Source organism: Helicobacter sp., assembly GCF_014799995.1.
Classification (GTDB): Bacteria; Campylobacterota; Campylobacteria; order Campylobacterales; family Helicobacteraceae; genus Helicobacter_D.
On record NZ_JAAVGY010000035.1, the window covers coordinates 1 to 43,700 of the forward strand.

At 30.7% G+C, this 43,700-nt stretch carries 37 protein-coding genes; 5 read left to right on the plus strand and 32 right to left on the minus strand.

The genetic code is table 11. The annotated features are described in order from the left end of the window. The first annotated feature begins 140 nt into the window (after positions 1–140). Positions 141–326 carry a hypothetical protein gene (locus HDT10_RS04830; protein ID WP_290880620.1) on the plus strand — a complete coding sequence of 62 codons (186 nt, stop codon included), beginning with the start codon at positions 141–143 and terminating at the stop codon, positions 324–326. A gap of 29 nt (positions 327–355) precedes the next feature. Here the strand turns inward: HDT10_RS04830 and HDT10_RS04835 are convergent, their stop codons facing one another. The 5 genes from HDT10_RS04835 to HDT10_RS04855 form a co-directional block, all read right to left on the minus strand. Further along, the gene (locus HDT10_RS04835; RefSeq protein WP_290880623.1) at positions 356–961 is read right to left on the minus strand and encodes an NYN domain-containing protein; all 606 of its coding nucleotides are present in this window, start codon (positions 959–961) and stop codon (positions 356–358) included. Between the two features lie 158 nt (positions 962–1,119). Beyond that, positions 1,120–9,000, minus strand: coding sequence for an SNF2-related protein (locus HDT10_RS04840; RefSeq protein WP_290880626.1), 7,881 nt, complete (start codon positions 8,998–9,000; stop codon positions 1,120–1,122). 16 nt (positions 9,001–9,016) lie between these two features. Further along, complete coding sequence (locus HDT10_RS04845; RefSeq protein WP_290880629.1) at positions 9,017–9,706, minus strand: hypothetical protein; 690 nt, start codon at positions 9,704–9,706, stop codon at positions 9,017–9,019. Then, on the minus strand, positions 9,703–10,443 hold the full coding sequence (locus HDT10_RS04850) for a hypothetical protein (protein ID WP_290880631.1): 741 nt from the start codon (positions 10,441–10,443) through the stop codon (positions 9,703–9,705). The genes HDT10_RS04845 and HDT10_RS04850 overlap by 4 nt, the downstream gene beginning before the upstream one ends. 133 nt (positions 10,444–10,576) lie before the next feature. Beyond that, positions 10,577–11,356: a hypothetical protein gene (locus HDT10_RS04855; RefSeq protein WP_290880634.1), complete on the minus strand. Its 780-nt coding sequence runs from the start codon at positions 11,354–11,356 to the stop codon at positions 10,577–10,579. Between the two features lie 192 nt (positions 11,357–11,548). Between HDT10_RS04855 and HDT10_RS04860 the strand changes: the two genes are divergently transcribed. Beyond that, on the plus strand, positions 11,549–11,818 hold the full coding sequence (locus HDT10_RS04860) for a hypothetical protein (RefSeq protein WP_290880635.1): 270 nt from the start codon (positions 11,549–11,551) through the stop codon (positions 11,816–11,818). Here the strand turns inward: HDT10_RS04860 and HDT10_RS04865 are convergent. The 26 genes from HDT10_RS04865 to HDT10_RS04990 all read right to left on the minus strand — a co-directional run bounded on the left by HDT10_RS04865 (position 11,815) and on the right by HDT10_RS04990 (position 40,255). Then, positions 11,815–14,025 carry a hypothetical protein gene (locus HDT10_RS04865; protein ID WP_290880637.1) on the minus strand — a complete coding sequence of 737 codons (2,211 nt, stop codon included), beginning with the start codon at positions 14,023–14,025 and terminating at the stop codon, positions 11,815–11,817. The genes HDT10_RS04860 and HDT10_RS04865 overlap by 4 nt on opposite strands. After that, positions 14,009–14,161, minus strand: coding sequence for a hypothetical protein (locus HDT10_RS04870; protein WP_290880638.1), 153 nt, complete (start codon positions 14,159–14,161; stop codon positions 14,009–14,011). Before HDT10_RS04870 ends, HDT10_RS04865 begins: the two co-directional genes overlap by 17 nt. Before the next feature lie 152 nt (positions 14,162–14,313). Further along, complete coding sequence (locus tag HDT10_RS04875; protein WP_290880641.1) at positions 14,314–15,072, minus strand: transglycosylase SLT domain-containing protein; 759 nt, start codon at positions 15,070–15,072, stop codon at positions 14,314–14,316. Beyond that, positions 15,069–15,533: a hypothetical protein gene (locus HDT10_RS04880; protein ID WP_290880644.1), complete on the minus strand. Its 465-nt coding sequence runs from the start codon at positions 15,531–15,533 to the stop codon at positions 15,069–15,071. Before HDT10_RS04880 ends, HDT10_RS04875 begins: the two co-directional genes overlap by 4 nt. After that, on the minus strand, positions 15,530–15,700 hold the full coding sequence (locus HDT10_RS04885) for a hypothetical protein (protein WP_290880647.1): 171 nt from the start codon (positions 15,698–15,700) through the stop codon (positions 15,530–15,532). The genes HDT10_RS04880 and HDT10_RS04885 overlap by 4 nt, the downstream gene beginning before the upstream one ends. Positions 15,701–15,771: 71 nt before the next feature. Continuing rightward, the gene (locus HDT10_RS04890; RefSeq protein WP_290880649.1) at positions 15,772–16,002 is read right to left on the minus strand and encodes a hypothetical protein; all 231 of its coding nucleotides are present in this window, start codon (positions 16,000–16,002) and stop codon (positions 15,772–15,774) included. Positions 16,003–16,366: 364 nt separating this feature from the next. After that, complete coding sequence (locus tag HDT10_RS04895; RefSeq protein WP_290880651.1) at positions 16,367–17,143, minus strand: hypothetical protein; 777 nt, start codon at positions 17,141–17,143, stop codon at positions 16,367–16,369. Next, positions 17,143–18,537: a 3'-5' exonuclease gene (locus HDT10_RS04900; protein ID WP_290880654.1), complete on the minus strand. Its 1,395-nt coding sequence runs from the start codon at positions 18,535–18,537 to the stop codon at positions 17,143–17,145. The genes HDT10_RS04895 and HDT10_RS04900 overlap by 1 nt, the downstream gene beginning before the upstream one ends. Positions 18,538–18,540: 3 nt before the next feature. Then, on the minus strand, positions 18,541–18,981 hold the full coding sequence (locus tag HDT10_RS04905; RefSeq protein WP_290880657.1) for a YopX family protein: 441 nt from the start codon (positions 18,979–18,981) through the stop codon (positions 18,541–18,543). 98 nt (positions 18,982–19,079) lie between these two features. Next, positions 19,080–20,888 carry a hypothetical protein gene (locus tag HDT10_RS04910; protein ID WP_290880659.1) on the minus strand — a complete coding sequence of 603 codons (1,809 nt, stop codon included), beginning with the start codon at positions 20,886–20,888 and terminating at the stop codon, positions 19,080–19,082. Positions 20,889–20,922: 34 nt separating this feature from the next. Then, positions 20,923–21,591, minus strand: a complete 669-nt coding sequence (locus tag HDT10_RS04915; RefSeq protein ID WP_290880661.1) for an AAA family ATPase — start codon at positions 21,589–21,591, stop codon at positions 20,923–20,925. Positions 21,592–23,049: 1,458 nt separating this feature from the next. Continuing rightward, positions 23,050–25,416 (minus strand): hypothetical protein, encoded by a 2,367-nt coding sequence (locus HDT10_RS04920; RefSeq protein WP_290880663.1) that lies wholly within the window; start codon positions 25,414–25,416, stop codon positions 23,050–23,052. Then, positions 25,413–26,174 carry a hypothetical protein gene (locus HDT10_RS04925; RefSeq protein WP_290880664.1) on the minus strand — a complete coding sequence of 254 codons (762 nt, stop codon included), beginning with the start codon at positions 26,172–26,174 and terminating at the stop codon, positions 25,413–25,415. The genes HDT10_RS04920 and HDT10_RS04925 overlap by 4 nt, the downstream gene beginning before the upstream one ends. A gap of 211 nt (positions 26,175–26,385) precedes the next feature. Beyond that, positions 26,386–26,784: a hypothetical protein gene (locus HDT10_RS04930; protein WP_290880667.1), complete on the minus strand. Its 399-nt coding sequence runs from the start codon at positions 26,782–26,784 to the stop codon at positions 26,386–26,388. Positions 26,785–27,031: 247 nt separating this feature from the next. Then, positions 27,032–28,846 (minus strand): TraM recognition domain-containing protein, encoded by a 1,815-nt coding sequence (locus HDT10_RS04935; protein WP_290880670.1) that lies wholly within the window; start codon positions 28,844–28,846, stop codon positions 27,032–27,034. A 34-nt stretch (positions 28,847–28,880) separates the two neighbouring features. After that, the gene (locus tag HDT10_RS04940; protein ID WP_290880672.1) at positions 28,881–30,227 is read right to left on the minus strand and encodes a transcriptional regulator; all 1,347 of its coding nucleotides are present in this window, start codon (positions 30,225–30,227) and stop codon (positions 28,881–28,883) included. Positions 30,228–30,251: 24 nt separating this feature from the next. Next, the gene (locus tag HDT10_RS04945; protein WP_290880674.1) at positions 30,252–30,602 is read right to left on the minus strand and encodes a hypothetical protein; all 351 of its coding nucleotides are present in this window, start codon (positions 30,600–30,602) and stop codon (positions 30,252–30,254) included. Next, on the minus strand, positions 30,599–32,053 hold the full coding sequence (locus HDT10_RS04950) for a Fic family protein (RefSeq protein ID WP_290880677.1): 1,455 nt from the start codon (positions 32,051–32,053) through the stop codon (positions 30,599–30,601). The genes HDT10_RS04945 and HDT10_RS04950 overlap by 4 nt, the downstream gene beginning before the upstream one ends. A gap of 76 nt (positions 32,054–32,129) precedes the next feature. Next, on the minus strand, positions 32,130–32,471 hold the full coding sequence (locus tag HDT10_RS04955) for a hypothetical protein (RefSeq protein WP_290880680.1): 342 nt from the start codon (positions 32,469–32,471) through the stop codon (positions 32,130–32,132). Between the two features lie 116 nt (positions 32,472–32,587). After that, a complete protein-coding gene (locus tag HDT10_RS04960) occupies positions 32,588–33,004 on the minus strand; it encodes a hypothetical protein (protein ID WP_290880682.1) in 417 nt (138 codons plus the stop codon). A 921-nt stretch (positions 33,005–33,925) separates the two neighbouring features. Next, a complete protein-coding gene (locus HDT10_RS04965) occupies positions 33,926–34,831 on the minus strand; it encodes a type VI secretion system baseplate subunit TssG (protein WP_290880684.1) in 906 nt (301 codons plus the stop codon). Next, complete coding sequence (tssF, locus tag HDT10_RS04970; protein ID WP_290880687.1) at positions 34,828–36,552, minus strand: type VI secretion system baseplate subunit TssF; 1,725 nt, start codon at positions 36,550–36,552, stop codon at positions 34,828–34,830. Before tssF ends, HDT10_RS04965 begins: the two co-directional genes overlap by 4 nt. A gap of 1 nt (position 36,553) precedes the next feature. After that, on the minus strand, positions 36,554–36,946 hold the full coding sequence (locus tag HDT10_RS04975) for a type VI secretion system baseplate subunit TssE (RefSeq protein ID WP_290880688.1): 393 nt from the start codon (positions 36,944–36,946) through the stop codon (positions 36,554–36,556). After that, on the minus strand, positions 36,946–38,412 hold the full coding sequence (gene tssC / locus HDT10_RS04980) for a type VI secretion system contractile sheath large subunit (protein WP_363315861.1): 1,467 nt from the start codon (positions 38,410–38,412) through the stop codon (positions 36,946–36,948). The genes HDT10_RS04975 and tssC overlap by 1 nt, the downstream gene beginning before the upstream one ends. Before the next feature lie 6 nt (positions 38,413–38,418). Beyond that, positions 38,419–38,904: a type VI secretion system contractile sheath small subunit gene (gene tssB, locus HDT10_RS04985; RefSeq protein ID WP_290880694.1), complete on the minus strand. Its 486-nt coding sequence runs from the start codon at positions 38,902–38,904 to the stop codon at positions 38,419–38,421. Positions 38,905–38,965: 61 nt separating this feature from the next. Further along, a complete protein-coding gene (locus HDT10_RS04990) occupies positions 38,966–40,255 on the minus strand; it encodes a type VI secretion system domain-containing protein (protein WP_290880696.1) in 1,290 nt (429 codons plus the stop codon). Between the two features lie 118 nt (positions 40,256–40,373). Here HDT10_RS04990 and tssJ point away from each other — a divergent pair, with 118 nt between their 5' ends. The 3 genes from tssJ to icmH are packed head-to-tail and all read left to right on the plus strand — an operon-like array spanning position 40,374 to position 43,028. Next, positions 40,374–40,826 carry a type VI secretion system lipoprotein TssJ gene (gene tssJ, locus HDT10_RS04995; RefSeq protein ID WP_290880698.1) on the plus strand — a complete coding sequence of 151 codons (453 nt, stop codon included), beginning with the start codon at positions 40,374–40,376 and terminating at the stop codon, positions 40,824–40,826. Positions 40,827–40,847: 21 nt separating this feature from the next. Beyond that, a complete protein-coding gene (tssK, locus tag HDT10_RS05000; protein ID WP_290880700.1) occupies positions 40,848–42,242 on the plus strand; it encodes a type VI secretion system baseplate subunit TssK in 1,395 nt (464 codons plus the stop codon). 3 nt (positions 42,243–42,245) lie between these two features. Beyond that, positions 42,246–43,028 carry a type IVB secretion system protein IcmH/DotU gene (gene icmH, locus HDT10_RS05005; protein ID WP_290880703.1) on the plus strand — a complete coding sequence of 261 codons (783 nt, stop codon included), beginning with the start codon at positions 42,246–42,248 and terminating at the stop codon, positions 43,026–43,028. Positions 43,029–43,345: 317 nt separating this feature from the next. Here icmH and HDT10_RS05010 read toward each other — a convergent pair. After that, the coding region (locus HDT10_RS05010; RefSeq protein ID WP_290880704.1) for a hypothetical protein at positions 43,346–43,700 on the minus strand (355 nt) is incomplete at its 5' end.

Genomic DNA, 43,700 nt, shown 5'->3' on the forward strand with positions numbered 1-43,700 from the left:
CAATATTTTTTGTATATATTTGTTCTTTTTTAGTTTAAAATTTATTAAAAAAATATAAGATTTTATTTAATAAATTAAGCTTATTTTTTTAAGTTTATGTTAAAATATTTGCTGAAATTTAAGAAAAAATAGGATAAGAAATGTCAAGTATTGAATTTGAAAAATACAATGAAATGAGTTTAAAAAAATTAGTTAGTTTTCTTGAAAAAGAAAGTATTAAACTTAAAGAGTTGGAATCAAACTTTACAAAAAAGATTCAAGAGAAAAGCGAGTTAATTTCTCATTTGAAACAGATAATTAAGGAGAGAATTGATAGTGAAAATTAGGAGAAAATCAAACAAAGAAGAAATATATTTTAGTGATTTTTTAAATTATTTGCCTTAATAATATTTAGTTTATGATATAGGTCTTTCACAGACACACTTTTAACATTATCGCAATGTTTAGATAAGCTAGGTTCAATATTTGGAATTAGGTCTTCAAAAAGGATAATTTCTGTCTGCATTCCATTGCAACGTGCTAATTTCAAAGCAGGTGATATATCAGAATCATAGCCTATTAAGACAATCTTATCCGCAAATTTTTTGATAGAAATTTCAGCCATATCAATTCCTATAAGCATATCTACTTGCTTTTGAGATACAATTCCGTTTCGTTTAACAAGTTTTCCGAGTCTAAGTGCAACATGATTTGAATGTTCTAAGGAGCACAAAAAAAGATTAATTTTATCAAACGATGGATGTTCTGCTAATGGTTTTGCTGTATAAAAAAATATTCTATACAAATCGTGTAAATCTTTTTCTGCAAAAGCATCAAAAACACAAAGGTTGCAAAAATCAACCACTTTTTGGGGTTGTGTGTTGTAATCAAAATAATATTTATATTCTTTGTAAGCTTTTGTAAAGACGCCTTGCCTAAGATTTTCAAAATCCACGAACACTGCAGTAGAATTATGAGACATAACAAATTCCAAATTTGCGTGGCTTAGGCGGTATTATAAGAGTTGCCCTCACCACTGAATTACGATGATAATTGTAAATTTTTTTTACTTAAAATATTATAAATTTACTAGCTTAACGATATTTTACAGATTGATTAGTTTTTGACATATTTGGTTGGTTACCTCTCCCCAATCACTCTTTTTGAGTGTTGTTTTCTTTGGATATTTATCATATTTTGTTCTAAGATTTTCATTCTATTTGCTAGATTATCTTGTATTGTAAAATCTTTAATTTCTATTTGAGTTTTAGCAATTTCTTGTGTATTTGGGTTTTTGTCTTGTGAATTTTTTGCAAGATTCTCACTCTTGGATTCTAATTCTTTGCTTTTTTCTTGCAAATCTTCTTTTGTGAGTATATCTTGTGTTTCTTTTTGTAATGTCGGTTGTTCTAAGTGAGCATTTTCAGGCTCTCTTGTTTCTTTTATTAAATCTGTCTTGGATTCCTTTGGCGAGGATTCATCAGACAAAGAGGATTCATTCTCGTAATTTTTAGTGATACAATCAATTTGCAATTTTCCTTTCTCATCTAAATGCTTGGAATATTGCGGAATTAAATGGGCAATTTCTTTGCTATCCATATCTATCTTAATGCCCTCTTTTCTCTTTTCTTGTCTGATTCTAAAGATGTCATTTATATTTAACAAGTCTTGCTTTAACATAGCGATTAAAGGTTTCCTATCATAATTTTCTATTGTATTATTTGCTAGGAATCTGCTCTTAGCTCCTATAATATCCTCACATTTTCTTAATTCCTCTGTTTTCTTTTCCAATAAGCTTGAAACTCTCTCAAATGTGTTTTTGAGTTTGGTTAGTATAGAGCTTACCTTAAATGGGTCTGTTGTTAATAGGTTTCTATGCGATTCTAGGTGTAGATTTTTGGGATAAAATCTTTTATTGTCTTTTGTAATAATCACGCCTTTGAAATAAATGTCATCGCCACTAACACTTATGAGAAAGTTTAATTTTATATCGTTTGCGGATAGAAACTCTATTTCTCCAGCATTATTTTTTCTGCCATTGTCTTTAAGGATTCTTTCTTTTGATTCTAAAGTAAAAAATTCATCGAGTTGCCTTAGCATTTGTATAATTTTAGATTGTATTTTTTCGCTAATGGCATTAAATTCTTTTTCGCTTTGTATTTCTTTTTGCTTCCTTGTAGTCTTGATGCCCAAGACTTCCACCTCATAATTTTCTTTTAAAAAGTTCTTGTTATTAAACATTTCCCGCAGAGCTTCTACTTCTTCTGTTAGATCCTGCGCTTTGGATGTTTCTTGCTTGATTGTTTTTTCTGCATTAATGATGCTTATTTCATAATATCTTTTGTATTCCTCCTCATTTTTTAAAAGATTCTCTATTTTATATTTTTCTAAAATAAAGGGGTTTCCTGTGGCAATCGCTTTCATTTCTGCAATATTTGCCATTTCCTCATCTATTGCACTAAAAACCCTTGTTTGCTCTAACACTTCCGCTTTTTTCATTTGACTTAGAGGTTTAAGCTTTTGCTCGTTAATTTGAAACATTCTTGCGTCATAAGTCTGCTCTGTGGCGTATCTATAATGTGCTATTTCAAAATTTTCAGGGTCTAGCGTAAAAAATACATTGCCTTGTCTGATTCCTCTACCTGCCCTTTGCGTTAGTTCGCTTGGCTTCCACGGGCAATCTAATTCGTGCATTGCAACAATGCGTTCTTGCACATTCGTTCCTGTGCCCAGCTTTGCAGTTGAACCAATGAGTATGCGCACGATTCCAGCATTAACTTTTTGGAATAAATTATCTTTTTCTTTGTCGCTTTTAGCGTCTCCGATAAAGGCAATTTCATTTTGTGGGATTCCTTTTTTTACAAGTTTCTTTAAAATATCGCTATATACATCAAATTTACTCGTTTGATTAATCAATTCCTCAATTGTATAGACTTTCTCCACAATTTTTTCTCTATGTTTTTTGCCAAATTCATCAGTGTATTCGTTATAAAGGAATTTCCCCTCATCATCTTTTGCAAATTCTCTATAATAGCTTCTAATTTCAACTCCCTCATTATCATATTCAGTAAAGTATTCTAGCCCTTTTTCTTTTGCAATGTCTTCTAAATTTATTTCTGTGGATTCATTTTTTGATACATCTATTTTTTGAGATTTAAGCTTTGATACTCCCAAATCACAAAAGATTAATTGCGTGTTCCTTTCATATCTGTTATCATTGTAATGCTCCATTACTTTGTCTATACATTGATTTATTTTGGATTGTTGATAATCGTTTGTCAAAGGGTCAATGAGCCTAAAATCAAGTGCTGCTTTTCTAGCCTCACTTGTGCAAACTAATATATTGTTTCTTTGGGGGTCGTCTTGTATATGATTCATTCTATCTATAATACTGCCCTTATTATAGTTTCCAAACTCATCTTCAACGCCTATAAAGTTTGCTATTGCTTCACTTCTAGGTGCTATTACATTGATTGCACCTCCATTTTTTACCTTTGGAACGAGTTTTCCACTTATCTTTTCTATATCTTCTGTGCTTACTATGTCGGCATTTTGTTTGTAGATATTCATAAGTTCTGGAGCATTAATAAGGCTTGACAATCTTGTAACTAACGCATAATTAATACCACTACTATCTAGCTCTTCGCTCAACTGAATTTTGGTAAAAGCTCTTTGCCAATCATCAAATCTCTCTAGGTGCAGTTTTTCTAAAACTTTTGGCTGTAAGTATCTTTGCATTGTATAAAACTCTGCAATAGAATTTGAAATAGGCGTTCCTGTGAGAAAATATAGTTTAAAGCCTTTGTTGTTATGGATATATTGCGTAGCGCAATACATTTTCATAGCTTTTTTGCTTTCTTGTGTGGGGATTCCTCTAATATTCTCTTGTGTGGTGGTGATAAAGAGGTTCTTAAAATAATGTGCTTCATCAACAACTAGGCAATCGATTCCTAAATCCTCAAATGCTATTTCCTCATCGTATTTTTTACCAATTGCTTGTTTTTCTAACCTATTTTCTAATGTTCTAATGCGATTTTCAATGTATCTGTTTTTCCTTTTTTCTTCTTTTTTATTTCTTGCTACTTTCTCTATTTCTAATTGAGTTCTTAGATTCTCTATTTCGTTAGATAGGATTTCCCTTTGGAAAGATTCCATTACATTGAGATTTTCAAATGTAGAGTGTTTCATAATAATTGCGTCAAAGTCTCCATTTCTCGCGCGATACAAAAATTCTTTTCTGTCTTTTTTGCTGTTAATTTTGTCTCCCACTAGAATCTTTGCACTAGGATACGCCCTAATAAATTCTGCTCCCCACGCTGTGCTAAGATGATTTGGAACAAGCACTAATGCTTTTTTAATGCAATGCATTCTAATTTGTTCCATTACAAGCGCAATTCCTGCTAAGGTCTTACCCGCTCCTACCTCGTGGTCTAAAAGTAGAGAATTATTCATTATGCCTTTAAAAATTGCATTTTTCTGATGAGTTCTTAGATTAATATCTTTATTAAGCAAGGGGGTTTCTAACATATCCTCAAATTCTAAGCGATTGTTAGAAAAAATGTTGATTGTATCGTTGTATATTTTTTCTATTACTTCTCTATATGCTTGTTTTTTAAAGAGAAATTCTGCAAACAAATCTTTGATTCTACTCGCATTTCTTAAAGCCTTACTTGTCGGTGCTTGTTCTACCACTCTTATAGTTCTATCGTCTGCTGTTTTTTCAATGTGATAGACTTCAAGGCTTTTATTGTTGATGGTTGTCTCTAATATTTCACGCAAAGAAAAAAACATTTTATCATCTAATCTTTGCACTTGTAGGCTTTCCCCCAAATCATTCAAATCATTATTCCCTATTTCTAATCCATCGGTCTTTTTAAAGTTTTCAATCGTGTAATAGGAATAAACATTTGAAATTTCTACTATAATCTCATCGGGATTATTGAAAAAACTCTCACGAATAAAATCTTTGTAAATTGCCAAAGGAATAAAATTTGCCCCAAAATTGATTTCTATATCATTGTAACCAATGTCTTTTGGAAAATTTTCTCTTAAGAGGTTAAGCAATCTTTCTTTATCAAAAAGATTCCATACTTTTTTGGGTTCTGTATCAGTTTGTGATTCTATATTATTAGCAATTAAATATTCTATATACTTTGCTTTGCCTTTAATATCTCCCTCTAAGAATTTATCTTTAAGGCAAAACTCTGTTGGTTTATTAAAATTTGGAAATATCAATTCTTTTGCTATTAACTCTTTTAAAATCTCATCTATTGGAATGTTCGGCAAATAACTTTGTAATGTTTTTAAATCAATTTTTCCTGTATCATTAAATGTTTTCTGTAATGCCTCTTTGGAATCCTTAGCTTCTGTCTTTTCTAATGGAAAAAGCACTCTTTTTTGTAAAATATCTGCTTCTTGGTAGATTATTTCAAACTTGTTCTTTTTAGGAATCTTTACCACATTTTCAGTGGCAAATATCTTAAAGCTTTCTAGCTTTTCAAGCTCTATCATTCTTTTTAGAGTATGTTTTATAATGATGTTGTTTTCTTTGCGTGATTTTTGCAATCTTTGATTAAAGCCCTGTGCGTTGCTTAAGATTAAAATTTCTTTGCGTAATGCTCTTAATCTATCTTTTTGAGCCAAAATTATCGTATTAGATTCTTCGTTGTTTGGCAAGATTTTCTCTAGGTATAGGTTATAATTTAAAAGGTCTCTAAACTCAATGAGTTTTTTTAAAATTACTTCTTCCTCTTTTCTAATTGGATTTTTAAATAATAGCTTTCCCCTTTTTTCCTCCAAGATTCTATCTTTATCTATCAAATATTCATTTTCTTTATCTATTTCATCACAAAAATATGCCTCTCTACAAGAAGTGTCGCTTTCTTTGGTATAAAAAACACCATCAAAGAAAAATAAGCTACCATTTTTTAGTTTTGAAAAATAGCTAAAATCTTTTACATTAAAGGGAAAATCGCCAATAAATAAATTATCACCTTTAATTGCTGGTGTTAGATTGTAAATTCCTTTATCATTATTGCGTTGAAGTATTTTCCACTCTAGCGCATAACTTAAAAATTCTTGCAAACTATTTATATCTTCTGCTTTGTTTATTTTTATCGTAGCTTCCCCAAATTGATTTAATCCTATGCTAGTGTTTTTAGCGTTGCTAAATATATTAAGAAAAGGTTTATCATTTATATCTCCATTATACTCATCTGAATCAAAAAAGAGATTATTGATTTTTAAAGTCTTTTCCTCTCGATTAATGATGATAGGAATCTCTAAAGATTTTAAGAATTTTGATTCAGTCGATTGAATATGCTGTTTAAGGCTTTCTGAAATAGAATCGTTTTTCTTACTCAAAAAAGCCTCTTTATCCTTTGTTCTTCTAAGAAAGATTATATCGCTTAATACCTCTGTGTGCGTTTGTTTAAAACTTGAATTGGGTAGTCTTGTGGCGTGTAAAAAAATATTATCTTGAAGTAGTGCTAGTCTGTGTGTATTAGTCTTTGAATCAAGGAATCCAGAGGTAATAACAAAGCTAGAGATTCCACCATCTTTTAGGAGGTTTTGACTTTTTTGCACAAAATAATTATGTATGAGTTCTTTAGAGTTTTCTGCTTTTATATTTTCATAAGGGGGATTACCGATTACTACATCAAATTCTCTATCAAATAGCACTTCCTCAAAACTTTTATTATAGATTTTTGTCTGTGGGTGTAGAAGTTTGGCAATGGTTGCACTTATTGCATCTTTTTCTACCGCTTCAAATTCAAAATTAGCAGGAGCTCTTGTGATAAAATGTCCGATTCCACAACTTGGCTCTAATGCGATTACTTTTTCATTACTTAAAATACCTAATGTTTTAAGCCCTAAATACATAGATTCTATAATTACACTCGGTGTATAGTAAGCATTGTAGCTAGATTGCATTAATTCTTTATAGAGATTTTCTCCTATTAGTTCTCTTAATTCTTCTCTTTTATTACTAAGAGATTCATCAAAGAAAAAATCACCAAGTCCCCCAAATCCTGTATATTTTGCTAGAATTGTTTGCTCATCTTTTGTCATTGGAATATCGGCAGAAAAATAATTGTTTTCTATGATTTCCAATTGCATTGCATTCAATTTTTCTTCGGTAGAATCAGTAAATCTAATATTGTTTATTTTTTTCTTTCTTTCAAATATTTTCTTAACTAAAGTTAGTGCGTTCAAATTGGCTTCTATTCGCTCTTTCTTTGATAGGTTAAAATCAATTTCTCCTTTGTATTCCTCTCCTTTTAGTTTTTTCAAAAGATTAAAATCATTAAAAGTTTCAAAAATAGGCTCTGTTTTTTCAGGATTCTTATCATCTGTATAGATGAGTGATTCAACCAAATTGCTAGGTTGAGATTCTGTTATATTTACAAATTCGCTTTGTTCTTTTTCTTGGGGTTCTTGTATTTCTAGCTTATCACTTCCTGTTTCATCTGCTCTTGTAGAAATATCGGGATTTGTTTCAGATAAGATTCTGTGTTCATCTGTGGCAATTCCTTGTTGCTCTTGTGTTCCTTGAGTATTCTCATCAATAAGTCTATCTCCTCCTGATTCCTCGCTCCCATTTTGAGATTCCATATTATATTCTCTAACAACATCTCTGCTATGCTCTTCTTGAGAAACATATTCTTGATTGGGTGCGCTTTGTTCTCCCTGTGTCTCTGTATCGTTAGTCGCACTATCCAATCCATTATTTTCTGATTCTTTATCACTAATATCGGATAATTGCTCCGAAACGCTAGAATCTCCTTGTTTATCTCCTGTGCTTGAGGGGATAATATCACTAATTTTTGAAAATCCTGCGGGGCTAAGAGATTCTTGCTTGGGAGTAAATATTCCACTCTCAAATAATCCATTATTTGCTGCAATAGCCTCTCTGAATTCTCCATTGGGTTGTTCTTGCTTTGACTTGCTATCTCCGCTAGATTCAAGTTTTTCACTTCCTCTATCATCTCCTCCAAATTCTCCCTCTTGAGATTCTCTATTATTTCTATTCTCATCTTCTCTAATTCTGCTATCTTGCTCTTGGAATGTATTTGATTGGATTTTAAATTTAGATAATAGCTCTCTAGTGGATATTCTAACTTGTTTAGATTCCAATATAGTTCTAATTCTTTCTCTAAAGGCAATTCTTCTTTCATTAAGGTCGTTAGACTGACTTGTGGAAAGTGATAAATGTTGTTTAGATTCTTGATTGCTTTTTTTAGAAATGGAATCACTAGATTTTGTGTTAGCTGATATGCTTCCCTGTTCTCCTCCATTCCATAGTTCTCGTTCTCGTTGCTCATTTTTAACTTGTAATCTTTCAGATTCTCCTCGCTCAAATAGAGTGCGTTCAATTCTACTTGTAGATTGTGGTATTCCCATAGTTTCGCTAGAGATTCTTTGTCCATTGTTGTTTTGGATTGGATTATTTCCTTTGCTTCCTCCTCTTTCTCCAAAGAGTATAGATTCTCTAGGCTCTCTGCTAGGATTAGCGATTCCTTGTTCATTGTTGCTTTGAGCTGTTCTATCATTCTCTCTGTTTTCTGAATTTCCTTTTGATAAGAATCCTCCTCTTTCTCCATTTGCTCGTAAGCTTTCTTGATTTGTTGTATCAATGTTTGCATTGACTTTCTCCTCAAACAGACTTTGCAAAGATTCAAAAGATTTTGTTTTTAAAAAATCCTTTAAATCGTAATTCAAAAATACATTACTTTGCTTTATAGCAAACGAAATTCTTTGAATATCCTCAAAATAGGTAAAAACTGCTTTAATTTGATTTTCGTTAATTATATCATTAAAATCGGGTTTTTCTCCAAATTCAATAAAATATTCGTTGGTTGTCATTAAAGAAAACACATAAGACTTAAAGGCGATATTATTTTTGTCGTTGGTATATAAGTCAAGTGCGTGAAAAAATGTTGGATTGTCTTGAGTGATATTTTGAATGATACCGATATTGCTTGCGTTGGTAGGATTTGAAAGAATCAAAAGTGTTTTCATATTTTATCCTTTATTGTTATCTGCGATTCTTTCTTATTCCGATTTGGAATTCTTGATTCTTAGAATCTTGTAACTCTTTTTCTTGTTGTAAGTCCATAGAATCATTTCTTTGTTGTTGTAAATCTTTTGTGCTTTGCATATTTGAAAGTGCTTGTTGATTCTTTTCTAAAAGAGCTAGTTTCTCATTTGATGAGAGAGTATTAAAGTCTTTGCTTTCTGCTTTGATTTGTTCTACAATGCTTTGATTTTCATTGGTTTGTGGTATAATCTCATCAAAGTTTGCTGAATGTGCGTTTGCACCAGATGGGTTCTTTCCCATTAGCTCCCCTGCCAACTTAGAGTGGTGTGTAGAGGGTGTGGGGGTCTCTACCAGCAAGCTTTTTAATCTTTCAAACTCTTTTGCCCTTTTTTTATTCGTGTGAAATATTATATTTGTTCCCTCGTCATTTTCTATTGCCACTTCACCCATTTTATGATTATCTTCTAACATTGTAGCAACAAGAGTTGCATCTTTTCTTTTGGCTTCGGTAATAATTTCGGCTTTACTTACTACCTTTTTGATTGTTTGCGATACTTCTTGCATATCTTTAAACATTTCAGGGTGTCGTTTCCATAATGCTTTTAAATCCGCAATTGCTTCTTTGTCTCCTAAAAGTTCTGTTAATCTCTCACAAAGTTCAAAGATTTCTAATTCTTTATCACTCATCTACGATTCTTTCTTATTCCAATTTGGGATTCTCGCTCTAATTCCTCTTTCAATTCATTAAAGCATAAAAAATCATTAATAGAGCGATAATCGCTTTCCCAATCTTTGTTTTTCCTCAAAAATCCTTTCAAATCGTGTAAGCTTTCCTCTGTAAGCCTTAAAGATTTTAAATCAATAATTTCTTTTTGGCTAGGATATTCAGGATATTGGAGAGCATATTCTATTCTTAGTTCAAAAGGCAAATCATATTCTATTGTTGTTAGTTCTTCAACCAATTCTTCCATTTCTTCATAGTTTGAACTTTGCAATATAACTTCCATATCATTTTTGTAGTCTTTCAAAATGGTAGTTATCATATTTTCTGCTAAAGACGACTTTAAAGATTCCAAATTACTCAAATCAATTTCTGATTTGTCAATTAATCCCTCTGCATAAGTGGCACAAAGCTCACTATAATCAAGATAAATTCCATCTAGTGCATCACACAAGGGATAATCATTAAAAGGATTATATTCACTTTTTCCATTTGAAAATTCTTCTACTTGTTGGGCTAATTTGTAAAGTGTAGGCTCATCATATTCATTAAAAAGCTCATCTTTTAAGTGCATTAAATCATATTTTAAATATTTTAGAATTTCTAATTCTTTTCTACCGACATAATCTCTTCTAATTTCAAATTCTTTTTTAAAAGAATTGTTAAGTATCTTTTGAAATCCTCTTAATGTTGCAGTTTCCATATTATTGATTCCTTTAGATTATGCGTTTTTGTTTATAAGAGTGATGTTAATTGACTTTTGGGAGATTAATCAATAATAACATTACTCTTATAAACAAATAGGTATGCAAGGGACAAGAATCCCTGCATAAAGGCTACTGCTGTCTATGCTTTGGTCTTTGCTCTAGTGCATCACCTACATAATCCATTTGTGCTTGATTTTGTCCTTGTGTGCTATTTACTCTATGCTCTTGCTCCGCTTGTGCGTCATCAATTTTATTCATAAGATTTCCAATGTGTTCTTGGTGTCTTAGAGCATCTTCTTGTGTTCCCTCTTTAATGACATTACCCTCTTTGTCTTTCTTGTCATAATAAGAATAGTCGCCACTTTCCAAAATTTGACTTACTTTTTGAGCTTGAGAAGCATAGTAGTTTTGCCATTTTTCAAGCTGTTCTTTGGAAGCAAAAGCAATTTCTGGATTGTCTGTCATATGCTTTTTGAAAGATTTTTCTAAAATTGCTAATTTGTCTTTTAGATAATCCATTTTTGCTTGAGTAATTGCATTGCCTCTATTGGTGTCAATGATTCCTGTCTTAAAATCAATTTGCTCTTTGAAGTAATTGTCTTTGTTGATTTTGGTATCCACCATTAATGTATTTCTTTCTTTTGTAATCCAATTTTGGAATCTTGTAGAAAGAACTGCATCTTCGGGAATTACTTTTTCAAGCATTTTATTGAAAGCTTTTTCAATGGCTTCTGCATAAGGGCTTTTTCCATTTTTTAATTTATAAGAATTCCAAGCAATGACTTCTTGCTCACCAATCTCATTTGTTTTGTAATGTTGCTTTAGCGATTCTGCTTTTTGTCTAGCCTCAACGAAGTCTTTACCCATTTCTGTTTGCATAATTTCTGTTGTAGAAAGACCTAAACTCATTTTTTGCTCCTTTTGAAAAATTTATTTGCAATTTGCAAAGAGAAGTGTAGGAAAAAACAAAAATCCTTGTTTTAAAATAGGCTTAGAGTATTGCAAAATGCAATATTTTTTAAAATATTTTCAAATATGATATTGTTTAATATAATATTATATGATATAATATTATAAAATATACAAAGAAAGGTGGCAAAAATGTCAAACAATCCATTTAAAAAACTTGAAAAAACTAAAAATCAAGATAATTCTAAAATAGAAATAGATGAAAAGAGATTTATTGCCAACGCTGTGGGGGATACAGAGTCAAAAGTTAAAGAAATTAAAAAATCAAAGGTTATTTATATTCCGCAGTCTTTAGTTAATCGCTTGGATTCTTATAGCAACACAAAGGCTACTAGAAAAGAATCTCAAAATTACATTATCAACCAAGCACTTGAGGAATGGCTTGAAAAAAGAGGCTTTTAAACTTCATTTGGATTGGTGCTAAAGACTTTCATTTCTTCCTCACTAATCTCAAACTTCATATTAAAAACTCCACTACTATACCATACACACAACTCGTGTTTGTTTGTATTTAATAGCCCTATTTCTACATTTTTTGGAATCTTTAATGCTTCTTGTGCCTCTTGTATAACCTCTAGTTTTTTATCGGGTCTTAAAAGAAAGATTCTTGTATCTAAGTTTTTCAAAATCCCCAAAGGAATATGCTCTGCATTCTGCACCACAAAACATAAATGCACATTGTATTTTCTAGCTTCTAGCGCAACCTTTTCAAACATTGTAGTAAAATATGGAATCCTAAAGTGGTTCTTGGCTTCTTCTATGGCATAAAAAAGCTTTGGAGCGGGTCTGTTTTCTCTTTTGCATTTCAAGGCATATTCTCTATCTTTTAAATAAGTTTTTTGGAATATCGCTAAAAAAATGGGTGTAAAAAGAGAGCTTTCTTTGAAATTGTTTAAATCCATTGAAAGAACATCAACATCGGCAATATCAATTTTATCAAAACTAGAGAATAAGTCTAATTTTTCTATGGAGTCCAATTTCCTTGCCAAAGATTCATAATCTTTCCTTTCCTCTTCTTTCAACTGCATATTTGCGGATTCTTTCCTTGCGAATTTGACAATATCAATCAACAAGGGCTTTTTAAGATAATCAAATTCCTCCTCTTTTATCGTATCCAAAAAGGCAACCTCCTCATATCCCAAAGAAAGCAATTTGTCATAAGCTTCTTGCGTCTTTTGCTTTAAATCCCTTACTCTGTATCTTTGGTGTTCTTTAGTTTTATAAACCTTTTTTACAATTTCCTTAAAGTGCGCAACTTCTGCAATGCCTAGAGGCTCTGCATTTTGAGCTTCTAAAATAACAGAGGCTAAATCAATATTGAATTGTAAATCTGTTTCAAATAATTCCACATTTTCTAAACTCGGGAGATTCACTAAATTATAAGAGAATCCATAAAAATTGGATTCAATATGTGCTACACTATTGTTTGGATTAGATTTAATCAAATTGATAAATTTTTCATCTGAAAAACCTATATCATAGCTCCTAATTCTTACTTGTCCGATTTCTTTGCCTAAATTAAGACAAATACCATTAGAAAAATTTAATCCTATCATTTGAGCCATAATTTTTTGTTTGCTTACACTCTTACCAGAACCGGGCTTGGCTATAATTGCAATATGTGGATTGTCATTTTCAGCACTAAAAGAATAATTTATAAATGCGCCATTTTTATCTATACCAAAAATATCAGGCTTAGAGGTGTCTTTTTTGTGAATGGAAGCGATAAAATTAAACAAAAAATCCTCTTTCACTAAAAAATCAAACTCTGAATCTCTAAACTTAATAGGATTTTTTTGTAAATGATTGCTTCTTGAAAGCTCTTTTTCTATGAAACTCACCTTTAAAGCACTTCCTAGTTGCCCAATAATTTCTTCATCATATTCTTTTAAATAAGCAACAGCATTCATAAGAGCCAAATCACATTCTTTATTATGGTAACTTTGTTCTAACTCTATAAATGGCTTTTTGTCGCCAACTAATTTAGCATAATTTAACAATCTTGAAATATGATTTTTAATGTGAAAACTTGATAAATCAATATAAAACCAAATAGCACCTTTAAAATTCAAAGAAAAAAGACTTTGAATCTCACTTTGTTTGATTTCTAAATGTTTGTATGCTTGAAATAGCTTTATATTTTTATGATTATTCGCAATTGCTTGTTTAGCTAAACGCTTAAAACTTAAAAATTCAGGTTCAGCCTCTAGGGTATCTTTTTTGATTGTGAGTGCTCGTTTTAATTGTTTGTCCTCTTGGTAGAAACTATTTTGTAAGAGTAAATTATAAAGCACATTGGTCAATTCTAATCCACTTAAAAGTTTTAAATCAAAGTAATTTGCTAGAGATTGAATAATAATCTTGGAATGGGAGAATATGTATTGCTTTTGACATTTATCTTGCTTAAAAAGAACATAATAAAAAAATCCATCATCGCTCTCTTTAGAATCCCTAATTAGTTCCCTAATCTTTTCTACTTGGATATATTTTTGTATATTCTCATTTGAGGTAATTTCTATGCCGTAAAGCCTATCATAAGGAGTATTGCAAAGAATATAATCCTCTTTAATGGAATCTACCAAAAAGAGAGAATTAGAATGATATTCCACAAAAAGATTGTATAGAGGTGAGGCAAGCTTGTCCAAAAAAGCAGTTACTGATACTTACGCTTGGGTCTTTTTTCTTATATCCAAAATACGCCCCTGTGATTCCAACTCCTGCCAATGTTAAAAGTGCTAAATTCATTTTTGCTTCCTTAAATGTGATTTATGGGATTCTATATCTGTTTTAGAATCTTGTAATATGTCTATAAACTCTTTTATAAATAAAATTCCTTGAATTTTTTTAAAGCAATTTCTAAAGCTTCTTTCTCACTCATTTCATTCCTCCAAAATCCTTTAAAAAACTCTTTTAAACTTTGTATAATAATCAAAATTGGATACTTTTCTAAAGCCTTTGTTGTAACATTCTATGGAATCTTTCATCAGTGCTTTTTTTGCAATACACTCCTTTAAAACAAGTGTGGCTTTTTGTGTGTTGTAGCTAGGATTAAAAATATAAGGAATCTCGGATTTATTGAAATTGACATTATTGATTTGCATTAATCCCACATCTATTTTTAATGTTTTATCTTGCAAAAGAATTTTTAAAGCTTTTTGCAATTCTTTTTCACTTCCTTTAAAATTAATCAAATATCTATCTTTGTATTTTTTGACGCTTTTTTGGAGATTCTTAAAGTGAAAATTTGTGTGTTTTGCGGTAAAGCTGATAATTAATGGATTAAAATTACTTTCAATTTTTGCTAAAGTGTAAAGAATCCTTTTATCAATATCATTTTGCATTGAGGCTAATTTAAGCGCATTGGCTATTTCAAAATCATCATAAGAAAAACAAGGCAATAGAGAAAAAATAAAGAGAAAGATTCCAAAAATAAATTTTCTAAAGCAATAGGCAGTTTGTGATATAATTGTGCTAGGGTATTCACCGCAGGTTGATGCCCTGTGGTGAAAATTTATGCCCCAAAAGGAGCTAAGATGGACACCATAAAATTCATCTTGGTTGCAATTATAATGCTTTGCTTTATAATTGTCAAGGCTTATTAGCTTTTGCGCCTTTATGGCGCAACCTTGATGAATTTTACCTGCTATTTTTTTCATCTCAACAACATTCCAAAGAGATTAAATTTAACGCAAATAATTATCAAAAGAATAAAGCTAGAAAGAGAAAGAAAAGGGCTTATACCTTTTAAAAAAGAAAAAAATATATTTTCTCCGCCTCCGCCTTTTTTTGCACTTGATTTTGCATTCAAAATTTCTCTTTTGCCCTCCTCAAGCATTTCTTTTTGTAAGGCATTAAAATCCTCTTTAAGAAGTGATTTTAAAAATTCTGTATAATTGTTTCCACTATTTTTACTTAACTCTTTCTCCAATCCTATTACAAACTCGCTTGTAGAGCTAACGATATTGCCAACATTAGAATTTAGATTATTTAGATTATCTGAATGCGCATTCTTGATGATTTGAATGTGCGAAGCATTCACAAGTGTATCCTCTTTAAGCTCTGCGACTTCTTTCTGTAAATTAAAAGTAAGGCTTGTAATTCTTTCTAAAAGCGTCAAAAGTTCTGCTTGGGATTTTTTTCTTTTGTATCATCAGTTTGTAAATTTTTTTCTAGTTCTTCTTTGGAATCTAAAAGCTTCATTTTTCTAAAATCTTTTACTTCTCTACCTCCTCTAATCTCTATCTTGGGAGTTTGATGAATGTGCTTTTGATTTTTATTTTTCATATTTTTACCTAGTTTTATCCAACTTCGCTATTGCAAAGGAATTATAGAAATTCCTCTGCCTTGCTCTCTTTTTATCTAACTGCTTCTTTCCAAAAATCATTAATTACTTGGAAAATATAATTCGCATCACCAAAGAGAGCTCTTGAAACAATCGTTGCGACAATCGCATAAACAAAGAATCCCACGATTGCACTAATAGCAGTAACAACATAGATTTTTGTTGTGTTTTGTTCCTGCTCTGATTTTTTCTTTTGGAAAGAATATCCCAATATCGCACCAGCAATAATGCAAACAAAAGGCAAAACAACACCAAAGCCCCAAATAATACCTGTACCTAAAGCTTTTTCCCTGCTTTATCACCACTGCTCAAAATATCATTGACTGCGTCAAATTCATCTGCCTTAAATATGAGCTAAACAGCATTAATAAACCAAAAATCAAAGCAACCTGCAAAAAAGCTTTGAGCAACGACTCTCTATGTAAATTTTTTAACATCACAAATCCTTTTAACTAAAATTTGAAAAGGATTGTAAGAAAAAAGAAAATTTAAAAAATTAAAATTGACTTAGAGTATTGCAAATTGCAATATTGCTCTAAAATATTATAATGGTATAATATCATAATATATAATATAGAATAAATAGATATTGTAGGTAATTAAATAATTTACCTCCTACCTATCCTCTTTCTAATTCTTGTAAGATTGCGATTCTTGCTTTGTAGATTGAATTTATATTGTGTTATATTTTCTTTAAATGATTCTATTTTTTGTGTAATATTTTTTACGCTTGTTGTAAATTTATTAAGTGAGGTTGCTGTTTCTTTAAAAGAATTTTCAAACTCCATTAAAAGCTCTTCTATTTCTTCATCGGCTTCAAATTCTCTTTTTTCTTTTTGCTTTTGATTATAATCAATCATTGTGTTTAAATCTTGCACTCTTGCTTTGGGATTAACAAGGAATACTTTCAAAAAATGTTTTTTACTTAAAGCACTCTCTACGCTTGTTTCATATTTTAATTCTACTAGAGTATGAGCAATAATAGATTCTGCTTCTTCACATTTAATACCTACAAATTGTACATGGGGAGAGTTTATCTCCCTATCTTGCAAATGAATCTCTAATACTCCCTCAATATCCCTTTCTAAAAGCCTCTGTTGCAAAAGACTTAGAAGCTCGTCTATTGCTTCTTGCGTTACAATAATATTCCTAGCCCAGATATTCGCAGTTCTCACATAACCTTTTTGCTTTAAATAGGCTAGAAATTCAGCTTTTAAATTTCTCTCTCCTGTAAAAAGCGTATTTGGGTCATTTCTTTTTACGAAAACTTCTTGCATTTGTGTTAGAAAATATTGTTTTGCTTTTTCATCTTTTATTAACACCAAAGCATCTTCAATCTCTCTTAAGAAGCTTTTAGATTCTGCACTTCTAGCGTTTTGAATCATTAAAACCCTTGTGAATCGTTTTGACTTGAGTAAAAGATTCTATTTCTACTTGTATCTATCAATTGATTTTTAGCCCTTGTGATTGCCACATAAAAAAGATTTCTTTCTTGCTCTAAATTCAAATATAGCTCTTGTTTCTTTTGTTTATTTTTTTCTTTGATGAAATCTTCTTGTAAATCCTTTAGGGGAGAAAAATCATTATACAACTCTACACTATCCCATTCAAGCCCTTTAGCCTGATGAGCATTAAGAATGAAATTCTTTGCGCTTTTATTATAAAAAAGCCTTTTTGCTTTTTTTGAAATTTCATAGATATTTAACCCTTTGTTTAAAAGATTTAAGGCACTAAGCAACTCTTTGTCTTGACATTTGTTAATATATTCATATAATTCCTTTGTGGTAGAAAAGTTTTTAAAGTAAGCATATTCTTGTGGAATCAAATCAAACTTAGCACTTTTAAAATGAATAATGGCATAAAGCGGAGCAAAAATCTTATCGGGCTCTTTTAGCAAAGCATATTCCGCTTCGTTTTCTATCTGATTAATAAATTCAATAATGCCTGCGTTTGTTCTTGTAATAATCGCTTTATTGTTGGGTGAGATGTTTTCATTACAATAAGATTGCAGTTTTGTAAATCTTTGGTCAGTAAAATTTTGTAAGAAAAAATTTGCATAATCAATAATTTTTTGATTACATCTGAAGCTTTTGCTTAAAGTGGTTGTATAGGTTGGATTAATAATTTTAAAAGCATTTAACGAATGATTAAAGCCATAGATATTTTGAAAAGAATCCCCGACTAAAACTTTCGCACAACGATTTTGCAAAAAAATTTCAAGCATTGTTGCATTAGTGTCTTGTGCCTCATCAAGCAAAATGCAATCGTATTTTTTCTCTAAATTTTTATCTTTTGCTAAAGCATAATATTTTAAGTAAAAGTTATGAAACATTGGCAATTCTTTATTCAGCACTGCTTGGTAAATTTCTTTTATAAACTTGGGTTGAGATTCTAAGGATTCATTACTTTTTAAAAAATCATTAAAACTTTTTAAGGCTAAGATTAGCTTATTATTTTCTGCAATAAAGATTTTTTGCAAATCAAAAATATTAATGTTGGGGATTAACTTAAAGCCTCCCAATGTCTTTTTAGCATAAGATAAAGCTAAAGAATGTAAAGTTTTTACTTCCACATTTTTGGGGAATTTACCTTTTGATTCAACAACAATTGCTTTGTTAAATGCAAGATACAAAAATCGCTTATTAGAATTTTCAAGTGCAATTTGTTTTAAAGTATATGTTTTTCCGCTTCCCGCACAAGCTTGAATGCTTAGAATCTCATTTGGCTTAAGATTCTTTGACAATTCTATAATGTGGAGTTGTTCTTGTGTGAGATTCATTGTTTATCTTTTTTTCTTTGTTTTGTTAGTATTGCTTTGCTCTATGGAATTATCAAGGAGATTTTTATTCTCGTGAATATTGCCGATGACTTTAAGTCGGTAATCCTCCTCTTCTACAAGGTAAATTAGAGAACCTCTATAATCTCCGCCTCTTGTAGATAGAAACCAAGTGCCCTCTTTGTGTTTCTTTACAATTAACACATTATCACTATAATTGCTTACTGCTCTAACAATGTCGTTTTCATAAATTTTTATTTCATCTACATCTTTTAATCCTGTCCAAAATTCAACCTCTAAAGATTCTTCCTTTAATTGTTGAAGTTCGCCTGTGATAGTATGAATTCTATAAATACTTCCATTAGTGCTTAAAAGAACCTCTCTATCTCCATTGTATTCTTCAGCTTCATTATCCCACACTCTAACATTCAAATCTTTTAATTTCATTTTTCCTCCTTTATTTGTAATTTATTTTGCTCACTTTTTTGTGCTTCTGCTTTTTTATGAGTTCAATTGCTTATCAAAATAAAAATATTTAGCCATATTTAATCCCCCAAAATATCTCTACTTCTTAACTTTTTTGACTTTTCCTCATTTGTATTTTTTGCTAATTCTTTACGCAGTGCTTGAGTGAAAATATTTTCAATCTTATTTTCTAAAGAAAGAATTTTTTGTTTAGATTCTGTTATTGCTTCTTGTAAGTATTTATTCTCGGTTATCACTTTTTCTAATTCAAGCTCTTTTTTAAACTTGTCTTTCACCTCTTTTTTAAGCTCATTTAACTGCTCCATAAATCCTTGTTCTCTTGTTTTTAAATATTCATTTTGAGATTCTAACTTGATTTTTTCATTATTTAACTCTTTGTTTTTGTTGCTTAATTCTTGATTTTCATTATCCAATTCACTGATGGTTGCCTCTTGCTCGTTAGAATATTTTTCTAACTCTTTTAATTTTATCTCTGTTTCTACCACCTCTTTCATTTTTTCTTCAAATTCAAATCTTAAAGCAGTCATTTCATTAATCTTATTTTGCATTGTGCCTTTTAATTTAGAGATTGTTTCCTCTCTTTTTGTAATTTCATCGTTAAGTTTCTCTTGTAAGTTATAAGAGCTTTTTAGCTCCGAAGTCAAACTTTCAATCTCTTCTTCTTTTGATTTAACATTTAAAATCTCTTTGCTGAAAAGCAGAGTAGCAAAATTTATCGTATCCTCATTTCTATATTTCTGCTGAATGTTTTTGATTGCTTCTAATATGCTTAAACCATCTCTTAAATTCGCTTTTAAGTCCTCATAAGCATTAAAGCTATCTTTCTTTGCTTTTTCAAGCCTTATATTTGTTTTTTCAATCTCTTTTTGAATATACAACTCAAAACTATCACTAATGATTTGCTGAATTTCCTTTTCTGAATTTTTTATTTTGCTTTCTGATTGCTCAATATTTTGAGAATCTTGATTCTCCAATCTAATGCTTTTTAAGTTATTAAGTCGCGGAAGAGTTTTTTCTTCTAATGCTTCGTTCTTGGATTCTTTTTTCAAGGAAGCTCTTAAAGAATCTCTTTCTTCTTTTATTTCGCCTTTTGCCAATTCTACTGCTTTATTGTTTAGCTCTTGCTCTTTTTTTAAAGATTCTTTTTTAGTTTCTTTTTCCTCTTTTGTTAAGCTTCCCCAATAAAGAATTTCGTCAATATCTTTAATAACTTCTTTTGTGCTTCCGCTTACCTCATAAGTATAACAAAAGCTCTCTTTGATTCCAGATTCTTTTAGTTTGCGTGAAAAATCAACAAGGAATCTAGTAAGAATAAAATTATTATCTTTGGGTTCTTTGAAGTTTTCTAATAATTGCACTTTTTCTGCTCTTGCATTATGCAACAAAAGCTCATCATCATAAAACATTGCTCCCTTTTTATGATAAATAAGACTAACTCTCTCTTCCTCAATATCTTTAAATTCCACCAAAGAAACACCATTAGTTAGAATAAAAGTATCTTTTATAACACTTAAGGCGGAATTATCATTTAAGTGTCTTAAATCAAGATTCAATTTGTAATATTCACTATCATTAATTTCTTTGAGATTGCGTTTGAACAGATTTACAGCTCTAAAATCAAATTTATCTAAATTTTGCTTTGTTGCTATATCATTTAAAATTCTAATCTCTTTGTTAATCGCATTGTTTAGTTCAAAAATATTATTAAACTCTTCATAATAATTGATTCCGATACTTTCTAAAAAATTCATATATTCATATTCGTTATCTTGATAAAATATCTTTAAGCTATCAAGCAAAGCTCTTTTAGCAAGATTCTTAATATTCAATTCATCAAAATTGGCTCTAAAAACACTAATCGGTATCATTGTCGTATCCTTTTTTATTATGATTCTAACTAAATTAATCTGAATTGTTGCAATAAGATAAAAGCTCATTATAAAGCATATCAATTTCTTTTTTTGCCTTATTGCTTTCCTCTAACTCAACAACACTCTTTCCCTCAAACACAACATTTTTATAAATTTCCCTTTCATAAATAATTGTGTTGGCTATTTTAATGTTTTGCGGAATCTGTTTTTCGTTCAAATACTCTTTTAAATCGTTGATTTTCTTTTCTAAAAATGGATTTGGGGAAGCCCTATTGATTAAGATTAAAGCCTTTAGTCTTGTATTAATCAACGAGCATTCTTCAACGAGAGTTAGCATTTTATTTAAAACCGCTTGGTCGTATCCACTTGCTAAAGTTGGAATAATGACTAAATCACTGATTATTAATGCTTGTCTCATCTCTTTAGAATCTCTACCCCCAGTGTCAATGATGATACTATCATATTTATTTTCTAAGCTTTTGGCTTCTTTTGCAAGACTATCGCCTATTTTAGACATAGAATTAAAAGGCAACTCTAAATCATTATTGATTCTAAAATCAATCAATGTTTCTATGCTTCTTTGGGGGTCAGCGTCAATGAGCATTAAATCAATTCCCTCTTGTGCAAATTTGAAAGCTAGATTTGTCGCTATTGTTGTTTTACCGCTTCCACCTTTTTCATTGACAACAGAAATTATCATTTAATATCCTTTTATGGAATAAATTTTTAATATTATATCATATAATTTTATATTAGTCAATATGATATATTTTAATATGATATGATATGATATTTAATACTTTTAAAAGAAATTTTATGTATAATGCGAAAATTCAATCGTAGCTTTAGCCACGAAAGATTATTAAATTATTGTGGATTGAAATATGGCAATTTTTATTGTTTTAGCGTTCTTTTTTGGAGCTGGATTTTTCCTCTTTGGATTCTTTTCTTTTAGATGCTTTATGAATGCTTCTACAATCTGAAAGAAAAGATTAAAACTAAGATTCTGCGTTATATTTATATGGCTCTTGCAGGATTGCTTAGTTGTTTAGTAATATTTTTTTGTATTTTTAATGATTTCAGATATATCAAGATTTGTTGAGATAGAAGTAGCAATGGTATTTAGAATAATTATTTCTCCAATATTTCTCTTGATGTTTGTCTTTATGTTTATAGACAAGATTCTATGTAAAGTTAGAAGACAATAAGTAATGGAGAAAATCAATAATTCAATTTGAGTTTTAGCCACTCATTAAAATCTTTTATGGTAAAATCAAGATGGCTAAAATAAGGAGTTTTTCGGTTCTCCGCAGGGTTAAAATCCCTTAAAAACTGAGAAATCAAGTTGAATTTCTTAAGATTTAGGCTTTTTCAATCATTTTAATAATCATAATAGAAGCTCCAAAAAAAGCCACTAATGCAAATATGGCACAAAGTATTCCTATCATTATAACTCCTCAATATGATTTAAAATATTATATATTCTTTTGCCTAGAATATATAATATAACAAAACTTAAAATAACCCCCAATGCAATGAGTATTCCTTGTATTAAATTAATATGACTATAATTGAGAACTGAATATCCAAATATACCAAAGATTGCAGTCAGAAAAGCTAATATTAATGCCTTTAAAATATCAACCTCTAGCTTAATTCTATCTTTTTTACTCATATTGGAATTATAACACAAAATTTATTTAAGCATAGAAAAACCTGTTTCACAACCCCTTAAAAACCGAGAATCAAGCCATAAAAATTCTTTTTGATAATTTTATTTGGTTGCTATTTTAGCCACGAGCAAAACAGAACCCGTAAAAATCACAATAGCTAAAACAAATATTATAGCGAATGCCATTTATTCCTCTTTTTCTAATTTATCAAGTTCTATACTAAATTGCTTGGCAAGGAGTATTAAGCCTAGCAATAATACAAAAATACCGATTGCAACCGCTACACTGATTATTTTAGTGAAATTTTGATAATTCAATACAGAATAACCAAGAATACCAAAAAGGGCGGTTAATAGAGTAACAATGAGCGTTTTAAATAAATCTAATTTTGCTTTTATTTTCTCTTTTCTACGTCATAAGAGAATTATAACACAAAATTTAAATAAGTATAAAAAACCTGTTTCACAATCCCTTAAAAACAGAAATCAAGCCACAAAGGCTCTTTTTGCCAAATTTGCTTCAATGCCTTGCGCTATGACATCATCTTGTTTGCCATCAATCCCTACTAAGCTCATTGCCCAACTTGGTCCTGAAATAATGAGTTTCCACATAATGTAAGAGGAAGCTAACTTACCAAAAATCACTAGAAGTCCTGTAATCGCACCTATAACAAAATTGGTATGGAAGTTATACCAACTTGTCTCAATCCCGCTAAACTGCTCTACACTCATAAAAATGAAAATTTCATCTATTAAAGTATGAACAAACAACGCAAGGTAGATAAAAAGCACGATTAAAATAGGTTTAAAAAATATCGCGATTCCACTTACTAAGAAATCTACAATTTTATTCATTCTTTTTGTTGCAAGAGCAAAGGCGACTACAAAGGGCGAAATGTAGAAATATTTGCAGAGGGATACAAGATAGGACACAAAAACAATAATGGAAGCGGTGGTGCAAACAAGTAATGGCACTTTTTCAAATGTCCATTCCAACAGTAAAATGCTAATAGCATATGCGGATATTGTTGTTACTGCTCCAACAACCCAGCCTATTATACCTCCCATTACAGAACCAACGACAGGAATAGCAGAGCCAATTCCAGCTCTAATTGTCGCAGTAAGTTTTGTTTGATTATCTTTCACAAAATCTTTAATAGCACTTGCACCGGGCAACATCATCCAGACAAGCTTTCCTGCTAAAGAACCTAATAAGCTATCATTAATTTTGCCTTTAGATTCTCCTTGTGTATATCCTTTTTCAGAAAACTCTTCAACATTCTTTTGATTTTTTTCTGTGGCTTCTTTTACATCATAATTAACGACTTGATCATCTGCAAAAACAAAAGTTTGCGCTAGGATTGCGGAGCTTGGAGTGATGAGAGAGTTAATCCAACCGAGCTGATTTTCTCTTGTATTAAAATAGGAATCTAGTCTGTTAATTTTGTTTTTAATGTTTTCGCTAGAATTGAATTTTTTGATTCCATTAAGTTGAGTTTGAACTCTGTCTAAATCATTTTTAGCTTTTAGAATCTCTACTTCTAAAAAGATACAAGCTTCTAATGATATGTCCTGTTCTTTTCCTGCAATTTGATTAAAATCTTGCCGATACACTTCTTTGAATTTTTCTTTTTCTTCTTCTGTGAGAGTTGTAAAATAGGATTCATTTTGTGCAGAGTAGGGCTTGGTATATCTTTTTGCACAGGTGTTATTGTAGATGTTTTCGCCCTGCGTTGCGATATATTGTTTTTCATACTTTTGGTTCAAAAGCGAAACAACTCCAGCATAGTTGATACCCCCTATGCTCTTGTAAATTTTATCCATATAGGTTTTTCCACCAATCGCACTTGCCATATCGGCTATTTTTGTGGATTCTGTTGTGAAATATCTAATGGTGTTTTGAACCATAGTGGAATGCGCTGTCCCATTTGCTTCAGGAATAGGCATAAAGAATGTTCCAACCATTAAAAGTGGAATATAGAATTTGTGCAAATAAGGCTGATTGCTCGCACTCTCTCCACGATTCTCTAAATAGACTTGTAGTTTGTTTGCCCCTATGCTTGAGATATAGAATCCTCCGACTACCACAAAAAGCAAGATTTGTAAATGCTGATAGACTTTTTCCATATTCATAAACAAATCAGAAAAATAAGCCATATTGTTTTTATTAAAACCATCAATCGCAGAAGTTTTCTGATATTCTTTGCCTGCGATGGATGTTGGTAGTTGAGAATCTTGCCACCAATTGTTTGCATTCTTAATTAGTCCATCAATAATGTTTCCTTCATTACTGATTTGGTCGTGAATAAGAGAATTTGTCCCCCTCCCACTTATTTTTTCCAAGCTTACAAAATCTAAACCATTTTTTAGGGTTAAATGTCCTAAATTCTTTGTTTGTTCTCTGTCTATGATATTAGGATTTAATGTTGCGAGGGAGGATAAAAAATGCGACATTGTCAAAGAATCACTCTTTTCTGTGTATGCGATTTTGGATTCTAGGAAGTCTTTGTTTTGATTCAAAAGACTTTTAAAAGATGTTGCTTCTGTCTCAAGCCCTTTTCTAACTTCTTTTCTGCAAGTCGCATTGGTTTGATTTGCGCTAAATTTCAAATCTAAATTCAAATCTGAAATTTCATAAACTTTACAAAAGGTTGTTCCATTGGCAAAATCAAAGCCTATAATTTGCGTTGCATAGCCATTATTGACTTTTCTACACTTCCATTCGCATTTAGAATTTTCGACAACAGAATCGTTTAAAGGAAAGACTTTTTTCATCTCCTCTGTATCGGCGGTGGCATTGTTTGCATAAAGAATATTTAAAGACAATAAGAGACAAACTATAATTTCTTTCATTTCCTTCTCCTTTTAATTTGGTATTGTGTTTTTAAATAAGAATCTTGGGATTCTTGATTGTCTTGAGATTTATCAATCTCTAGTGTATCTTTTAAAGAAATAGTATTTGTGGGATTGGTTAAATTCTGATGAATATTGTTTAGTTTGTTTTTAAAGTTTGAAAAAAGTTTGCTTTGGTTACTTTGATTGCTTGAGTTTTCTTGATGATTGGAATTGTTTGAGGAATCCTCTTTGTTTAAAGAGGAAGTTACTAGATTCTTTGGAGTAAGCGTTACTCCATTTTGTTGGTAAGCTTTAAGGGCTTGTTGCTTGTAGTATTCAGATTGTCGTATAAGATGATTTGTCTTTTTTAGGTTTTGCTCTCTTACTTGTAATTCTTGGAGCGATACTCTGGCGTCAAAATCTCTTCTCCATATTTCATCACCATTGACTCCACAAATGCTTTCGCGTCCCTCGCAAATGCTTCTGCTTCCTGTCTGAATTTCACTGCTTCTTGCAATTCTCTTTCCGATAATTCCTCTAATTCGTCCAATGACATTGCGGGTATATCTTTCCACGCTTGTGGAATCTGATTGCTTGATAGGATTTGCATTTTCTATCTCCTTTAATTCTTTTTGAATATTAATTTTATCAAAATATTCCTTGCTATTGGGTTCAAAAAGATAAATTTCTGCATTATCTTTATCAATGACAAAATGAAAATTTGTCTCTTTTTCTAACTCTTTAAGCTTTAAGAGTAATTCAAAGTCTGGATTCATTTTCTGCTTCTCACCATTTTATAAACACTACTCCATTTTTGAAAAAGAAAAAATCACTTTGTTATTTTGTGTGTCATTTTTGAAATAGCTCTTTCTCCAATAGTCTTTGCTATGCCAATAGGAGTAGGGTTTTTGGCTACATCAATCCCTGCTTTTACAACATCTTTTGTTGTTATATCTAGGGTTGTATTTTCTCCTTGTTCTTGACTGCCTAATTTATTTTTACAATTCCAAAGGTTAAATCTTGCACATATTTGTTTTGCATATTTTTGCCAATCTGTTCTCTTGCCTCTTTACTAAGTGTTTGATTCTGTTCTAGCTCGTTTGTCATTAATGTAAAAAGTTTTTCTTTGCTTAGAGATTCATTGATTTTGAGCTCTTTTAATAATTCTTCGTTTTTATCAGATTTTTTCTTGAAAAGGTCGTTTAGCAAGTCTTGCAAAAATGCGAAAAAGGTTTTATCGCATAAGGAATCATCACTATTAATTGAAATTTCAGTATTTTTCAAATTCTTATCAATCTTACCAAGATTGTTTTTAAATTTGCTAAAAATTGAATCTTTAGGATATTCTAACTCTTTGTGCATTGCTTCTGTTGCCATTTCTGTCATTTTTAGCTCCATTATTTAAGTATAAAAATTTCGCGATTATAGGAAAAAGAGAGAAGCTAAATATAAAAATTAGCTTAGAGTATTGCAAATTGCAATATTATTTTAACAAGATTATAATAATATCATATTAAATAATATAATGTTATACAATATAACATAATATGATATTATATCATATTATATAAAATGTGAAATTTTAATTTTATAAGTGGGAGTATAGCTAAAATTTTGTTGTTTTTTCACCAAATCAACTCGCCTCCATTTTTTCTAATATCGTTTTAGCCTTGTTAAAAAACTCCCTCTTGCTCACATATTGTGTTAAAGGGATTTTCTCATCACTCATACCTTGATAAGTTGTTTTCTTTCCCATTGAAAGCAGTGAGGATTCTGCTTGAGCAATGGCTCTATGTAATTTACCATTAGCAAAGATTATCATCTCCCCATTATTCATATTAACCACTTCATTATGTTCTATGGCATCTCTTTCTTCTACTTTATAAGTGTCCTCTACTGCTCCTTGTCCCTTAACAAACTCTCTCCGCTTTACAAAGTCCCTACTCATCACTTTGATTTTTTCTACCATTTTGGCATAAAATTCTGTGGTTTCGGGGTGCATATTTTTCATTAAAATATGCACACCTGTTACATCTATAATCTCTTTTCTTTCATAATCATTTTTTGCTACGACATCAATTTGAGCAGGACTTTGAAAAAATGGAAAAATAGAAATACCAAGACTTCTGCTCTTGGATTCTAATCTCCCAAATCCCTCTATTACATAACTGCCTAATTCATCCAAGAAACACGCAAAGGGAATCTTTGGTTCTTTTGCGAATTTTGCCTTTTGCGCCGCAACGCCCTTAATGAGCCCTAAAAGCAATCGTCCTAATTCTTTAGGCGTAGTGTCAGAATCCATTGTAGGCAGTGTAACAAAGATAATTTTATTTCTTTGCGTGGCTTCCCATAGACTAATATCTGGATTAGGAGCATTAAAGATTCTACCATAATCAGAGCTTAGATTTGTTAGCACATTTCTCCAAGCTCCGACACAGACAGAGACATCATAGATTCCTTGTCCCTCTCCGCTTGTTTTTTTATACATTTCCTCAACCCATTTTTTATCTTCCTTATTGCCATTTAAAAACTCTTGAATATCTACTTCAATCGTAGAGCTCACATACTTTACAAAATCCATAATGCCCACATTCTCTCTTGCTAAATGTTTGTAATTAATAGCTTCTTTGACGAGTGTAGTTAGACTCATCATATTCGTTAGTGCAGAAAAGTCAAAGATAAAATCTTTTTCATTGTCTCTCTTATATACCATAAGCTTTAAGACGCATTTCATAAACTCTTTTTGTTTTTCTTTCCATTCATTCTCTTCACCAATAAGCAGTGCAATTAAAATCTCATAAATACTCAAAGCTCCACCACTAAGCAAGGGATTAATTGTGTGGGTATTATCCATATCTAAGAAGTTTAGATATACAAAGTCATCTTCTCTACCTAAAGAAGCGACAAGCCCATAAATCTCTTTAGCAAATTCATCTGTTCCTTTCCCATCTACTATCATCATTCCGCCACCAAGCAATGTGTATTGCTCTATTAATCCTTTCATTAAAACCGATTTACCTGCCCCAATGGTTGCCATACAAAGAAAATGTCTTTTCATCGTTTCAGCATTAATAAGCAATGGACGAATTTTATTATTGGGTGCTTTTCCACTTTTAACTGCATCACCATAGAATTTTTTAACTTCAGTTCCTAAACATAAAAGATAGTCTTTATTGCTCTCATTTGGAATTACAGCCTCTTTGGTGTCTTTGGGTTCATCATAAAGATAGAGTGCGATTCCACAAGAAAAGGCTAGAATCGCAGAAACATAAAGATAGAGTGATATGTTAAAATTATTCATAACAAAAGAAGCAAGAAGCGAAAGTGCGATTCCAATATACATTAGCATTAAAAGGAATTTCTTTGGAATCTCCTCTCTACTTAGATATTCTACTAAAGTGTATTGTTTGGGCTTAAAGTGTTTGACATTAGTGTGTATTACTTCCATTTGTTTCTCCTTGTTTAAATTAATTTTCTAAAATTTATTGTATTGTCCTTAGATTCTTTTTAGATATATCCTCTTTGGTTGTGTTATCGGATTCTTGATTTTGAGTGGGGGTTTTCTTTAAAGATTTTTCTATTCTTGTACTTTGTTCTGCTTGAGCTTCATCTATTTTTTCAATCAATGCATTAAGGTTGGGTTGGGCTTGTGCGGAGTGTTGTCTTTTTTCCTCTATAAATCTCAAAGCCATTTTGGCTCTTTGTTGTATATGAGATTCTATGGGTTGTAACCATTCCTCGCTTAAATTAAATTCTTTGTGTCTTTTAAAGGTGAAGTGAGAGAGTTTTTCTAAGTTTGGGATATGTCTTTCTTCAGCAAAAAGATTTAATTGTTTATCAAATTTAAAATCAAAATAACTTATATCATTTATTAAATATTTTGAAATATTGCCAAATTGACTTTTATTCAAAGTTGCCATAAAAGATAATCCATTATCAAAGATTGGTGCAGGGCGCAGAATCTCGCCTGTATTGTTATCTACAATCATCCCAAAGTTACCTAAATGTCTATCTTTATTGCAAATTAACGCATCAAAAAGCATTAAATTTTCAAAAGATTCCTTGCCATAGATATTAGAAATTTCTATCATCAATCTTAGTTTATTGTATTGTTTTGGCGATTCTTTTAACAAATAGTGTATCGGCATATACCCCTCATTTTCATTGGTGAAAATAGGACAAGCACTCACAATTTGATTATGAAATAATTTCAAATCATAAGGCACATAATCAAACTCCATTACTTCCGCAATTTGTGCCATATAATATTCGCTATATGCTTCTCCTATGCTATCATCATTTTTGGTTGAACCTTTATAGAGGTAAATTTGTCCATTGTCTCTATGCCAACATTTCTTTAACATTCCATTGGTGGTATATTCAGGGGAACTAGTAAATCCTTTAACTTTTGTTAGATTTAATCCAAAGGCACTTAAAGCAAGAGCCTCACTAAATTCATTCTCATAAAGATTAAAATCTTTCCATTTGTAATTTTTATCGCTTGGGATAATCCAATAAGAATCGTTAAGAGATAATCCAAAAGAGATGTCAATATATGCTATTGGGTTATAATCTTTATCTTCAGGTATTGAAGCTAAAATATTTTCAGCAAATTGTCTATTTTGTGGCACTTTTCTATGTCTTATCCAAGATTCCAAAGAACTTAGCAAATCGCTTTGTAAGATTTGTTTAGGCAATGCGTTTTTATCTATAATTGAAGCGTCTTTAAGAGAAACATAACTAATGGTTTGTCCCTTAAAAGTTTCAATATCTTTTTCTACTTCAAACTCTAAAACCACTTTGTCTTTGTTTTTAAGTAGGTATTTCATTATCTTTTCCTTTTTGCGCTCTATCTATTCTTTCACAGATTTGATTGTATTTACTATACTTTGAATTTCATTCTGTTGCTTGAAATAAAAGTTTTGACTTTTTTCATTGATATTTTTATTTTTCTCTAGGTTTAATAAAATTTCATTTTCTCTTAATGCGCTTTCTTGCGCTTTGATAATCTCATTATCTAAAAGCGCATTTAGCTCCTCTATGCTTGTAAAAATTTCTTGTTCTTGACTATTATAAGATTTTTTTCCTTGTTCTGCCTTTTGACTTCCTAAATAAGAATCTCTACAACCACCACAAGCAAAGCTAAGGTGAGGAATACTTAAAACTAAAAGAATCGTGAGTGATAAATGGCTAAATGCTTTCATTTACATTTCCTTATTTTAGATTCTACGCTATTTTCTGCAATATTAGAATCTTTCGTAAGATTTTTTGTATTCTCTTGCATTAAGTCTTTTGAATTTTGCATTTTTTGAATACTTTGTTGATTGGATTCTAAGATTTGCATTCTATATTCAATAGAGTCGTTAGGATTAAAGTTTTGAATATTCATTTGTTTATTGGGAATTATAGTATGGGTTTTGACAATTTTATTTTTAGAATTATCAAATATAAATACTTTATCACAAAAAGGAATCACTTTTTCTAAATTTTCAAGTGATTCTTTGAATCTTCTTTCAATAAGATTTTCATCAATGTTATGCCCACCTTTTTTAACTCTCTGTGCTACTCTATTTTTGGCAATCTCCACAGAATCTACTTTGACATAGTAAAGATAAATGGCATAATCACACTTTTTTAGTTTTTGAAAAAGAGCAAGAATACTAGAGCCACAGAGCGTAGTTTCAAGATTAAAATCATAGGAGTTTCTTATATAAGAATTTCTCAAATTGATTGCAATTTTAGAAGCACGGATTTGGTCTTTTTGGTTTTTCCAATCCCCAAATGCGCTGACGATTTCATCAATATTAATGCGTCTTCCAAAATCATTTTTCTGCTCAAGCTCATTGTAATAGAGAGTTGTTTTACCTGCTCCATTCACTCCAGCAAAGATATAAGCATTTTTCATTGTATTGATTCCTCTTATATTGGGAGAAAATGCAAAAGAATTTTGTTGTATTTGTTCTATCAATCCCAAACTTCTCCCTTGACAATACTCTAAAAATGACACAAATTGCTTTAAATTATTATCGTTTTGATAAGCATTGAGACATTCTAAATATTTGCTTCTATTTTCATTTTCAATGAGTGGCGGAATGAGGTTGTTTTGAATACATTGAAAGCTCATTAAAAGTCTGCCTGTTCTGCCATTGCCATCAGCAAAGGGATGGATTCTCTCATAAAGTGCGTGAAACTCGGCAATTTGTTCTAAAGTTAGTTGATTACTTGGAAATCTATAAAGTAAATTTTCTATTTCTTGCGAAATTTTGTGTGGCAATGTAAGTTCTATCTCTGCGCCCACGATTCTTGCTTCATCTGTTCTGTATGCTCCAATAGGTTTTCTGATTAGTTGCGGGCTTATCCTTTGTGCATTAGAGAAAATCAAATAATGCAAATCTTTTATAAAAGAGCTATCTAATGTTTTACTTTTATCATTTGCCTCACGAATGATTACATCATAAGCCTCTGCAAATCCTAAAATAATAAGTTGCTCATCAATAGGCTTATTATGAGCAGTTCTCCCTGTTTCAAGCAATGTTTTTGTCTCTCCATAGTTTAAAGAGATTCCCTCTATGGCATTGCTATGGTGCGTAATACTAATACGCAGAGTTTTAAACAATTCCTCCCTTTGTAATAGAGTTAAATCACTCAACTTCATTGTTTCATTTCCTCTTTGTAACTTTTAGTGGATTATAGCAAGTTGCAACTAAATTTGTCAGTTTCATTTTGTGCTTTTATCTCTTATATTTCGTCCTATCACTATCATTTTCTAAGGCATATTTTTCATCAAAAAATTCTTCTTGAGGATTAATGTTTTGTGATTCCTCTTTTGCAAAGTCTTTTATTCTACCTTTGAATTGAATAAACTTATAATAAAGCACTGCACCTTTGAGCTTAACACAATTGAGATTTAACAAATCCAATGCTCCAAGCAACTCTCTTTCATTTGGATTGGTTGCTAAAATATCTAAATTTGCTAAAGAGATATTAAATTTATAAGTGTATTTTTCCCATAAATCCATTAAGAAAAACTCTGCATAATTGCCATTTTCTACCAATGTTTTTTCATAATCCACTCTTGCCTCTAAATCTGAAATAAATCCTTGAATCTTTTTAAAGACGACACTAAAGACTTTGGAGTTTTCAATCTCTTGAATATTTTGTATCTTAGTGGGTTCTATTTCTTGAAAATTTAAATTGTTAGATTTGCAATTTTAAAATCACTATTTGGTCTTACCAAAAGTGCATTGTTTTCATATTTCAATACTGCCATAGGAGAACTTGAATCAATATGAGAAATTATACTTCCAGCAGGAAGCAATAAAGAAAAAGTAAAATAAGGGTGCAAAGAAATAGAATCCATACTAGCAATAGGACGAATCACGGGCTTATAATTGATTTCTTTTTGAGAGAATCTATCAAAAGCCTCTTTGACTTCTGCTTCTTTTTTCTGCACTGCATTAATATCTTTTGGATTGAGATTTAATAAAAACTCATTTGCCCTTAAATCACTTAAATCTTGGTTGTTGTTTTGATTTAATTCTCTTTGGGTAGGAGCTATGAAGTTTTTAGGTTCTAAGGGATTAGCAAAAGAACAGCTAAATGCCAAAAATAATGTAAAGAATATGAATCTGAAATTTTTAAAAGAATTGGCTATAACGCCGTTTGGAGTTTGCCACAGGCTGAACTCCTGTGGCTTAATCTTAACTCCTGAAAGGAGCAATAAAAAGTGTAAGTTACAATGTTTATTGTCAAGGCTATTATACTGCTTTGCATTTTTTGTGTCAAGGCATTTTAACCAAAATTCCGCTTCGGCGGAGTTTGTAATAAGCTTCCCTGTGGTATTTAATGTTTTTTCATATTCATCCTTCCTCCTTTGTTTTGGATTTAAAAAACTCTTTTTTTAGCTCTCATCTCTTTTTATTGTCTTTTTCAATCTCTGGACAACTTTCTTTGTCCAAACAAAAACCACTTACAACCCCGCTTCCCTTTAATAAACAAAATGGTTTTAATCTTAAATCAAGATAGAAAATAATGCGAACACTTAAAAGCAAGAAATACTTAAAGACATAAGCTAACAAAAAATAATCTTTTAATAAGAAGCTTAAAGCTAGAGTAATTATTATCAAGATTCCAACACCCACTTTTCTAGCAAGATTTTCTAAGAAATTTACAGCATAAACTAAAAATAAAGCTAAGATATAAGCACTTAGGGTAAATTTATTAAAAGCAAAATCCCAAATGCTAAAGGTAAAATAAAAGATGATTAAAGCTAGAAATCACGCGAGCATAAGAGGTAGTTACTAAAAACACTAGAAATGCAAAGGTTATTTTAAATTTATCTGCCCATCTTTCATTTCTGCTGCATTGCGCTAGAAAAATATCCTCAAGTCCCTTACATTTAGCCGGCTTTCCTAAATTGTCCTATTAATGAGGCTTTGTTTTCTCCGACTTGCCATTTTTGCAGTTGAACCTATTAGAATTCTTACCTTTCTAGCTTGGTTTTTTGATACATTTGATATTTTGCAAATTACTCATATAATTTTATACACATAAGATGAAAATCTTTTTTAGGCTTTCCTAATAATTTCCCCCAACCTAGCTTTGCTACACTTTGATCGCCAAGTATGAAAAGTAATTTATCGCTATAATTGATTTTTATATATAAATCCACACAAAATTCGTTATTAGTGAGAAACATAACACTATTTTTTAAATCCACGTGTTTTTCTTTTTTGGGAAGATATTCTATCGCTTCTTGGTGTTCAATGTCTTGAATCAAAATTGCTATTTTGTTTTGGTGGGATAAGAATTTATTGCCAAGAATAAAGTTTTTTCCTAATATGTGATTTTTAATGCCTAATTTATTCCGTTGCGATTTTGCAATTAAGATTCTATGGGGGATATTTTCTATAATTGATAGTTTGCCTTGAAGATTAAAATTGCTTTGCAAGACTCTTTTTATATAATGTTTAGGGCGTCTTAAGCTTAACAAAAGGGGGGAGAAAGGCAGATATTTTTTAGCAGTATTCTTGTCTGTAATGCCAAGCATTGAAAATAAAATGTTTGAAATAAAATCGCTAAAATCTTTTTGAAAGGCTCTTGGATAATTTTTAAAATTTATTGTTTCAAAAAATATCCACAGGATATAATGATTGAAAAAATCAAAAAATAGTGTCCAACCCTCATCATTATCCTCATTGCGCGATAGTTTATCAAGCATATAAGAGGGCAAGTGAGAATTGATTCCATGTAAGCCCATAAAATTTACAATCACTTGAATTAAAAATTTATTATCTAATTGATTAAACTTGATTTCTTCAATCTCCCTATTTGGGTGTTTGAGTTGTTTATTGGTTCTTAAAAAAATTTCTTGTTTATTATAATTTTGCAAAAGATTCTTTAAGAGCCTGTGAAAGGAATAAGAGGGATTCATAAAATTGGCTTTTTTCCAAATGAAGCTGGATAATAAAACGTTTCTTTAGAATCTAGGCAACGGATTTTCAATTCACAAAAAGAATTAATACTTGCAAATGAGGAGAGAAATTTAGAAATTACAAGTCCTAGCTTATAGACTTCTCCTAAAGAATAAAATTTGGAATCTTGAATATAAAAAATAGTTAATATTCCCTTTTTTGTGATACATTCATCTACCAAATAGGTACTATTGCCCTGTATATCAACAATGGATTCCTTTAATAATTTGTAAATTTCTGCATTTTCTTTATCTTCTAAAAAGCTATAAGCTTCAAGAACGTTAAAAAATGAAGTCTTATTTAACATCGTTTGGTAGTTAAAAGATAATATAGAAACAAGCTTCCATAGTAGATTATCCATATTATATTTTCTCATGGGACTTGGTATTTTGATATTTTTAGTGTGTGTATCTTTAATGGTGGAGGTCTGAATATCGCCAATATTTAAGAGTGTGGGAAGATTCTTGTTGCAACATAAAGTTTCAATGGTAATAGTTTCTGTTTGGTTGCTTGTTGAAAAGAAAGAGATTTCTTTATATGAATCTCCTTTTGAATTTACTTTATCGGAGATAGAATAAAACTCATTTTTGTTTTCTTTGAGAAATTCAAATCGTTCAAAACTATTATAACTCTTTAGCATTCTTCTACCTGTATCACTATTGTGCGCTTTTACTTGCAAGATATTGATAATTTCATAAGAATCTAGTTGATTTCTATCAATAAAGATTCTATACCCATCTCTATTGTGGTGGTTAATAATAGGCTCTGCACTTTTTTGAAAGATATTAACGATGGGGGTTACCCCAAGAAAAAATAATCCTTTCCTTAAAATACAATTTTTTGGCAAATGTTTATCAAATTTAAATTCTATACTAAAACTCTTTCCCAAGCATTCTCTTAATACTTCTAGACCCGTGATTGCGATGAAGTTGAATTTTTCATTAAGAAAGAAATATTCCCTTAACAAAGAGAACGATTCAAAGCCTAGCTCATTGTAAGATAATGTGCTCTCGCTAGGAGAGAGTCCCATTGTTTTAACATTATAGATGCTTAATTTAAATTCTTGATTGGTATCTAGTGATATAATTTTTAATTCTTTTAGATACAAATGAATATATAAAAGTAGGCTACTTGAAGTATAGACATCATCTCCTAAGTAAATATTTAACCTTGTAAGATTAAGATCACGAATAATAAAATCTTTATTTTCATTGATTTTAAAATTTAAATTCAAGGTTTGATATTGTCTATCACTACTAAGAAATGTATCTTCAATACTTAAAGGATACAAAAAAACATCATAAATAGTTTTAAAAATACATTCACATTTATTAATGGGAATAGATTTTACATAAGTTCCTTTAGGTATGAAAATATGCTTTTCTTTGCTATTTTCGTCCATTTGAAATTCTTGCATAGATAAAGAGGGTAAGGCACTTGTATAGTTTGGGGCGATAATGTTTATTAGCGATTCAGCTATGTAGGGGATATTGCGGTCCATTTCTTGATGAATTTTTGAAGTCAAAACTGCTAAATTTTCGATAATTCTTTCAACATCTGGATCTTTGCTATCGTGCGCTAAGAATGGGGCTAATTTTGGATATTTTTGAGTAAATAGCTTTCTTGCTTCATAGAGATAAGCAAGTTCTTTTTGGAAATAAAATAGATTATCTTGATTCATTTTAGACAACTTCGCAGTATCTGTTGTTGTTAAAAATGATTTCCAAACTAAATTCTTGGAATCTGTCTTCGCAAAGAAAACATTGCAGCATAAAAGTTAAACGCCATGGGCTTAGAGAATTATCAAAGCTTATGGAGATAATTTTAACACGTTGTTCATATTTTTCAATGATAGAAATAATTTCTTTTGCCATTGTGGAACATAAATCACTAGAATTTAGATTAAGTTCAGCCAAACTAGAAACATTTACATCTTTCAAGGTCAGGCAATCATCTAATCTGGTATTCAATAAAAGACAAATATTGTCTTTTATGTCTTTATACATATCGTTACAAAAAGAAACATTTTGATATTGATCATCTAATGTAAAGATTACCTTATCTAGTAGAGACATTATTCTTTATCAAGCTTACCAACGAGCGAGAGTTCAAAATTTCCACCCATATATTTAAAATGGGGACGAACACTAAGTCCAATTTTATACCAACCAGCTTCACCCGGGATATTCTCTACCTGCACTCTTGCTCCTCTAAAAGGTCTCCGACTTCTTACTTCAGCAGGAGGATTCTCTTGATCAGAAATATATTGTCTTACCCATTCATTAAGTCCATTTTCAACATCACTTCTCTCTTTCCAGCTACCAATTTCCTCTCTTTGCAATACCTTAAGATAATGAGCTAATCTTGAGATAAGAAATAGATAAGGCAATTGTGTGCCTAAGCGATAATTTGTTTCTGCTTCCTTGCCTTCAGGTGTGTTTGGGAATGTTTTTGGCTTTAGAGCGGAATTGGCGGAAAAGAAAGCAGCATTATTAGTATCTCTACGTAATGTTAGAGTGATAAAACCTTCCTCTGCAAGCTCATACTCTCTCCTATCCGTAATTAAAACTTCCGTTGGAATCTTAGATTGCATTGTCCCAAAACTCTCATAAAGGTAGGTTGGTAAATCTTTTACACTACCACCACTTTTGGGTCCTATGATACTTCCACACCATCTATATTTTGCAAAACTTTCTGTAAGTCTTGTAGCAAAAGCAAAGGCGGAATTTCCCCATAACAAATGATTGTGCGAAGCATGAACATCTTCTTTGTAATTAAAACTCTTAATAGGGTTTTCATTAGGATCGTAAGGACTTCTTGTTAAGAATCTTGTTACCATAAGCCCAGCATATTTAGCATCTTCGTTCTCTCTAAAGGTTCTCCATCTAGTGTATTGAGGACCTTCTAGCATACTCTTTAAATCTTGAATATTTGCAAGTTCTGAATAATTTTCTAAACTAAAGAATTTAGGGCTACACGAGGTTAAAAAAGGAGCATGACTCATTGCAGCAATGCTAGACATTTTATTTAAAAAAGTCATATCAGGACTTGCAGCAGTGATTTGATAATCTCCGATAACAGCCCCAACGGGTTCTCCACCAAATTGACCGTATTCGGCAGAGTAGATATTTTTATAAATAACACTTTGTGTAATATCGGGATTATTTTCAAAATCTTCTAAAATTTCCTCTTTTGTAACATTAAAAAGATTGATTTTAATATTCTCATTGAAATCTGTCCTACTTACTAGGAAATGTAACCCTCTCCAAGTTGATTCTAATTGCTGTAAATTTTCATTATGCAATATTTCATCCATTTGCTTGGAAATTAAATCATCTATGTGTGCAATCATTTCATCAAGAGCAAATTTATTAATCTTATCTTCTACATTATCACTTTTGACAATCTGAGAGATAAATTCAGCAACTCCGCGTTTAGCAATGCTATAACTTTCTTCATTGGTAGCATATTTACTTTTTTCCATAATGCTTTCTATAATAGGCGTGCTGGGTGTACTGGTTTTTTTATCTGCCATACTCATTCTCCTTTATTCTCCATCCTCTTGTTTGATTTCTAGAAGCAATTTTTCTCTAGTATCTTTATTTTTTAATGCCTCTAATACAGCTTTCCTAAAGTTTGGAATATTGCCCATCGGACCTTTTAATGCCATTAAAGCTTCTCTTAATTGTAGAAGTTTCTTTAACTCTGGAATCTGCTGTGCAATGTTATCAGGCGAAAAATCTTTAATACTAATAATATTAAGATTAACTTCTAATTCCTCTGCTTCATTATTTAAAGTATTCTTTACACTAAAACTTGTGTTAATATTTAACTTTTTCATAACTTGATTAAAATTAAGTTTATTAATCTGCAACACTTCTCTTTCTTCAATGGGTTGCTCACTATCACCGCCTGTAAGATTCGATAATACCATTAGTTTTAAAGGTAACTCAACCTCACCATTTTGTCCATTTGTTTTTGCCTTATATGTTATATTAATGCGCTCTTTAGGAGAACTTGAACCATCTGACATCTTTTAGCCTCTCTTGATTTTATGAATTATTTATGAATTCAAAAACTTTTAAGAGTATAAACTAAATTTTATTAATTCTACCTTGAATGAATAAATAATATTCCTCCAAATAATCTTTTAAAAGCGTATTTTCTAACTTTTCTTTTAAGTGTAGGTAAATAATCTTTGCGTTTTGCTCCATTCCTTTCTCATCAAATAGTTTTGCCATTTCAATCAACGCATTGATATTTGAAAACAAAGAATCACTGGAATTTTCTTTATCAATATTTAAAAATGCCTCTTCAAGATTTTTTGCTTTAGAGTGAATTTTGGGTTTTGAAAATTCTTGCAAACTATCAATATCTTCATTTTTTGAGAAATAGTTAAATACGGAGACATCGCACAAAAATTCTCCATTTTCAAATTTCAATTTTGTTATTTCTTGAAATTTGTTTAAGAAATTATTGACGAAAATTGTAAATATTTTGCAAACACTATCCCTTTTTTGTGATATTAATAATTTGTGAAAAAGTTGTAGCCCTTCAAACCAAAAAGGATTCAGCACTAAATTTTTAATAAAGTTTTGAATCCGTATAAGTTCGCTAGTATTTTCTTTCGGATTTTGCAACAAACCAATCAAGCTACTATCTGGGGATCTTATCTGCGTGATACTCTCCGTGTGAAGTGGCACTTTTTTTATTTTTCCCCACATAGCTTCAAAGAAGAAAGTATATGCGTTAATGTCATTTAAGTCATTATTTAATAAATTCAAACTAAGATTCAGGTAAAACTCTCTATATTCTCTATCATTGACAACATTTAAATCTGTAAGCTTGCTGGGCATTGTGCTACTGCTTGTATGAGTGTTAAGCAGAGATTCTTTGTTTGTGTTGGACGCAGAAATATCTTGTGCTATTTCAAGAGGGTTAAATTTATGATTAATGATACTACCAATACCCATTATGTTTTCATTGATCTCGGTTAATATCTGCTTTGGAATCAATAATCCCGAGCGATTAGCTTCCACAACAAAAAGTGTGATGGCATCTTTAATCTTTCTTTTTTGAGTGTTTAATATTTTTTTATCTAAAGATTGTGGGCTATCTTTTAAAAAACCTTTTAAAAATCCTAGTAAATAAGAAAGCTCAACAAAACAATCCTCTTTATTGAGATTAATACAAGATAAAATGAAATAGTTACATATTTTCGCTTCTGTTGAAGTGTTTTTTAAAATATCAAGTGAGTATTTATAGACCATATCCCAGTTAATATTTTCGTGGTTGAGAGTTTTATACTTTGACATTTCATCTTCTAAAATATTAAAACTTTCTAAATGGGATAAGTCTTTTGATAAAGAATTAGAATAAGTCATTTATCAAATCTCCATAAAAATCTATAAACTCTAGCGTTTATTATTAACTTTAGTAAAAATTTATGATATACTATTCTATAGAATAGAGCTTTAAAAAATTATTAATAAGGGAATTGGTATGTTTTATAGACATATATTGTTTTTGCTAGTGATATTAGTTTTTTTTGCGTGTTCAAGCAGTAAGGTTGATATTAAGATTAATAATCACGAAAAATCAAATCTTAATAACAGACAAGATGATGTGCCTTTAACTATTATTGTATATCAGCTAAAGGATATAAAAAAATTTGAACAAGCAAGTGATATTGACTTATTTGCAAGGGGAGATGGTGTTTTAGGCAAAGACAAAATAGATTCAATAAAAATGCAAATTGCGCCCAAAGACAATATTATAGCAGTTAATGTTGAAGATGAAGAAGTCCCTTATATCTGCATTTTGGCATTTTTTGCAAATAATGACAAAAAAACAACTAAAGCGTGTGCCAAAACAAGCGAAGCAAGTGGATTTTGGTTTAGAGACAAGCAACTAGAATTTACAATTGCACAAGATGGTATTCGTTATATTCAATAAGTTTTACAGGGCAAATATATTATGGCGGATAAATTAAAAGTTGCTTGGTATGATGGCTTAAATGTAAGTTCAGTTCATTTTGAACAACAAGAAAGATTTTTACAAAGGGCGATTGATTCTAAAACAATAGAGGTGTTTAGCAATTTGTATGGAATCACAACGCTTGAATTTTCTAAAGAAATGCTAATTCAAGGCAAAATTGCCATCACTAGAGTTGAAGGAATTGCGCAAGACGGAAGTATTTTTAGCGCACCCGAACAAGACCTTTTGCCAGAACCCTTAGAAATACACTATGATTCATTGGCTAATTCGGTAATTACCTTAAAGATTCCTTTGGGCATTGCAACGATTGCGGATATTGCGTTGAGAAATAATCTTCCTAATACCAAATATATTGCATTAAGAAGTGCCATAAATTCGAGAAACTATGATGATGAAAGCAATGAAATCTTGAGGCAAATTGGCGATGAATACGAAAGTGATAATATTGCCTTTACGCAAGAAAAAACTAGTATAGCACTTGCAAGTTTAAGATTAAGACTTGGAATCCTAAACAATGCTGCGCCAGATGAGCTAGAAATACCGATTGCAAAAATCAAGAGCATTGATGTAAATAAAAAAATTGATTTAGAAGAAGAATTTATCCCCACTTGTTTAAATATTTCCAAAATACCCATTATCAAGTCGTTTTTAGAGGAGAATATCCATTCTATTAAACAACATAAAAATACTTTAACTAATATCTTTAAAGGAATTGACCAAACAAAAAATACACTTGATTTTAGCACTTATGTGTCATTGAATCTTTTAAAGAAATGGTATTTGATTTTTTCTTATTTAATCAATAAAGACAAACTGCATCCCGAGTTTTTATATGAAAAGTTAATAGAATTTCAAGGAGATCTTAGTGCATTCAATGAGGACGATACATTTTTAGAATTTATTAAATATAATCATGACAATCTTAATGAAACTTTCTTGCCTTTAATGAATAACATTAGAATACTATTCTCAAGAATCACTAGCCCAAGATATACTATGGCAAGGTTAATCAGTAGCAAAAATGGTTTTTATGATTTCTTGTTTGATAACCCAAGTATTTTACAAGAAGCTGAAATATATCTTGCCGTCAATGCAGATGTGAATCACGAATATCTTTTGCAAAATTTCAAAACACAAAGCAAAATCCACACACAAAGCAAGATAAAAGACATAGTAGCTACACAACTTAGGGGGTTGAATTTGGAACAAATTTCAAATATTCCCAATGCGATTCCTTATTTAAGTGGTTATATTTATTATAGATTTAACAAGAGAGATGAAGTGTTTGCAGACTTTAAAGGGGAAAATATCGTAAGTATTTATATTACAAACAATATTAAAAGTCCCGATATTAAAATATGGGCGGTGTTTTAAAATATGGAGGAGAGTAATTTAAATAAAATAGAGCCTAGCTTATTTTTAAATCGTGGATTTTGCGGGCTTTTGAGCAATAAAGTTTTAGACCACAACTTAGAGTTGCTTTTATTATCGTCTAGGCTTTCTAAAATAGATACTTTGGAGACAAGCAAAATAGAAGCAATTAAAGAAAAAATGGTCAATGACATACTAGCAATCAGCTCCAAACTAAGCACTTATAAGGAATATGAAGAAAAGGATATAGTAAAGCTAAGATATTGTTTATGTGTTTTTATGGATGAAATTATTATGAAAAATGAGCTTTTTATGAATAGTTCTTGGGCTCATAGCACATTAACCGTAAGGCTTTTTGACGAAACATTGGGTGGGGATAATTTTTACGATATAGCATTATCTTGGTTAAATAACCCTGCAAAAAACAAGGATTTTTTAGAGTTTGTCTATGCTTGTCTTGTGTTAGGGTATAAAGGCAAATATTCAAGCAGTAAGGATGTCAATGAAAGAATCTCTTTATTGTGCGAAAATATTGCATCTGCAATTACACCTCTTTTAAATACAGACGAAAATATTGCCTTTAGTAAAACTTATGATATTGATTCTAAAGAAACACTAGGAAGTAAATTCCAAAGGCTGTATTTCAAAAAAATGCTTATCATATTGCCTTTATTAATCGTTGTCTTAATCTTTTCATATTTACTTCTTGATTTGGAAACAAATAATATAAGAGTTGAAAATAAAATAGAAAAAATGATTGAGGGTTTTACCAACAAGCAGGAAAATTAAGCGAATTGCAAGAGTCAATCAATCTTGCGTAAAGATTCTTTTGTCAATGGCAAAAAGGGAATAGATACTATTTTCTAAGTCTTGTAAGATTGTGATTCTGCTTTGTAGATTTAATCTATATCGTGTTTATTGATTCTATTCTTTGTGTTAGACTTTTTACTTCCGTCTTAAATTTATCAAGTGAAATTGTTGTTTTTTAAAAGAATTTTCAAGCTCCATTAAAAGCTATTCTATTTATATAAAACGCTATTTTAAATCAAAGTTTTTTCATTTTATTTCAAAGCACTTTGATTTAAAATAGCGTTTTATATTTACTATCAAAAGGAGTGATATAATACTCCCCCCTCAGGTATTGGTCCTTTGTCTTTTAACATTTGTCTTTCCTTTTCATAAGTAAAATAATATTTATTATTTATCTTTTCTGCTCTGCCACTTACCGCTTGAAAGGAGATTCTTTGCACTTCTTTGTCATCTTTATTGATAATAATTGTTAAAAGTTTGCCATTGAAATGCAAGGAGATAATACCCTCACTCCTCTTTGCTTCCTTTTTATCCTTTTTACTTTCTTCCTCTTTCTTTATTCCCTCCCATTGTATTCTTTCATATTCTATCTTATCAAGAGGATTGGCTTTTAGTTTCATAGGAGAGAATTGAATTGTATTCTTTTTAGGA

Bases quoted from the DNA above. Each gene is read 5' to 3' on its own strand.
- HDT10_RS04830 (WP_290880620.1), top strand. From the start codon at position 141: ATGTCAAGTATTGAATTTGAAAAATACAATGAAATGAGTTTAAAAAAA.
- HDT10_RS04835 (WP_290880623.1), bottom strand. From the start codon at position 961: ATGTCTCATAATTCTACTGCAGTGTTCGTGGATTTTGAAAATCTTAGG.
- HDT10_RS04840 (WP_290880626.1), bottom strand. From the start codon at position 9,000: ATGAAAACACTTTTGATTCTTTCAAATCCTACCAACGCAAGCAATATC.
- HDT10_RS04845 (WP_290880629.1), bottom strand. From the start codon at position 9,706: ATGAGTGATAAAGAATTAGAAATCTTTGAACTTTGTGAGAGATTAACA.
- HDT10_RS04850 (WP_290880631.1), bottom strand. From the start codon at position 10,443: ATGGAAACTGCAACATTAAGAGGATTTCAAAAGATACTTAACAATTCT.
- HDT10_RS04855 (WP_290880634.1), bottom strand. From the start codon at position 11,356: ATGAGTTTAGGTCTTTCTACAACAGAAATTATGCAAACAGAAATGGGT.
- HDT10_RS04860 (WP_290880635.1), top strand. From the start codon at position 11,549: ATGTCAAACAATCCATTTAAAAAACTTGAAAAAACTAAAAATCAAGAT.
- HDT10_RS04870 (WP_290880638.1), bottom strand. From the start codon at position 14,161: ATGAATTTAGCACTTTTAACATTGGCAGGAGTTGGAATCACAGGGGCG.
- HDT10_RS04875 (WP_290880641.1), bottom strand. From the start codon at position 15,072: ATGAAAAAAATAGCAGGTAAAATTCATCAAGGTTGCGCCATAAAGGCG.
- HDT10_RS04885 (WP_290880647.1), bottom strand. From the start codon at position 15,700: ATGAAAAATAAAAATCAAAAGCACATTCATCAAACTCCCAAGATAGAG.
- HDT10_RS04895 (WP_290880651.1), bottom strand. From the start codon at position 17,143: ATGATTCAAAACGCTAGAAGTGCAGAATCTAAAAGCTTCTTAAGAGAG.
- HDT10_RS04900 (WP_290880654.1), bottom strand. From the start codon at position 18,537: ATGAATCTCACACAAGAACAACTCCACATTATAGAATTGTCAAAGAAT.
- HDT10_RS04905 (WP_290880657.1), bottom strand. From the start codon at position 18,981: ATGAAATTAAAAGATTTGAATGTTAGAGTGTGGGATAATGAAGCTGAA.
- HDT10_RS04910 (WP_290880659.1), bottom strand. From the start codon at position 20,888: ATGATACCGATTAGTGTTTTTAGAGCCAATTTTGATGAATTGAATATT.
- HDT10_RS04915 (WP_290880661.1), bottom strand. From the start codon at position 21,591: ATGATAATTTCTGTTGTCAATGAAAAAGGTGGAAGCGGTAAAACAACA.
- HDT10_RS04920 (WP_290880663.1), bottom strand. From the start codon at position 25,416: ATGAAAGAAATTATAGTTTGTCTCTTATTGTCTTTAAATATTCTTTAT.
- HDT10_RS04925 (WP_290880664.1), bottom strand. From the start codon at position 26,174: ATGAATCCAGACTTTGAATTACTCTTAAAGCTTAAAGAGTTAGAAAAA.
- HDT10_RS04930 (WP_290880667.1), bottom strand. From the start codon at position 26,784: ATGACAGAAATGGCAACAGAAGCAATGCACAAAGAGTTAGAATATCCT.
- HDT10_RS04935 (WP_290880670.1), bottom strand. From the start codon at position 28,846: ATGGAAGTAATACACACTAATGTCAAACACTTTAAGCCCAAACAATAC.
- HDT10_RS04940 (WP_290880672.1), bottom strand. From the start codon at position 30,227: ATGAAATACCTACTTAAAAACAAAGACAAAGTGGTTTTAGAGTTTGAA.
- HDT10_RS04945 (WP_290880674.1), bottom strand. From the start codon at position 30,602: ATGAAAGCATTTAGCCATTTATCACTCACGATTCTTTTAGTTTTAAGT.
- HDT10_RS04950 (WP_290880677.1), bottom strand. From the start codon at position 32,053: ATGAAGTTGAGTGATTTAACTCTATTACAAAGGGAGGAATTGTTTAAA.
- HDT10_RS04965 (WP_290880684.1), bottom strand. From the start codon at position 34,831: ATGAATCCCTCTTATTCCTTTCACAGGCTCTTAAAGAATCTTTTGCAA.
- tssF (WP_290880687.1), bottom strand. From the start codon at position 36,552: ATGAATCAAGATAATCTATTTTATTTCCAAAAAGAACTTGCTTATCTC.
- HDT10_RS04975 (WP_290880688.1), bottom strand. From the start codon at position 36,946: ATGTCTCTACTAGATAAGGTAATCTTTACATTAGATGATCAATATCAA.
- tssC (WP_363315861.1), bottom strand. From the start codon at position 38,412: ATGAGTATGGCAGATAAAAAAACCAGTACACCCAGCACGCCTATTATA.
- tssB (WP_290880694.1), bottom strand. From the start codon at position 38,904: ATGTCAGATGGTTCAAGTTCTCCTAAAGAGCGCATTAATATAACATAT.
- HDT10_RS04990 (WP_290880696.1), bottom strand. From the start codon at position 40,255: ATGACTTATTCTAATTCTTTATCAAAAGACTTATCCCATTTAGAAAGT.
- tssJ (WP_290880698.1), top strand. From the start codon at position 40,374: ATGTTTTATAGACATATATTGTTTTTGCTAGTGATATTAGTTTTTTTT.
- tssK (WP_290880700.1), top strand. From the start codon at position 40,848: ATGGCGGATAAATTAAAAGTTGCTTGGTATGATGGCTTAAATGTAAGT.
- icmH (WP_290880703.1), top strand. From the start codon at position 42,246: ATGGAGGAGAGTAATTTAAATAAAATAGAGCCTAGCTTATTTTTAAAT.